This is a genomic window from Sinorhizobium fredii NGR234, from assembly GCF_000018545.1.
Lineage (GTDB): Bacteria > Pseudomonadota > Alphaproteobacteria > Rhizobiales > Rhizobiaceae > Sinorhizobium > Sinorhizobium fredii_A.
Genome location: NC_012586.1, coordinates 1077770 through 1133596 on the forward strand (window position 1 = coordinate 1077770; position 55827 = coordinate 1133596).

Annotated in this window: 53 protein-coding genes and 1 pseudogene (2 of these 54 only partly in view); 25 read left to right on the forward strand and 29 right to left on the reverse strand. The window is 64.2% G+C overall.

All coding sequences use genetic code 11. The features are described from left to right. Window positions 1-134 carry the 5' end (the start) of a DUF4168 domain-containing protein gene (locus NGR_RS05315; RefSeq protein WP_164924080.1) on the reverse strand. Its footprint begins 310 nt before the window's first position, so only the first 134 of its 444 coding nucleotides appear in the window; it begins with the start codon at window positions 132-134; its stop codon lies beyond the left edge, outside the window. Window positions 135-372: 238 nt separating this feature from the next. Further along, complete coding sequence (locus tag NGR_RS05320) at window positions 373-1182, reverse strand: class I SAM-dependent methyltransferase (RefSeq protein WP_015887217.1); 810 nt, start codon at window positions 1180-1182, stop codon at window positions 373-375. Between the two features lie 102 nt (window positions 1183-1284). Here NGR_RS05320 and NGR_RS05325 point away from each other — a divergent pair, with 102 nt between their 5' ends. Genes NGR_RS05325 through NGR_RS05340 form a run of 4 tightly spaced genes read left to right on the forward strand, consistent with a single transcriptional unit; the run spans window position 1285 to window position 5429 of the window. After that, entirely contained in the window at window positions 1285-2418 is a 1134-nt protein-coding gene (locus NGR_RS05325; protein WP_015887218.1) for an ABC transporter substrate-binding protein, read from the forward strand. Window positions 2419-2470: 52 nt separating this feature from the next. Then, window positions 2471-3607, forward strand: a complete 1137-nt coding sequence (locus NGR_RS05330) for an ABC transporter substrate-binding protein (protein ID WP_015887219.1) — start codon at window positions 2471-2473, stop codon at window positions 3605-3607. Next, on the forward strand, window positions 3604-4674 hold the full coding sequence (locus NGR_RS05335) for a FecCD family ABC transporter permease (protein ID WP_015887220.1): 1071 nt from the start codon (window positions 3604-3606) through the stop codon (window positions 4672-4674). Before NGR_RS05330 ends, NGR_RS05335 begins: the two co-directional genes overlap by 4 nt. Then, entirely contained in the window at window positions 4668-5429 is a 762-nt protein-coding gene (locus NGR_RS05340) for an ABC transporter ATP-binding protein (protein WP_015887221.1), read from the forward strand. Before NGR_RS05335 ends, NGR_RS05340 begins: the two co-directional genes overlap by 7 nt. A gap of 36 nt (window positions 5430-5465) precedes the next feature. Here the strand turns inward: NGR_RS05340 and NGR_RS05345 are convergent, their stop codons facing one another. From NGR_RS05345 to NGR_RS05370, 6 genes are all read right to left on the reverse strand, one after another. Continuing rightward, window positions 5466-6512, reverse strand: a complete 1047-nt coding sequence (locus NGR_RS05345; RefSeq protein WP_015887222.1) for an ABC transporter ATP-binding protein — start codon at window positions 6510-6512, stop codon at window positions 5466-5468. A gap of 22 nt (window positions 6513-6534) precedes the next feature. Beyond that, window positions 6535-8256, reverse strand: a complete 1722-nt coding sequence (locus NGR_RS05350) for a GH32 C-terminal domain-containing protein (RefSeq protein WP_015887223.1) — start codon at window positions 8254-8256, stop codon at window positions 6535-6537. 3 nt (window positions 8257-8259) lie between these two features. Further along, window positions 8260-9153 (reverse strand): carbohydrate ABC transporter permease, encoded by an 894-nt coding sequence (locus NGR_RS05355; protein ID WP_015887224.1) that lies wholly within the window; start codon window positions 9151-9153, stop codon window positions 8260-8262. After that, the gene (locus NGR_RS05360; RefSeq protein ID WP_015887225.1) at window positions 9146-10084 is read right to left on the reverse strand and encodes a carbohydrate ABC transporter permease; all 939 of its coding nucleotides are present in this window, start codon (window positions 10082-10084) and stop codon (window positions 9146-9148) included. Before NGR_RS05360 ends, NGR_RS05355 begins: the two co-directional genes overlap by 8 nt. Before the next feature lie 99 nt (window positions 10085-10183). After that, window positions 10184-11476: an ABC transporter substrate-binding protein gene (locus NGR_RS05365; RefSeq protein WP_164923892.1), complete on the reverse strand. Its 1293-nt coding sequence runs from the start codon at window positions 11474-11476 to the stop codon at window positions 10184-10186. A 43-nt stretch (window positions 11477-11519) separates the two neighbouring features. Next, window positions 11520-12524, reverse strand: a complete 1005-nt coding sequence (locus NGR_RS05370; protein ID WP_015887227.1) for a LacI family DNA-binding transcriptional regulator — start codon at window positions 12522-12524, stop codon at window positions 11520-11522. A 355-nt stretch (window positions 12525-12879) separates the two neighbouring features. Between NGR_RS05370 and NGR_RS05375 the strand changes: the two genes are divergently transcribed. Further along, the gene (locus NGR_RS05375; protein ID WP_015887228.1) at window positions 12880-14247 is read left to right on the forward strand and encodes an NfeD family protein; all 1368 of its coding nucleotides are present in this window, start codon (window positions 12880-12882) and stop codon (window positions 14245-14247) included. Between the two features lie 14 nt (window positions 14248-14261). Next, a complete protein-coding gene (locus tag NGR_RS05380) occupies window positions 14262-15035 on the forward strand; it encodes a slipin family protein (RefSeq protein ID WP_015887229.1) in 774 nt (257 codons plus the stop codon). A gap of 39 nt (window positions 15036-15074) precedes the next feature. Here the strand turns inward: NGR_RS05380 and NGR_RS05385 are convergent, their stop codons facing one another. Then, window positions 15075-15464, reverse strand: a complete 390-nt coding sequence (locus tag NGR_RS05385; RefSeq protein WP_015887230.1) for a hypothetical protein — start codon at window positions 15462-15464, stop codon at window positions 15075-15077. A gap of 292 nt (window positions 15465-15756) precedes the next feature. On the opposite strand from NGR_RS05385, the gene NGR_RS05390 reads away from it, so the two are divergent. After that, on the forward strand, window positions 15757-16215 hold the full coding sequence (locus NGR_RS05390) for a pyridoxamine 5'-phosphate oxidase family protein (RefSeq protein ID WP_164923893.1): 459 nt from the start codon (window positions 15757-15759) through the stop codon (window positions 16213-16215). Window positions 16216-16234: 19 nt separating this feature from the next. On the opposite strand, the gene NGR_RS05395 is transcribed toward NGR_RS05390, so the two are convergent. Further along, window positions 16235-17218 carry a zinc-dependent alcohol dehydrogenase family protein gene (locus tag NGR_RS05395; protein ID WP_164923894.1) on the reverse strand — a complete coding sequence of 328 codons (984 nt, stop codon included), beginning with the start codon at window positions 17216-17218 and terminating at the stop codon, window positions 16235-16237. Window positions 17219-17347: 129 nt separating this feature from the next. Here NGR_RS05395 and NGR_RS05400 point away from each other — a divergent pair, with 129 nt between their 5' ends. After that, window positions 17348-17812 carry an NUDIX domain-containing protein gene (locus NGR_RS05400; RefSeq protein ID WP_015887233.1) on the forward strand — a complete coding sequence of 155 codons (465 nt, stop codon included), beginning with the start codon at window positions 17348-17350 and terminating at the stop codon, window positions 17810-17812. 9 nt (window positions 17813-17821) lie between these two features. On the opposite strand, the gene NGR_RS05405 is transcribed toward NGR_RS05400, so the two are convergent. The 7 genes and pseudogenes from NGR_RS05405 to NGR_RS05435 all read right to left on the reverse strand — a co-directional run bounded on the left by NGR_RS05405 (window position 17822) and on the right by NGR_RS05435 (window position 26884). Next, on the reverse strand, window positions 17822-18991 hold the full coding sequence (locus NGR_RS05405) for a siroheme synthase (RefSeq protein ID WP_015887234.1): 1170 nt from the start codon (window positions 18989-18991) through the stop codon (window positions 17822-17824). Next, window positions 18963-21620 (reverse strand): nitrate reductase, encoded by a 2658-nt coding sequence (locus NGR_RS05410; protein WP_015887235.1) that lies wholly within the window; start codon window positions 21618-21620, stop codon window positions 18963-18965. Before NGR_RS05410 ends, NGR_RS05405 begins: the two co-directional genes overlap by 29 nt. A 2-nt stretch (window positions 21621-21622) precedes the next feature. Next, a complete protein-coding gene (nirD, locus tag NGR_RS05415) occupies window positions 21623-21961 on the reverse strand; it encodes a nitrite reductase small subunit NirD (RefSeq protein ID WP_164923896.1) in 339 nt (112 codons plus the stop codon). A gap of 4 nt (window positions 21962-21965) precedes the next feature. Then, window positions 21966-24428, reverse strand: a complete 2463-nt coding sequence (nirB, locus tag NGR_RS05420; protein ID WP_015887237.1) for a nitrite reductase large subunit NirB — start codon at window positions 24426-24428, stop codon at window positions 21966-21968. 7 nt (window positions 24429-24435) lie between these two features. Further along, a pseudogene (locus NGR_RS05425) lies at window positions 24436-24603 on the reverse strand (ABC transporter ATP-binding protein); the annotation flags it as partial. A 339-nt stretch (window positions 24604-24942) separates the two neighbouring features. Further along, on the reverse strand, window positions 24943-26247 hold the full coding sequence (locus NGR_RS05430) for a CmpA/NrtA family ABC transporter substrate-binding protein (RefSeq protein ID WP_015887239.1): 1305 nt from the start codon (window positions 26245-26247) through the stop codon (window positions 24943-24945). Window positions 26248-26293: 46 nt separating this feature from the next. Next, window positions 26294-26884 carry an ANTAR domain-containing response regulator gene (locus NGR_RS05435; protein ID WP_015887240.1) on the reverse strand — a complete coding sequence of 197 codons (591 nt, stop codon included), beginning with the start codon at window positions 26882-26884 and terminating at the stop codon, window positions 26294-26296. A 408-nt stretch (window positions 26885-27292) separates the two neighbouring features. Between NGR_RS05435 and NGR_RS05440 the strand changes: the two genes are divergently transcribed. After that, the gene (locus NGR_RS05440) at window positions 27293-27640 is read left to right on the forward strand and encodes a hypothetical protein (RefSeq protein ID WP_015887241.1); all 348 of its coding nucleotides are present in this window, start codon (window positions 27293-27295) and stop codon (window positions 27638-27640) included. Window positions 27641-27684: 44 nt separating this feature from the next. On the opposite strand, the gene NGR_RS05445 is transcribed toward NGR_RS05440, so the two are convergent. Together NGR_RS05445 and NGR_RS05450 are read right to left on the reverse strand one after the other, a co-directional pair. Then, on the reverse strand, window positions 27685-28914 hold the full coding sequence (locus tag NGR_RS05445) for a dihydrolipoamide acetyltransferase family protein (protein WP_015887242.1): 1230 nt from the start codon (window positions 28912-28914) through the stop codon (window positions 27685-27687). Window positions 28915-28916: 2 nt separating this feature from the next. Further along, on the reverse strand, window positions 28917-30995 hold the full coding sequence (locus NGR_RS05450; RefSeq protein ID WP_015887243.1) for an alpha-ketoacid dehydrogenase subunit alpha/beta: 2079 nt from the start codon (window positions 30993-30995) through the stop codon (window positions 28917-28919). 120 nt (window positions 30996-31115) lie between these two features. On the opposite strand from NGR_RS05450, the gene NGR_RS05455 reads away from it, so the two are divergent. Next, a complete protein-coding gene (locus NGR_RS05455; RefSeq protein WP_015887244.1) occupies window positions 31116-31586 on the forward strand; it encodes an Lrp/AsnC family transcriptional regulator in 471 nt (156 codons plus the stop codon). A gap of 83 nt (window positions 31587-31669) precedes the next feature. On the opposite strand, the gene NGR_RS05460 is transcribed toward NGR_RS05455, so the two are convergent. The 6 genes from NGR_RS05460 to NGR_RS05485 form a co-directional block, all read right to left on the reverse strand. Continuing rightward, the gene (locus NGR_RS05460) at window positions 31670-32554 is read right to left on the reverse strand and encodes a PaaX family transcriptional regulator C-terminal domain-containing protein (RefSeq protein WP_164923897.1); all 885 of its coding nucleotides are present in this window, start codon (window positions 32552-32554) and stop codon (window positions 31670-31672) included. A gap of 123 nt (window positions 32555-32677) precedes the next feature. Next, a complete protein-coding gene (locus NGR_RS05465; RefSeq protein WP_015887246.1) occupies window positions 32678-33406 on the reverse strand; it encodes a TfuA-like protein in 729 nt (242 codons plus the stop codon). Window positions 33407-33480: 74 nt separating this feature from the next. Continuing rightward, entirely contained in the window at window positions 33481-33933 is a 453-nt protein-coding gene (locus NGR_RS05470) for a helix-turn-helix domain-containing protein (RefSeq protein ID WP_015887247.1), read from the reverse strand. Between the two features lie 154 nt (window positions 33934-34087). Beyond that, entirely contained in the window at window positions 34088-34714 is a 627-nt protein-coding gene (locus NGR_RS05475; RefSeq protein WP_164923899.1) for a LysE family translocator, read from the reverse strand. Next, entirely contained in the window at window positions 34711-35199 is a 489-nt protein-coding gene (locus tag NGR_RS05480; protein WP_015887249.1) for an Lrp/AsnC family transcriptional regulator, read from the reverse strand. Before NGR_RS05480 ends, NGR_RS05475 begins: the two co-directional genes overlap by 4 nt. 28 nt (window positions 35200-35227) lie before the next feature. Then, the gene (locus NGR_RS05485) at window positions 35228-36304 is read right to left on the reverse strand and encodes a LacI family DNA-binding transcriptional regulator (RefSeq protein ID WP_015887250.1); all 1077 of its coding nucleotides are present in this window, start codon (window positions 36302-36304) and stop codon (window positions 35228-35230) included. 240 nt (window positions 36305-36544) lie between these two features. Here NGR_RS05485 and NGR_RS05490 point away from each other — a divergent pair, with 240 nt between their 5' ends. The 7 genes from NGR_RS05490 (at window position 36545) to NGR_RS05520 (ending at window position 44309) form a co-directional block, all read left to right on the forward strand. Next, the gene (locus NGR_RS05490; protein ID WP_015887251.1) at window positions 36545-37537 is read left to right on the forward strand and encodes an autoinducer 2 ABC transporter substrate-binding protein; all 993 of its coding nucleotides are present in this window, start codon (window positions 36545-36547) and stop codon (window positions 37535-37537) included. Window positions 37538-37756: 219 nt separating this feature from the next. After that, on the forward strand, window positions 37757-39271 hold the full coding sequence (locus NGR_RS05495) for a sugar ABC transporter ATP-binding protein (RefSeq protein ID WP_164923900.1): 1515 nt from the start codon (window positions 37757-37759) through the stop codon (window positions 39269-39271). Beyond that, on the forward strand, window positions 39264-40265 hold the full coding sequence (locus NGR_RS05500; RefSeq protein ID WP_015887253.1) for an ABC transporter permease: 1002 nt from the start codon (window positions 39264-39266) through the stop codon (window positions 40263-40265). The genes NGR_RS05495 and NGR_RS05500 overlap by 8 nt, the downstream gene beginning before the upstream one ends. Beyond that, a complete protein-coding gene (locus NGR_RS05505; protein WP_015887254.1) occupies window positions 40262-41260 on the forward strand; it encodes an ABC transporter permease in 999 nt (332 codons plus the stop codon). The genes NGR_RS05500 and NGR_RS05505 overlap by 4 nt, the downstream gene beginning before the upstream one ends. 2 nt (window positions 41261-41262) lie before the next feature. Further along, window positions 41263-42111 carry a sugar phosphate isomerase/epimerase family protein gene (locus NGR_RS05510; protein WP_015887255.1) on the forward strand — a complete coding sequence of 283 codons (849 nt, stop codon included), beginning with the start codon at window positions 41263-41265 and terminating at the stop codon, window positions 42109-42111. Window positions 42112-42166: 55 nt separating this feature from the next. Continuing rightward, a complete protein-coding gene (locus NGR_RS05515; protein ID WP_015887256.1) occupies window positions 42167-43612 on the forward strand; it encodes an FGGY family carbohydrate kinase in 1446 nt (481 codons plus the stop codon). Next, window positions 43605-44309, forward strand: coding sequence for a class II aldolase/adducin family protein (locus NGR_RS05520; RefSeq protein WP_015887257.1), 705 nt, complete (start codon window positions 43605-43607; stop codon window positions 44307-44309). The genes NGR_RS05515 and NGR_RS05520 overlap by 8 nt, the downstream gene beginning before the upstream one ends. Window positions 44310-44364: 55 nt before the next feature. Here NGR_RS05520 and NGR_RS33550 read toward each other — a convergent pair whose 3' ends face one another. Continuing rightward, entirely contained in the window at window positions 44365-44499 is a 135-nt protein-coding gene (locus NGR_RS33550; RefSeq protein ID WP_282096849.1) for a hypothetical protein, read from the reverse strand. Between the two features lie 324 nt (window positions 44500-44823). Between NGR_RS33550 and NGR_RS05525 the strand changes: the two genes are divergently transcribed. The 8 genes from NGR_RS05525 (at window position 44824) to NGR_RS05560 (ending at window position 52719) form a co-directional block, all read left to right on the forward strand. Continuing rightward, window positions 44824-45987 (forward strand): isovaleryl-CoA dehydrogenase, encoded by a 1164-nt coding sequence (locus NGR_RS05525; protein WP_015887258.1) that lies wholly within the window; start codon window positions 44824-44826, stop codon window positions 45985-45987. Window positions 45988-46037: 50 nt separating this feature from the next. Further along, entirely contained in the window at window positions 46038-47645 is a 1608-nt protein-coding gene (locus tag NGR_RS05530; RefSeq protein WP_015887259.1) for a carboxyl transferase domain-containing protein, read from the forward strand. 15 nt (window positions 47646-47660) lie between these two features. Then, a complete protein-coding gene (locus NGR_RS05535; protein WP_015887260.1) occupies window positions 47661-48044 on the forward strand; it encodes a RidA family protein in 384 nt (127 codons plus the stop codon). Between the two features lie 15 nt (window positions 48045-48059). Continuing rightward, window positions 48060-50048, forward strand: coding sequence for an acetyl/propionyl/methylcrotonyl-CoA carboxylase subunit alpha (locus NGR_RS05540; protein ID WP_015887261.1), 1989 nt, complete (start codon window positions 48060-48062; stop codon window positions 50046-50048). Next, window positions 50045-50914 (forward strand): hydroxymethylglutaryl-CoA lyase, encoded by an 870-nt coding sequence (locus NGR_RS05545; RefSeq protein ID WP_015887262.1) that lies wholly within the window; start codon window positions 50045-50047, stop codon window positions 50912-50914. Before NGR_RS05540 ends, NGR_RS05545 begins: the two co-directional genes overlap by 4 nt. Continuing rightward, window positions 50911-51696: a crotonase/enoyl-CoA hydratase family protein gene (locus NGR_RS05550; RefSeq protein WP_015887263.1), complete on the forward strand. Its 786-nt coding sequence runs from the start codon at window positions 50911-50913 to the stop codon at window positions 51694-51696. The genes NGR_RS05545 and NGR_RS05550 overlap by 4 nt, the downstream gene beginning before the upstream one ends. 90 nt (window positions 51697-51786) lie before the next feature. Continuing rightward, the gene (locus NGR_RS05555) at window positions 51787-52155 is read left to right on the forward strand and encodes an MbcA/ParS/Xre antitoxin family protein (protein WP_015887264.1); all 369 of its coding nucleotides are present in this window, start codon (window positions 51787-51789) and stop codon (window positions 52153-52155) included. A gap of 72 nt (window positions 52156-52227) precedes the next feature. Continuing rightward, window positions 52228-52719 carry an RES family NAD+ phosphorylase gene (locus NGR_RS05560; RefSeq protein WP_015887265.1) on the forward strand — a complete coding sequence of 164 codons (492 nt, stop codon included), beginning with the start codon at window positions 52228-52230 and terminating at the stop codon, window positions 52717-52719. Here the strand turns inward: NGR_RS05560 and NGR_RS05565 are convergent. The 3 genes from NGR_RS05565 to cysW all read right to left on the reverse strand — a co-directional run. Beyond that, the gene (locus NGR_RS05565; RefSeq protein ID WP_015887266.1) at window positions 52714-54099 is read right to left on the reverse strand and encodes an FAD-binding oxidoreductase; all 1386 of its coding nucleotides are present in this window, start codon (window positions 54097-54099) and stop codon (window positions 52714-52716) included. The two genes, NGR_RS05560 and NGR_RS05565, sit on opposite strands and share 6 nt — an antisense overlap. A 106-nt stretch (window positions 54100-54205) precedes the next feature. Next, entirely contained in the window at window positions 54206-55315 is a 1110-nt protein-coding gene (locus NGR_RS05570) for a sulfate/molybdate ABC transporter ATP-binding protein (RefSeq protein WP_015887267.1), read from the reverse strand. A gap of 15 nt (window positions 55316-55330) precedes the next feature. Then, window positions 55331-55827, reverse strand: partial view of a sulfate ABC transporter permease subunit CysW gene (cysW, locus tag NGR_RS05575; RefSeq protein ID WP_015887268.1) — the 3' portion only. Its footprint extends 391 nt past the window's final position; the window shows 497 of its 888 coding nt (coding positions 392-888); its start codon lies off the right edge, out of view — the gene reads right to left on this strand; its stop codon occupies window positions 55331-55333.

Consider the following 55827-nt stretch of genomic DNA (forward strand, 5'->3'; position numbering starts at 1 on the left):
GGCTGAGCCGGTGCCTGCTGCGTCGGCTGTGTTTCCTGTGCCTGTGCGAGTTCCAGCGCCGATGCCGGGCTGAAAGCCATCAAGCTGAAGACTGCAGCGGTCAGCGATGCAGCGGGGGTGTAACGAGTGATCATATTCATTCCTCTTGGACGTGCCCTCTTGGACGTGCATGACGTGATCGGCAGCAATACCGCCTCGTTCAACCGCTCCGTGTCGAATGCGACGGAGCGGCGACCGACCATGTCGCCCTCAGAAGTGCTCGGTTGGGCGATGTCGGGGCAATTTGCTGACCATTGCGCGGCAGCTTTGTGGCCCCGAAGCTCTCCCGGCGTGGAATCGAAATACATCTAGTGGTAGCGGGCGCGGCTGGCCTCAGGCCGTGCGCTTGCTTGCGCGGATTGCGTAGCGGTGCTGGTTGCGCCGCGCGAGCCCCTTGAAGAAGTTCCAGTTCTTCGCTTGCATCCGGTGGATTTCGCCGAGATCGGTGTCGACGACAATATCCGTGAAGCCGGCGGCCTCAAGAAGCTCGACAACGGCCTCGGCGCGTGCCCCGTTGGCGAAATGGACGCGGGAGAGGATGTTGCGATGGGTTTCCATCATCTCGCGCGAGTGCATGGGTGCGTCCGGCTTGAAAATCCCTGCGCTCTGTCCCCAGGCGCTGAATTTCGAGAACAGCCGTTCCAGCGCACCGGTATTGACGAAATCGCCGTCGACGATCAGAAGCGTGCCGCCGGGCTTCAAGACGCGCAGCCACTCGGCAAAGGCTGCGGCCGGATCGACCAGCGTCCAGACCAGATGCCTGTTGACGATGACGTCGTAGCGGTCGTCCGGCTCCATGGTGCTTTCCGCATCGCCGATGCGGAAGGATATGGCGCGTTTGCGGCTCTTTGCCTTCTGCCGCGCCCGCTCGAGCATCGGTTCGGCCCAGTCGAGGCCGGTGACCTTGAAGCCGAGGTCGTCGAGCAGGTGCGAGATGACGCCCGTGCCGCTCGCGAGGTCGAGTGCGGCGCGTCCGTCGCCGCGGCCAAGATGGCGCAGGAAAAGCCGGTGCCAGGCGGATCGCTCTTCTTCGGAGAAGATCTCGTGACCCGGAGAAAGATCGAAGGTGGCGGCACGCTCCGACCAATAAGCCTTGATTTCATCGCGAAGATCGTAGTTTTGCCCCGCCGCCACGTTACTCATTTCTGCCGAGTCCTTCTGTTTGGAAGGGTTCTAAAAGATATATGTTGACTGGTAAAGTCATGAAATATTAGAAGGCAGCGTTTTCCAACGGAGCAGGGATCGATGAAGGTTTTCAACAGGGTGGCCGCGGCCGCCGCGGGCCTTTGCGTGCTTTTTTCGAGCGCCGCACTCGCCGACACGATCAAGGTGAAGGACATCACCGGCCGCGAGGTCGAGGTCAATGTGCCGGTCCAGCATGTTATCCTCGGCGAAGGACGGCAGATCTATTTCGTCGGCGCGCTCGACAAGGCCGAGCCCTTCAAGCGCGTCGTCGGGTGGCGCGACGACCTGGCGAAGGCCGACCCGGAGACCTATGCTGCCTATCTCGCCAAGTACCCTGACATTGCCAAGCTGCCGGCCTTCGGTGGCGTGAAGGACGGCACCTTCGACATCGAACAGGCGGTGGCGCTGAAGCCCGACGTCATGCTGATGAACGTCGATGCGAAGACCGCGACGGAAGAGGCGGGCTATATCGAGAAGCTCGAGAAGGTCGGCATTCCGCTCGTCTATGTCGATTTCCGCGAAAAGCCGATGGAAAACACCGAACCGAGCATGCGCCTGATCGGCAAGCTGTTCGGCGAGGAAGAAAAGGCCGAGGAGTTCATCAAGTTCCGCGCCGACAGCATCGCCAAGGTGACGGACGTGCTGGCCAAGGCCAATCCGAAGAAACCGCTCGTCTTCGTCGAGCGCGCCGGCGGCTATTCCGATGATTGCTGCATGTCCTTCGGCGACGAGAATTTCGGCAAGATGGTCGAGTTCGCCGGCGGTATCAACATGGCGAAAGACATCATCCCCGGCACCTTCGGCACCGTCAATCCGGAACAGATCATCGCTTCGAACCCGGACCAGATCATCATCACCGGCGGCAACTGGGAAGGCTACGTGCCGGGCGGCAACTGGGTCGGCGTCGGTTATGGCGCCGATGAGAAGGAGGCGTTCCGCAAGCTCGAGAACCTGACGAAGCGCCCGGCCTTCACCGATGTGAAGGCGGTCAAGGAAGGCAATGTCCACGCGATCTGGCACCAGTTCTACAACAACCCCTACCAGTTCGTCGCCATCCAGCAGATCGCCAAGTGGCTGCATCCGGACCTCTTCAAGGACCTCGACCCGGGGGCGACGTTCAAGGAATTGCACGAGCGTTTCCTGCCGCTTCCCTACAAGAGCGGCTACTTCGTGTCGCTGAATGTCGGCGAGTAAAAGTCCGGATCGGAGAGCGAAAGCCCTCCGAACGCGTTTAGCGAGGGTTGTCATGCGGATGCTGAAGGATGTGGTCCTGGCAGTTGTCGCCGCGGTCATTGCCGCGGCGCCGGCCGTTGCGTCGGAAATCACCGATGTTACCGGCCGCAAAGTCGAGATCGAGCTGCCGGCCAAGCGAATCCTGCTCGGCGAGGCGCGCCAGATCCATGTTGCAGCGGCGCTCAAGGGCGAGCACGTCTTCGACACGATCGTCGGCTGGCGTGACGATCTGATCATGAAGGATCCGGATTCCTACGACGGCTATCGCGAGCGCTTTCCGGCGATCGAGAAGCTGCCGCGCTTCGGCTATATCCCCAGCGGCGACTTCAGCCTTGAGGCGGCGATCGCGTTGAAGCCGGACGTGCTGACGCTGAACCTCGAAGCGCGAGATGCCGTCGAGGAGTCGGGCTTTATCGAGAAGGCGGCTGCGGCCGGCATCGCCGTCGTCTATCTCGACTTCCGCGTCGATCCGGCCAAGAACAGCGAGAGATCCGTCGAGATCCTCGGCCAGATTTTCGGGGCGGATGCGCGGGCAAAGGAATTCATTGCCTGGCGTCGCGATCAGATCGCCGTCGTCACCGATCGCCTCGCCAAAGCCGGCGCGATTGCGCGACCAAAGGTGTTTATCGAGCGCTCGCCGGGCATCACCGGCGAGACCGCCTGCTGCCGGACTTTCGGGCCGGCGAATTTCGGCGAGATGGTGGAGAAGGCCGGCGGCCACAATATCGGCGCCGACGTGATCACCGCGACTTTCGGCGACCTCAATCCCGAGCAGCTCGTCGTCGCCAATCCGGACCATGTGATCGTCACCGGCAGCAACTGGTCGGCCGAGTCCGACGTCAACCAGTTCGTCGCGGTCGGCCGTGGCGCCGATCCGGCCGCCGCGCGGGAGCGGCTGAAGGGGCTGATGCAGAGGCCGGCCTTTGCGATGCTCGACGCGGTCAAGGCGGGCAGGGTGCATGCCGTCTGGCACCAGTTCTACGGCGCACCCTATGAATTCGTGCCGATCCAGCAATTCGCCAAATGGTTCCATCCGGAGCTTTTCGCCGATATCGATCCGGACCGGACCTTCCGCGAGTTCCACGAGAAGTTCCTGCCGATCGCCTACCGGCCCGGCTATTTCGTCTCGCTTTCTGACGGGGGTGAATGATGGTAGCCATCGCCGATGAAATCTCCCGTGTCGAAGGGGGCGGTCGTTACCGCGCCCTCGTTGCGCGCCGGCTGCTGATGCTTTTGGCCCTTATCGCCGCTCTGTTTGTCTCGGTTGCGATCGACATGGCTCTCGGCCCGGCCAACTATCCGCTTGCGGACGTCCTGACGGCACTGTTCAGCTCCGAGACGGTGAGCGACCAGCTGCGCGTGGTGATCTGGGACATCCGCATGCCGATCGCGCTGATGGCGGTGACGGTCGGCGCTTCGCTGTCGGTCGCCGGCGCGCAGATGCAGACGATCCTCGCCAATCCGCTGGCGAGCCCGTTCACGCTCGGGATTTCGGCGGCGGCCGGCTTCGGCGCCGCTCTCGGTCTCGTCGCCGGCGTCGCGGTCTTTCCCGTCGCCGTTCAGTACATGGTACCGCTCAACGCCTTCCTGATGGCGATGCTGGCGGCGCTCTTCATCCATTTTGCTTCCACCATGCGCGGCGTCACGGTCGAGACGATCGTGCTGCTCGGCATCGCCCTTGTCTTCACCTTCAACGCGGCGCTCGCGCTGCTCGAATATCTTGCCTCGGAACAGGCGCTCGCGGCCGTCGTGTTCTGGACGATGGGCAGCCTCACCAAGGCAACCTGGCCGAAGGTCTGGATCACCGCGGCCGTGCTGGTTTTTGCCGTGCCGCTCTTTGCCCGTCATGCCTGGGCGCTGACGGCACTGCGGCTCGGCGACGACAAGGCGGCGAGCTTCGGCATCAATGTCCGGCGGCTCAGACTCGAGACGATGCTGACGGTCAGCCTGCTGGCGGCGATCCCGGTCTCCTTCGTCGGTACGGTCGGCTTCGTGGGTCTCGTCGGCCCGCACATCGCCCGCATGCTGGTCGGCGAAGACCAGCGTTTCTTCCTGCCGGCTTCGGTGCTCTGCGGCGCGCTTCTGCTTTCGACGACGTCGGTCGTCAGCAAGATGATCATTCCGGGCGCGGTGCTGCCGATCGGCATCATCACCGCACTCGTCGGCGTTCCCTTCTTCTTCGTCTTGATCTTCACCAACAGGAGGCGGGCATGGTAGCGCTGCAGCTCGACAAGGTCGGCGCCACCTACGGGCGGCGAACGGTGCTGACGGGCATTACAACGGGAGAGCTCCGAGGCGGGCGCCTGACCGCCGTCATCGGCCCGAACGCGGCGGGCAAGTCGACGCTCTTCAAGCGCATCGCCGGTCTCGCAGCTGGCCCGGGTCTCGTCCATCTCACCGATACGGAAAAAGGTCCGCAGACGATCTGCTACATGCCGCAGGACACCGGCGCCAACGCGGTGCTGACGGTCTACGAATCCGTCCTCCTCTCGGCCAAGCAAGGTTCCGGCTGGAAGGTGAAGGACGACGAGCTTGCCGAAATCGACCGGGTGCTGGCGGCCTTGAGGATCGACGACCTGGCGTTTCGCGGCCTCGGTGAATTGTCCGGCGGCCAGCGGCAGCTCGTATCGATCGCCCAGGCGCTGGTGCGCAAGCCCGAGGTTCTGTTGATGGACGAACCGACATCGGCGCTCGACCTGTTTCGCCAGATCGAAGTGCTCGGCTTCATGAAGCGCTTGTCGGCCCAGTCCGGCATGGCGGTGCTCATTGCGCTGCACGACTTGAACCACGCGCTTCGCTATTGCGACGACACGATCGTCATCAGTGGCGGCTCGGTGGCGGCAAGCGGCCCGACGGAGACGGTGATCACCGCCGACATGCTGAAATCCGTCTATCGGGTCGAAGCCCGCGTCGAGGCCTGTTCGCTCGGCCGGCCGGTGATCATCGTCGACGATTCCATTCCAGTTCGGTGATCTGGCGGCACGACTTTCGCGCTTCAAGGAAACGCGTCAGTTGACGCGAGTCCCCTGCACGGAAAACAGGTGCAGTTTCGCGAGATCCGGGGCGACATGCACCGGTTGGCCGGGTTCAAGATCGACGCGGTCCCGCAAGACGAGGTTGGCATCCGCCGGTCCGAGCTTCACGAGCACATGCGTTTCGGAGCCGGTCGGCTCGACGACGACCACGGTCGCCGGCACGCCGCTCTGGGTGATGGCGAGATGTTCCGGGCGGATGCCGTAGGTCGCGGCCGGCGCCCCCTGATAGCCGCCCGGCATCGGCAGAAAGACGCCGTCACGCGTGACGAATCCCCCGTCGGCGATCGAACCTTCGAACAGGTTCATTGCCGGCGAACCGATGAAGGTCGCGACGAAGGTGTTTGCCGGCCGGTCGTAGAGCTCGAGCGGCTTGCCGATCTGCTCGACATTGCCGCCGCGCATGACGACGATCCGGTCCGCCATGGTCATCGCCTCGATCTGGTCGTGGGTGACATAGACGGTCGTCGTCTTCAGGCGCTGATGCAGGTCCTTGATCTCGGCCCGCATGGTGACGCGCAGCTTGGCGTCGAGGTTCGACAGCGGCTCGTCGAACAGAAAGACCTGCGGGTGGCGAACGATCGCCCGCCCCATGGCGACGCGCTGCCGCTGGCCGCCGGAAAGCTGCTTCGGCAGGCGGTCGAGCAGCGGCCCGAGCGCCAGGATGTCGGCCGCCTCGCGCACGCGCTTTTCGATCGCCGCCTTGCCTTCGCCCTTGAGTTTCAGTGCGAAGCCCATGTTCTCGGCAACCGTCATATGCGGATAGAGCGCGTAGCTCTGGAACACCATGGCAATGTCCCGTTCCTTCGGCGCGACGTCGTTGACGAGACGGCCGCCGATGCGGATCTCGCCACCGCTGATGTCCTCAAGCCCGGCGAGCATGCGCAACAGGGTTGACTTGCCGCAGCCGGACGGCCCGACGAGCGTGACGAACTCGCCGTCCTCGATGTCCATGGAGACGCCGTGGATCACCGGGACGGCGCCATACTGCTTGCGGACCTGTTCGATCGTGACGGATGCCATGCATTCCTCCCTTTCTCGTCGTTCAGAGCTTGAGCTGCCAGATTTTGGCGCTCGCAATGTTGCCTGCCGGCGCGTTGAGGCGCGCCGAGCGAACGCCCTCGAAGCCGGGCAGTCGCTTTGTCCCCGTCCAGCGGCCGTTGTCGGCAAAGACCTCGATCGAGCCCTTGTCCAGGAATACGCGGAGCGTCGAGGGGCGTGCGCCGGCAGCGATGTAGCGGGGCAGCCATTTGCCGTCCGGCACGTCGTAGAGGATGCTCAACCCTTCCGGGTCGAGACGGAGGCCGAGTTCGACGTCCGGGTGGTCGAATTCGAGATCGAAGGTCGCGCCGGCTGCCGCAAGATCGATGATGATCTCGACGGCGCCGTTGCCGAGCTCGACCTTTTCGCCAGTCGTGAGCCGGCTCTCGTCGAGAAGCTGCTGGCGCAGGCTTTCGGTGGCCTCGACCGGCGGCGTCAGCAGCGCGCCCTCCTTGAAAAGGACGCGGCGCGGCAGCGTCATGGCCGTCGGAAAGTCGATCTTCTTGGAGATTTCCGTCCAGTTGGCAAGCCAGGCGATGCCGACCGGCTCGGACTGGTCGACGAAGGCCTGGAAGGCGTAGGCATCGGTCCCGAAATCGAGTTCCTGTTCGAATTCCTTGACGAAGCCCCGGCCATCGAAGCGACCGACTGTCGCGATGGTGATATTGCGGCGGCCGGTCGTCGGGTCGCGGCTGGTCAGGAGACCGAAGATCAGCGCCCAGCGGGTCTGCGGGTCATCCACCGACCCGTCGAGCGGCACGATGCAGGGGCATTCGGCGGCCGTCATGCCGAAACGGTTCTCGCGGTGCAGGATGCCGACGAAGCTCCAGCCGCCTGCGGCATCCGGATCGGCCGTCTCGTAGAGCAGGATGACGCCGCCGGCGTGATCGCGGCTGCCGAGAAGCATCTTCCAGCGTCCGTCCGGGCCCTTCAGTACATAGGGATCGCGAAAATCCATCGTCAGGTCGAGGCCGGCCGGGCGCTCGGGAAGAATGATCTCGGCAGGGCCGGCGGTGATCTGGTCGCGGGTCACAGCTGTCAACTGGATCTGCTCGTCCGGCAGGCGATCCTTGACCTGCTCGGTGAAGAAGATGCGGATGCCCGGTTCCTCTCCGGCAAGCGGTATGGCCGAACCGGAAAAGGCCCCGCCGCGGCCGTCGTCGCGCGCCGAAAGCTCCGCCGAAGGGAACAGGAAGACCGGCAGGTGTCTCCAGTGCAGATAGTCGTCGGAGACCGCGTGGCCCCAATGCATGGTGTTCCAGCGCAGGCTGTGCGGATAGTGCTGGTAGAAGAGGTGGACCTTGTCGGCAAAGCGGCCGAAGCCGTTCGGATCGTTCATCCAGCCGAAGGGCGGACGGAAATGATAGCTGCCGGGGACGGCTGGCGCGGCATTCTCTTCGCCGCCATGGAGCACCTGAATGCCCTTTTCCAGCACCTCGTCATTCGAGAAGGCATAAACAACCGAGACGGCCGTCGTCGCGGCATCGTAGGCGAGGGCCGTTTCTCCGCCGGCCTCGAGCACCAGGGTCTGGAGCTCGAATTCCTCCGAATTGTCGGCGGTGAGCCGGCCGATTTCGCGCCCTGCCTGGCTGGCACGCAGCTCGGCCGGCGTCCCCGCCCGCGCCGCCTTCAGCCAGGCATGGATTGTCGCGCCGGCGGGAAGAGCGGCGCTCAGCGTCCTGTCGCTGCTGCCGAGAAGCGAGGAGGGGTTTGCATGGCTTGTCATTGATCAACCTTTCACGGCGGAGCCAACGAAGGAACTTACGAACCAGCGTTGGAAGGCGAGGTAGAGGGCGAGGATCGGGAGCATCATCAGCACCGAGGCCGCCATGGCGCGATCCCAATAGATGCTGTCCTGACCGAAGAAGGTGGCGATGGCGACGGCGATCGGCCGCGCGTAGTCGGTCTGCGTCACCAGGATCGGCCAGAGATACTGGTTCCAGGCCTCGATCCCCATGAGGATCGACACCGTGGCGAGCGCTGGCAGGCTGAGCGGGAGGAAGATCGAGCGGTAGATGCGGAACACCGAGGCGCCGTCCATCTCGGCCGCTTCGAAGAGCTCCTTCGGGAGCTGTGCGAAGAACTGGTAGAACAGGAAGATGTAGAGCGGGCTGGCGACCCAGGGGATGATCTGTACGGCGAATGTGTCGGTCATGCCGGCGCGCGATACCATGATGACGAGCGGCATGATGATGCTCTCCTGCGGGATGACGTAGAGTGCGATCACCAGCGACAGGATCAAGGCGCGGCCGCGCAGCGATCCCCAGGCGAGCACGAAGCCGGCCATGGAATTGACGATGAGGCCGGCGCCGACGGTCGCGGCCAGGATGATCAGCGAATTCAGGAGATAGCGGCCATAGGCGAGTTCGCCCGAAAGATTGCCGACCTCCGCGAAGTTCGAGAGCGTCGGGTTCGACACCCAGAAGGCGCGAAAGCTGCCCATGTCGGCGAGGATCTGGAAGCGATCGTCCTTCAGACTGGCGACGAGCAGCATGAAGAGCGGTGAGATGATGACGAGGGCGATGACGAGGATGCAGGCGGTCTGCACGAGGCGCAGCGAACCGATCGCGGAGCGCTCACGCTTCACTTCCATCTGTGTTGCGGAAAGGACGAGATCAGACATCGAAACGCCTCAGAAGCTGGCGCTGCAGGAGCGCGATGACGAGAACGATGAGGAACAGAATGACCGAGACGGCCGAGGCGAGCCCGAGCTTCTGCTCTTCGAAGCCGGTGCGCACCATGTAGTGCACCACGGTTTCGGTACTGCTTTTCGGTCCGCCCTGGGTGAGGACTGCGACCTGGGTATAGAGTTTGAAGGCCTGGATCGTCGTGATGACCAGCACGAAGACGTGCGTCGGCCGCAAGCCCGGCATAGTCACATGCCAGAAGCGCTGGAAGGCATTGGCGCCGTCGATCCGGGCCGCATCGTAGAGCTCGTCCGGAATGCCCTGCAGGCCGGCAAGGTAGACGATCATCTGGAAGCCGTAGGCCTGCCAGGCGGATAGGAGCACGATCGAGAACATCGCCCAGTTGGGGTCACCGAGCCAGTCGATCGGCTGGATGCGGCCGGCGGAAAGGAAGCCGAGTATCTGATTGAGCGGCCCGGTCGGATATTGGAAGAGGGTTCCCCAGATAACGCAGACGACGACCATCGAGGTGATGGCGGGAAGGAAGAACATCCCCCGGAAGACATTGCGGAACGGCAGCTTCTGGTGAAGCAGCAGCGCGGTCGCGAAGGCGAGACCGCATTGCACGGGGATGACCCAGAAGGTGAAGCGCGAGACATTCCAGAGCGAGGTCCAGAAGAGGTCGTCCTTCAAGATGCGCAGGAAGTTGGTGAGGCCGATGAAGCGGACCGGCGTTGGGCGCGGCACCAGCGGCTGGTTGGTCATCGCCGTCCAGAAGGACAGAAGAAAGGGTACGACCAGGAAAATCGTCAGTAGCACCACCGCCGGCGCCAGCATGCCGATCTCCTGGAACAGGCGGCCCCTGTCCCTGCGCCGGGCGGGGCGCGCCACCGCCGTTGCCGGCAGCGCCGGTTGCTGCAAGGTCATGATCTCCTCCTCCATCAACTGCGTAAATTGGTCGCCGCAACCAGTGGGCAACCGCGCGATAGGGCGCGGTCGCCCGCTAGATCACATCCCGCTCTAGCGTTACTGCTGTTCGTCGAAGGGCGGGTAGCCGTCGTTTTCCTCGATGTCCTCGTCGATCTTCTCGGCCGCGGCGGTCAGCGCCGCCTTGACATCGCCGCCGTTGAAGATCTCGTCGACCGCGCCCATGAAGGCCGAGGTGATCGCCGGATAGGCCGGATGCGGCGGCCGGGCAATCGCGGTCTTCGAAGCTTGCTCGAAGGCGACGGCCATCGGACCGCCGGCACTGTACAGCGGCGAATCCGCAGCGAAGCTCTTCAGCCCGGGATAGGCGGAATCCTCTCGCGCATAATCGCGATACTGCTTGTCCTTCAGCATGAAGCTTACGAACTTTCCGGCAATGTCCGGATGTTCCGAGGCGGTCGTGATGCCCCAGATCCAGGTGCCGTTCGGGCTTGCGCCCTTCGGTCCGAATTTCGGCAGCGGCATCACCACGATGTCATCCTTCATCGTGGCGGCGGCTTCCGCATAGATCCAGTGGCCGCCGAAGGCGAGGGCGGCCGGATGCCCCTCGGCAAAGAACTGGTTGGTGCCGGAGGATTGCGGCACGACCCAACCGTTCTTCACCCAAGTCTGCATCATCGTCAGCGCCTCGACGCAAGGGTCGCTGTCGAGCGTCCCGACGGATTTCCAGGTCTTGCGGTCGATCAGGTCGCAGCCCGCCGATTGCAGGATCGGGCCGTAGGCGTAGGTGATCCATTCGGTCTTGATGCCATAGCCGCGGAAGGTGTCGATCGGCCACTTGACGCCTTCGAGCTTCGAGAGCTTCCCGAGGTAGCCTTCGAATTCCTCCCGCGTCCAGGCGTCGTCCACGCCCTTCGGAATGCGGGCGCCGATCGCTTCCAGATATTTCCTGTTGCCGTAGAGGACGACGGAGGAATCGGTGAGGCCGACGGCGTAGAGGTCCTTGTCGATCGGATAGGTGCCTTGGGCGATGTTGGACTCCGTCATGTCGTCGAGGATGTCCTTGTCGATCAGAGGCTTGATCGGCTGCAGGTAGCCCGACCAGACATAGTTCGCGAGGAACGGCGCATCGAGTTCCATGACGTCCGGCAACTGCTTGGACATGACGGCGGCGCTGAACTTTTCGTTATAGGCGTCGTGCGGTGCATAGATCAGTTCGACATCGACGTCAGGATTGGCCGCCTCGAAACGCTTGGCGACGTCGCCATAGGTCGTGACCCAGCCAGGGTCGCCCTGATGCATCACCTGGATGACCGTCCTCGCCTCGGCATGGGCCATGACGACGCCCAAGGCCGCGGACGCTACGAGTGCTTGAAGTAAACGTTTACCCATCATTGTCATACTCCTCCTCAACGGGTTTGCGCAGCTGTTGAATTCAGACGGAAGACCGTTCCACCAATTGGAACGGCAACTTTCGCACCTCCCCGGGCACCGCATCGCTCGAAAGCAGAATGTCGGCCGCCATCCGGCCCATGGCGCGATGCGGCAGGGCCATGGTTGTCAAAGGCGGATCGAGGCGCGAGGCGATATCGAGCTGGTTGTCGAAACTCGCGACCGCGACATCGTCCGGGATCTGCGCGCCGATCCGGCGCAGCGCCCCATAGACCTCCATCGCGACACGGTCGTTGCCGCACAGGATCGCATCGGGGCGGCTGGGTCCGCTCATCAGTTCCGTGACATGCGAAAGGACAAGGCTCGGCGCCCTGTCGCTGTAGATCGCCCGGCGCACTGCCGGCAGGACTCTTTCTCCGGATCCATTGAGCCCGGCCTCGCTCATCGCCTGGCGAAAACCGGCAGCGCGCAGCTCGCCGGCAAGCAGGCCGGGCAGGTTGATGAAAGCGATGCTGCGACGCCCGGCGTCGATCAGGTAGCTGGTAATCTCGTGTGCGGCGCCGATTTCGTCGGGCACCAGCGAAGTGACGCGTTCATTCGCCTCGCGACAATTGATCATCACGCCGACGGTGCCGGCAAATTCCTCGGGCAGCGAGACGGTCTTGTGATACATCGCCGCATAGGCGATCGCCCGCGGGCGGAAGCGGCGGACTTCCTCGACCACCGAGGCAACGTCACGGCGGCCGGACAGCGTCATCGCGAAGACGGCCATATCCGAGGCCCGGGCGGCGCCGTCGAGGCCGCGGATGATCTCGGTCGCGAAGGGCGAGGTTATCAACTCGTCGGCGACGACGCCGATCAGCGGCATCCAGCCCTGTCGCATGCTGCGCGCGGCGAGGTTGGTGACATAGCCGAGCTCCTCGGCAATTTCCTTGATCCGCTGCCGCGTCTCGTCCGACATGCGCGCCGAACCGCCGTGCAACGCCCCGGACACGGTCTTGACCGAAACGCCGGCGCGTTCGGCTATGTCGCTCAGCGAAATGGTCACGAGAGGTCCCTTGGGTTAACGATTACTCATCATTACCATTGCCACGTGACGGCTGTCAATCCGCGCCAGGCATACGATGTTGGCTTCCACGTGCCGACGCTGTCAAATGCGCCGCGGGGGCCGCATACAGGTCGCTCGATCGAGGCTTGTCCGAATTGCGGAATGCCTCCCCGAGCAAATGCAGATGCAACTTCTGCGGCAGAGTACCGGGGCTATATCTCTTACGCTTTTCCCCATTCTAACCTATATTAGGAGGCGTGAATTTCGACGAAAGGTAGAGAGCGGACAGAAAGAGCCCTGCGTGGATCCATCTTCCCGCTTCGCCCGGTAGCGAAACCAGAGGCTTTGACGGAGAATGTCCCGAATCCTCACGCTGGTGCTGTTCCTGCTGTCGGCTTTCGCGTTGCCAATTTCGTCTGTGTCCGCGGCCGAGCGGGTTGCCTTGGTCCTGCATGTCAACGGTGCGATCAGCCCAGCGACGGCGGAGTATGTGATCCGGGGACTGCAGCGGGCCGAGGATCGCGGCGTCGCGCTGGTGGTGCTGCAGATGGATACCCCCGGCGGTCTCGACACGTCGATGCGCGACATCATCCGCGCCATCCTCGATTCCTCCGTGCCGGTGGCCAGTTTCGTCGCGCCGAGCGGGGCGAGGGCGGCGAGCGCCGGGACGTACATCCTTTACGCCAGCCATGTGGCGGCAATGGCGCCGGGGACCAATCTGGGCGCCGCGACACCGATCGCCATCGGGGGAGGGCTGTTCGGCGGTGACGATGAAAGTGAAAAGGAGAAGCCCGCCGACCAAGGAAAGCCCGACGTTCCCAAGCCGCCGTCGAGTGCCGGCGAGGCAAAGCTGATCAACGATGCGGTGGCCTATATCCGCGGCCTTGCCGAGTTGCGCAATCGCAATGCCGATTGGGCCGAGAAGGCGGTGCGCGAGGCCGCAAGCCTTTCTTCGCCGGCGGCGGTACGAGAGAAGGTTGTCGACTTCACCGCCGTCTCAATCGAGGACCTCCTCAAGCAGGCTCATGGCCGCACGGTTCGCATCGGTCAGACCGACAGCCGGCTCGATACGACGGGACTTGCCGCTGAAGACCTCCTGCCCGACTGGCGCACGCGGCTCCTCTCGGTGATCACCGATCCGAATGTCGCGCTGCTGCTGATGGTCGTCGGCATTTATGGGTTGATCTTCGAGTTCCTGACGCCCGGCACCGTCGTGCCGGGTACGATCGGCGGCATCTGCCTGCTGCTCGGTCTCTATGCGCTGGCGGTCCTGCCGGTAAGTTATGCCGGCATCGGTCTGATCATTCTCGGCGTGGCGCTGCTGGTGGGAGAGGCGCACGCGCCGTCCTTCGGCGTCCTCGGGCTCGGCGGCGGCGTTGCGATCGTGCTCGGTGCGGCCATCCTGTTCGATACCGACGTGCCCGGGCTGCAGGTGTCCTGGCCGGTTCTCGCCGGCGTGGCGATCGCAAGCTTCGCCTTCAGCCTCATTGTCGCCCGCCTCGCCTTCGTGTCCCGCCGGCACAAGGTCGCCACGGGCGCCGAGCAGATGATCGGTATTCTCGGCAAGGTTGATACCTGGACAGGGGCCGGAGGTTACGTCATCGCGCACGGGGAGCGCTGGAGAGCGGTGAGCGGCGAGCCGCTCGGCCCCGGCGAGGACGTGATGGTGATCGGTCGGGACGGCTTGACGCTCGAGGTCGAGCGCCGGGCAAAACGAAGCTAGAAGTGGAGGAGTTGATGCCCTTTGTTGGAAGTCTCGTTCCGCTCGCCGCGGCACTGTTTTTCCTGCTGATCGTCATCGCCTATGCGATCCGGATCCTTCGGGAATACGAGCGCGGCGTCATCTTCACCCTCGGCCGCTTCACCGGCGTCAAGGGACCGGGTCTCATCCTGCTTCTTCCCTATGTGCAACAGATGGTGCGCGTCGATCTCAGGACGCGCGTCCTCGATGTGCCGAGCCAGGACGTCATCTCGCATGACAACGTCTCGGTCCGCGTCAGCGCGGTCATTTATTTCCGGGTGATCGATGCGGAGAAATCGACGATACAGGTCGAGGACTTCATGGCGGCGACGAGCCAGCTTGCCCAGACGACGCTGCGATCGGTGCTCGGCAAGCATGACCTCGACGAGATGCTGGCGGAACGCGACAGGTTGAACGACGACATCCAGAAGATCCTCGACGTGCAGACCGATGCCTGGGGCATCAAGGTCGCGACCGTCGAGATCAAGCATGTCGACATCAATGAATCGATGATCCGGGCGATCGCCCGCCAGGCGGAAGCCGAACGCGAGCGGCGCGCCAAGGTGATCAACGCCGAGGGCGAGCAACAGGCAGCCGCAAAACTGCTCGAGGCGGCGCAAATCCTCGCCCGCCAGCCGCAAGCCATGCAGCTGCGCTACCTGAGCACGCTCAACGTCATCGCCGGCGAGAAGAACTCGACGATCATCTTTCCCTTCCCGATGGAGATCGCCGAAATGCTCGCGGCCAAGACCGGACGCTCTTCGGAATGACAGCAGCGAGGCGCGACCGGCGGCAGGACCGCCGCGGCGTCACATGACCATCTGCCGCGCCAGTTTCTCGGTCAGTTCCTCCTGTTCTTCGCTGACGCGCTTTGCCGCCTGGGTGGCAAGCTGTGCGCCCATCTGCGTGAACCGCTCCGCCTCGTCGGAATAGTCCTGGAAGGCGTTGCGCCAGAAGCTGCAATAGAGATCGAAGCCGTCGCGCGCATAGTCAGACGCGAGCAGGTCCTCCCAGAGTTGCAGGTGCTGCTCGCTCCGGCTCTGCATGAAGGTGAGCGCCTCGATCTGGCCGCGCAAGGCCGTTTGCAGCATGTCCGCCTGGAAGCGCGCCGCCGACAGCATCAGCGATCGACCTTCAGGCCCCACGGGCCATCGAGGCCACGTTGCGGGTGCAAGTGTGTCGGATATTTTCTTCGACATCGCAGAACCTCCTTTTCTGCAGCATCTCGCTGTATCATCGCAAACCGAAATCATGCGTGACGACTGATCGCGTCGTTCGGAAAATGGTGGGCGCCCTCTACGCGGGCGGATTGGCGGTGCCTTTTGAGTGCCAAGCTAAGGTGGCCAGTCCGTGCGATCATTGATCCGTATCAATCGCAATCGCAACGACCTTCGCCGCAGCACACCTCAGGTCTTGACCTCGGTCAAGGCCAGTCCGGCACTCGGGCGCCAGACTAGAGCATTTAGATCGCTTGATGAAGGGACTTACATCATGTTCATCAGGGAAATGACCGAAGAGGAGTGCATCGCCGTCGTCAAGTCCGGGCGGCTCGCCCGGCTCGCGTGCTCGAAGGACGACCGGCCCTACGTCGTTCCGATCCACTACGCCTATGCCGGACGGTGCCTCTATAGCTTCTCGATGCCGGGCCGGAAGATCGAGTGGATGCGGGCCAATCCGCGTGTCTGCGTGCAGCTCGATGCGTTTTCAAGCGCGCAACAGTGGAAGAGCGTGCTCCTCTACGGGCAGTATCAGGAGCTTCCGGAGACGGCGCAATGGCATAACGAGCGCCTGCACGCCTGGTCTCTTCTTCAGGAACATGTCAACTGGTGGGAGCCTGGTGGTTTGAAGCCGGGACTCCAGCAGACGCTCGGCGCGTCGCCGCACGTGTTTTACTGCATCGGCGTCGACGAGATGACGGGGCGTGCCGCCGTGGCGGAAGATAGGGGCTGAACCACCGTGCGTCGCTCGCTTACGGCACGAGCACCGCGGCGCCCTTCAAGCGGCCGGCGCGCAGGTCATCGAGGGCGGCATTTGCCTTGTCGAGCGGATAGACGGTGGTTCGGGTTTGCACGCCCGCCCCGGCGGCGATCGCGAGGAACTCGCGGGCGTCCTGGCGCGTCAGGTTAGCAACTGACAGGAGCTCGCGCTCGCCCCAGAGCGCCGCATAGGGCATGGCAGGAAGGTCGGTCATATGAATGCCGCCGCAGACGACACGCCCGCCCTTGCACACCGCCTTCAGTGCAATCGGCACGAGGTCTCCAACCGGGGCGAAGATGATCGCCGCATCCAGGTGCTCCGGCGGCGCTTCGTCCGAAGCACCCGCCCAGGCCGCGCCGAGATCGAGGGCGAAGCGCTGTGCCGCCGTGTCCGCGGACCGCGTGAAGGCGTAGACCGTCCTCCCCTGCCACAGGCAGACCTGGGTGATGATGTGCGCGGCGGCGCCGAACCCGTAAATGCCGATCTTCAGGCCGTCGCCGGCCCGCTTCAGCGATCGCCAGCCTATAAGGCCGGCGCAAAGCAGTGGCGCGAGCGACGCGGGGTCGCCGGCAGCGTCGAGATCGAAGGCATAGTCGGCATCCGCAACCACATGGGTGGCAAAGCCGCCGTCGCGGGTATAGCCCGTGAACAATGGACTGTCGCAGAGGTTTTCCCTGTCTGAGCGGCAATAGAAGCATGTCCGACAGGTATGGCCGAGCCACGGGACGCCAACACGGCGACCAATCCTTGTCGGGTCAACCGCGGCGCCGACCGCCTCGACGACGCCGACGATCTCGTGGCCGGGAACGAGCGGCAGCTTCGGCCGTGGCAAATCTCCATCGACCACGTGCAGGTCCGTGCGGCATACGGCGCAGGCCTCGACCTTCAGCCGCACCTGGCCGGGGAGCGGTTCCGGCAGAGGCCGCTCGACCGCCACCAGCGGTTTGCCGATTTCCTCGAGAACCATCGCCCGCATGGATGTTGGCCTGGTTGAAATGATCTGCTGTGCCACGGACATTCATCCGAAGCCGGTCGCTTCGATGATATCCTGCCCTGCCCGCCGAGGTCGAGACTGCCGTCGGCGTTATCTATCGGAGGATCGGACATGGCGAAGAAAAGCGCGGGTATCCTGCTCTACAAATACGAAGCCGGTGCGCTTCTCGTCCTGCTCGTTCATCCCGGCGGCCCCTTCTGGAGCAACAGGGACCTCGGGGCCTGGTCGATCCCGAAAGGCGAATACGAGGCCGGCGAGGAGCCGGAAGCGGCGGCGCGCCGCGAGTTTTTCGAGGAGACCGGTATTGCGGTAACGGGACCGTTGGAACCGCTTGGCGAGGAGCGCCTGAAAAGCGGCAAGCTGGTCGCCGCCTTTGCGGGCGAAAGCGAGTTCGACATCGCCAGCATTCGCAGCAACCTGTTCGAGATGGAGTGGCCCCCCAAGAGCGGGCGCATGCAATCCTTCCCGGAGGTGGATCGCGCCGAATGGTTCACGCTCGACGATGCGCGGGAAAAGATAAACGCCGCTCAAAAAGCGTTCATCGATCGCCTCGAGGCCCGGTGCAACGGACCATAAGAAGGCAACCTAATGGCCCGCGACTCGAAGACGTTGCTCGTGGGCCTGCTCGACCATGCCCGCGTCGATGATCGTCTTGGCATCGTCGTTCTCCCACGCGCCGCGGCGACGATCGGCGACGCCCGGTACGATCTCCACGGGAATGCCGAGTTTGCCAAGCCATGCAGCTTCTTGTTGGCTGTCGGCATTGGTCACCGGATCGCCCGCCTGAAGGCGCACGACGCGCTTTCCGGCTCTCGCGAGAACGTTTACCGACGCGCTTCCATCTTGAATGCCCGCGTCCCGGCTCGGTTGGCTGACCAGGATGCGCTTGGCCTCGCGCCGCGCCAGTTCCAGCACGTCGTTTGAAATCCGCTCATCGTAGAGGATGACGTCGGCCGCCTGGAGCGCCCGGACCGACTTGAGGGTCAAGAGTTCCGCATCGCCCGGGCCTGCGCCGACGATGGTGACGCGGCCGACGGGGGGGCGGGGCGTCGCCAGACGATCCATCTCCACCATCAGCCGCGCCTCAACACCCTCCTCCGGTGTATCGATAAATGCCCGGTCGACGAAACGCTCCCAGAAGGCGCGGCGCTGGACGCCCGGTTGCAGTCGTCCATTCACCCGCTCGCGGATCGCCTGGGCGATCCCAGCCCAGCGCTTGATCGCCGGCGGCAGCAGGGTCTCGATCCGCCGCCGGATCGCCTGCGCCAGGATGGGTGCCGCCCCGTCGGTCGAGATTGCCACGACAACGGGCGAGCGATTGACGATCGATCCGAACTGGAACTGGCAGAACTGCGGCTTGTCGATGACGTTGACGGGCACGCCAGCCAAGCGCGCCGCCTTGAAGAAGGCCTCGGCCCCTCGATCATCGTCACAGTCGGCGATCGCCAGCGCCGCATCGCCGAAGATGCCGTCATGCCAGGATTCGTCATGATGCACGAAGGAGCCGTCTTCATCGGCGGCGCCGCGGGCGATGAGGTCGAGAAAACCGTCGCCGAGGTCCGCATGCGATGCGTAAATGTGCACTTCGGCGCCGCAGGCCGCCAGAAGTTCGGCTTTCCAGGCGGCGCCGTCGCTGCCGCCGGCAACGACGGCCCGCTTGCCTTTCAACGACCAGAAAAGCGGCAGCGTCGCGAGCGCCGCGACGCGCTGCGGCTTCGAGGCTCGATCATTCGGCAGCGGCGGCAAGGCATGCATGGATGATCCCCCTGATTTCGGAGCGGCAGGAGCCGCAATTGGTGCCGGCGCTGGTCTTTTGACCGACCGCCTCGACGCTGTGACAGCCTTCACGGATGGCGGCGGTGATCTGGTTGACACCGACGCTGAAGCAGGAACAGACGGTCGCCCCCGGGTCGGGCTTGTCGGCACCGGGGCGGCCGGCGGCAACCGCGAAGCGCTTGCTGAGATTGGCGTGCGAAGCACTAAGCTGCGAAACCGCCCAGTTCCGCGCCACGGCGACCGGCCGGGGCGACAGGAACAGCGCGGCGAGCAACCTTTCGCCGTCGAAGAAGGCGAGGCGGAATTCGCCGGAGGTCCGGTCCGTATAGCCGATCGGGTCGATTTCGGCGGGAATTGAAAAGGCCTTCCGGCACCAGTCGATCCAATCGCCGTCCACATCGGTCTGGGCAAGCTCCATCCGCCATCCGCCCTCGGCCTTGGCAACCGCCCAATAGGCGGCGTCGAGCCCCTCGGGCTTCGTTGCCGAAACGGCGAAGCCGTATGTCTTGGCCGAGAAGCGTTTGGCCCGGACTGCGACGTTCTTCGACGCCGGCTGGCCGGAGAAGGGGTCGGTCAGAGGCGCGACGAGAGCGTCGATGCGCGCCTTCGAGGCGAATTGATCATTCCAGTGCATCGGCACGAAGAGATTGCCTTCGGCCTGGCGATCGGTGACCAGAGCCCGCACGATCGCCGCGCCAAGCGGGCTCTCGATCGTCACGAGATCGGCATCGGATACGCCGATGGTCTGCGCATCGCGCGGGTGGATTTCGACGAAGGGCTCGGCCAGATGACTGGAAAGCCGCGCGCTCTTGCCGGAGCGGGTCATCGTGTGCCAGTGGTCTCGAACCCGGCCGGTATTGAGGGTATAGGGGAAGGCCGCATCGACACGGCGCGGCTGCGGCGCCTGAACGGCGATGAAGCGGGCGCGGCCATCCGCATGGTAGAACCCGCCTTCCGCGAAGAAGCGTCTCTCCTGCGGTGCCTTGTCCTTTGGCTGCGGCCATTGGAAAGGGGCGAGAGCGTCATAGGCCGCCGTTTCGATCACCGCATGGGCGCTGATATCGAAATCGCGGCGGCCGTCGTTTTCGAAGCCGGAAAGAGCGGCGTGCTCGGCAAAGATCTCGGACTGCGACGAATGGCGGAAGGCCTCCTGAAATCCCATCCGCCGCGCGACCTCGGCGAGTTGCCACCAGTCGGCGCGCGCTTCGCCGGGCGCCGCGAGAAAGGCACGCTGGCGCGAGATGCGCCGCTCCGAATTGGTCACGGTGCCGTCCTTTTCGCCCCAGCCGAGCGACGGCAGGGCTACATGGGCGTGCCGGGCGGTATCGGTCTGTCGCTGCATCTCGGAGACGACGACGAAGGGGCAGGCCTTGATCGCCGCTTCGACGGCGTCGGCGTCGGGCATCGAGACGACCGGGTTGGTCGCCATGATCCACAGCGCCTTGATGCGGCCGTCGGCAACGGCGCGGAACATATCCACCGCCTTGAGGCCCGGCTTCGAGGCGACTGCGGGAGCCCCCCAGAAGCGCCGCACCAGATCGCGGTCGACCGACTTCTCGATATCGAGGTGGGCGGCAAGCATATTGGCAAGCCCGCCGACTTCGCGCCCGCCCATCGCATTGGGCTGGCCCGTCAGCGAGAAGGGGCCCATGCCCGGGCGGCCGATGCGGCCGGCCGCAAGGTGACAGTTGAGGATGGCGTTGACCTTGTCGGTGCCGGCGGACGATTGGTTGACGCCCTGGCTGTAGCAGGTCACGACCTTTTCTGTCGCTTCGAACAGACGAAAGAATTCGCGCAGCTGTTTTTGCGCGAGGCCCGTCGCGTCCGACAGGGCAGGGAGATCGAGACCCGAAGCGGCCTGAAGGGCCTCGGCGAAGCCGTTGGTATTGGCCGAAACATAGTCCCAGCCGATGGCGCCGCTCTCGGCAAGATGAACGAGGAGCCCGTTGAAAAGCGCCACGTCGCCGTCCGGCGCGATCGCCAGATGCATGTCGGCGATGTCGGCCGTCATGGTCCGCCGGGGATCGATGACGACGACCTGCATCTCCGGGCGGTTTGCCTTCGCCGCCGCCAGGCGCTGGTAGAGCACCGGATGGCACCAGGCCATGTTGGAGCCGGTCAGGATGACGAGATCGGCGAGTTCCAGATCCTCATAGCTGCCCGGCACCGTATCCGAGCCGAAGGCGCGCCGATGGCCGGCGACAGAAGACGACATGCAGAGGCGCGAATTGGTATCGATATTGGCGGAGCCGATGAAGCCCTTCATCAGCTTGTTGGCGAGGTAGTAGTCCTCGGTCAGCAATTGCCCCGACACGTAAAGGGCCACCGAATCCGGTCCGTGCTCGGCGATGCTTTGCGAAAATTTTTCGGCTACGAGGTCAAGTGCTTCGTCCCAACCTGCGCGGCGGCCGCCGATTTCCGGATGGAGGAGACGGCCGTCGAGATCGAGGGTTTCGGCGAGCGCCGCGCCCTTCGAGCAGAGCCGGCCGAAATTGGCCGGATGCTCGGGATCGCCCTTGACGCTGACGGCACCGTCATCACTCACGCGGGCGATGACGCCGCAGCCGACGCCGCAATAGGGACAGGTGGTCTTGACCTCGTGCGCCATGTCTACTCCGCGGCGGCCAGCGTCAGGTTCTCAAGCGCGATGGAGAGGGCGCCGTTGTCGTTCTTCACCGGGATGGTGCGTACCGCGCCTTCGTCGGCACCCAGCGCCTTGCCGGTTTCGAGCGAGATCACCCAGTTGTGCAGCGGGCAGGTGACGGCATTGCCATGGACAATGCCCTGGCTGAGCGGCCCGCCCTTGTGCGGGCAGTGATCCTCGATCGCGAAGACCTCGTTCTCGGCGGTGCGGAAGACGGCGATCTTGCCGATCGGCGTCTTGACGCAACGGGCACCGCGCAGCGGAATGTCGCTGATCTCGCCAATAGCAATCCAGTTCATTGTCATCACCTCATTCCGCTGCCTGGTTGAAGCCGACCGTCGCCATCGGCCGGAACTCATGCTTGTCCTTGCCGGAGACGCGCTCCGACCAGGGATCGACCTGGGCGAACTTCTGGCTGAAGACGAAACGGTCGTAAAAGGCCTTGCGCTTCTCGGCATCGTCCATGATCTGCCGGCGGATCTCGTCGAGGCCGATGCGCTTCGCCCACTTGTAGATGCGCTCCAGGTAGCGGGCCTGTTCACGATACATCTGCGTCAGCGCGACGATATGCTCGAGCGCCTCGTCCTCGGTCTTGACCAGCCCCAGAACCTCGGTGCCCTTGATATCGAGACCGGCGGCGCCGGCGAAGTGGATCTCGAAGCCGGAGTCGACGCAGATCACGCCGATGTCCTTGCAGGTCGCTTCGGCGCAGTTGCGCGGGCAGCCGGAGACGGCCATCTTCAACTTGGCCGGCGTCCACGAGCCCCACATGAACTTCTCGATGCGGATGCCGAGGCCGGTCGAATCCTGGGTGCCGAAGCGACACCAGTCGGAGCCGACGCAGGTCTTTACGGTCCTGAGGCCCTTGGCATAGGCCTGGCCGGAGACGAAGCCGGCCTTGCCGAGATCGGACCAGACCGCCGGCAGGTCCTCCTTCTCGATGCCGAGCAGGTCGATGCGCTGGCCGCCGGTGACCTTGACCAGCGGAACGTTAAACTTGTCGACGACATCGGCGATGGCGCGCAGTTCCTGCGAATTGGTGACGCCGCCCCACATGCGCGGCACCACCGAATAGGTGCCGTCCTTCTGGATGTTGGCGTGGACGCGCTCGTTGATGAAGCGCGACTGGTAGTCGTCGGCATATTCGTCCGGCCAGTCGCAGACGAGATAGTAGTTGAGGGCGGGGCGACATTTGGCGCAGCCGCAGGAGGTCTTCCACTCGAGTTCCTGCATGACGGCGGGAATCGTCTTCAGCCCCTTCGCCTTGATCAGCCGGCGCACGTCGTCATGGCCGAGTTCGGTGCAGTTGCACATCCGCTGGACGGCGGCGGGGTTGTAGCCTTCGCCGAGGGTAACCGACATCAGCTGCTCGACGAGACCCGTGCAGGAGCCGCAGGAGGCCGACGCCTTGGTGTGGGCGCGCACCTCGTCGAGCGAGGTCAAACCCTTGGACGTGATCGTCGAGACGATCTTGCCCTTGCACACGCCGTTGCAGCCGCAGATTTCCGCATCATCCGGCAAGGCTGCAACGGCCGCCGTAGGGTCCAGCGGGGCTCCTCCCTGATAGGCCTGGCCGAAGATCAGGGTGTCGCGCATTTCGGAGATGTCGGTGCCGCGCTTCAACAGGTCGTTGAACCAGGCGCCGTCCGTGGTCTCGCCGTAGAGCACCGTACCGACGATGCGGTTTTCCTTGAGCACCAGCCGCTTGTAGACGCCGGCGGTGGCGTCGCGCAGCACGATCTCCTCGCGGTCGTCTCCGTCGGCGAAGTCGCCGACCGAATAGAGGTTGATGCCGGTCACCTTCAGCTTGGTCGGGGTGTCCGAGTGGACGAAGGCCGCCTTGCGCTCTCCGGCAAGGTGAGAGGCGGCAACCCGGGCCATCTCGTAGAGCGGCGCCACGAGGCCATAGACCATTCCGCCGACTTCGGCGCACTCGCCGAGCGCCATGATGTCTCCGTCGGAGGTCTGCATGCCGGTGTCGACGACGATGCCGCGGTTGACGGCAAGCCCGGCATCCTTGGCCAGGCCGGCATTCGGCCTGATGCCGACGGCCATGACGACGAGTGTCGCCGGAATGATCCGGCCGTCGTCGAGTTCGATGCCCTCGACCTTTTCCTCGCCGACGATGCGTTTGGTATTCGCCTTTGTAATGACCTTGATGCCGCGTTCTTCGACCGCTTTCTGAAGCAGGTAGCCGGCGGCCGGGTCGAGCTGGCGCTCCATCAGGGTCGGCATGACGTGCAGGACCGTGACGTCCATGCCGCGCTGGGCGAGACCGGCGGCCGCTTCCAGGCCAAGCAGGCCGCCACCGATGACGACCGCCTTTTCGCGCGACTGGGCGGCGAGCAGCATCGCCTGCACGTCATCGAGGTCGCGATAGGTGATGACGCCGCGCAGGTCCTTGCCGGGCACGGGGATGATGAAGGGCACCGAGCCGGTGGCGATCACCAGCTTGTCGTAGCTTTCCGTAACGCCATGGTCGGACGTGACCGTCTTGGCGTTGCGGTCGATCGCGACGATCTTGTGACCCTTGTAGAGGGTGATGCCGTGCTTGATGTACCAGCCGTCGCCATGGATGATGATCTCTTCATAGTCTTTTTCGCCGGACAGCACCGGCGAGAGCATGATGCGGTCATAATTGACGCGCGGCTCGGCGTTGAAGATCGTCACTTGATAGCGCCCGGGCGCCTTCTCGAAGAGCTCTTCGAGCATGCGGCCCGGCGCCATGCCGTTGCCGACGATGACGAGTTTTTCAGGGGTGCGTTCAGCCATTGGGTAATCACTCCGCAGCTTCGACGAAGCGCACGGCTTCGCGACAGTTCAGGTAGGTCCGGCCGGAGGCGAGCTCGATCGGCCGGCGCTCAGGCGCGAACACCCCATCGAGGGCATCGCCAATTCGTGCAAACGGTCCGTTGGCCATCATCACGATGCGGTCGGTCATGCGCACCTTCCTCAAATCCGTTGACCGGTCGAAACCGGCATAAAAAAAACGCCGCTCGGACTTTCGCGCTCCGGGACCGGGAGGGTCTCCTGGAGGCAATGACCTTGCGACGTCGGTGTCTTTGGCAGGCGCCATCGGCGCCTGAGCTCGTTTCAATCGCCTTTGATTGAAACAGTTCTAGAAAAGCAAGCGCCGTGCCAATTTGGCAGATGCCTTCGATGTCATTGATATTGTTGAAGAAGTGCAATGCTTGTCAGGTGCACAAAAAGACGCCATTCAGGCCGGATGGTCAATAATTGTGCGGTGCGGTATCGGGAATGCTGCTTAAAAAAGCAGCGCCTTCGCTCAGATGTCGTCGAGCGAAGCGTCGGGAAGGCTGGTCGCCTTTACAGGAAAGGCCTCGATGTAATCCCGGATCAGTTTCGGGTCGAAGATGTGTCCGTCCATGAAGCGATCATCGGGCATTGCGCCTTCGACAGCAAAGTCGTCCATCGCCGGCGGGGCCAGTCTCCCGAGAGCCCGGCGGTAAAGTGCCGGCCGGTAGGCGGAAAGGCTTGCCTCGGTCCCCTCGGTGGACAACGCCGTCTGTCCCCAGCGGACCATCTGGCTGTAGATCCACAGCGCCTGGCTCGGCCGGGGAAAATTGGCGAAGCCCGCGTGGAAGACGAAATAGTCGTCGATGACACGCTGGTTGCCTTCTGGATCGATGGTGAATTCGCCGGCCAGCACCCGGCGGATGATGTCGACGGGGGCGCCGACGTAGCGTTGTTCGGCAAGAGCCTCCGCGAGTGCTGCGCGGTTCTCAGCCGCGTCGCACCAGCGGGCAGCGGCGTCCAGCGCAACGATCAGGCGTGAAACGGTCTCCGGATTGGCATCGGCCCATTCCGGTCGCATGCCGAGGACCTTTTCCGGCGCGGAGGGCCAGATGTCCTGCTTGGTCGCGACGATGCGACCGACGCCACGCTCCGAGGCGACCATGTTCCACGGGGCGCCGACGCAAAAGCCGTCGATGGCGCTGGCTGCGAGCGCATCGGATGTCATCGGCGGCGGCACGACGACGAGCTTGACGTCGCGGTCCGGGTCGATGCCTCCGGCCGCCAGCCAATAGCGGAACTCGTAATTGTGCGAGGAAAACGGGTAGGTGACGCCAAGCGTCAGCGGCGGCCGGCCGGCGGCCCGGTTGCGCCGGATCACGGCTGCCAGGGCCTGCGCGTTCGAAAGGGCGGTTGCGCCGGCGTCGAGGTCGCCCGCCATCTGCATGTCGGCATAGAGCCGCGACGACAGGGTGATCGCATTGCCGCCGCGTCCGAGCGAAAAGGGCGCGATTGTCGGCGATGGGTTGGAGCCGAGGCCGAGCATCGCGGCGACCGGCATCGGCGAGAGCATGTGTGCCACGTCGAACTGGCGAAAGGCGAGACGGTCGCGGACGTTTGCCCAGGAGACCTCCTTCACCAGATCGAGGGTGATACCTTCCTTCTGCGCGAAGCCGAATTCGGCGGCGGCGATCAGCACGGCCGCATCGACGAGCGGAATAAAGCCGGCCCGCACGGTACGTGATCCTTCGTGTCCTGCGATTGCCGGGGCCGGCAGGCCATCGCCGGCGGCAAGTTTGCTCGCCTTGGACTGGTCGATATGCGTCAATGCGTTCACTCCGATCTCCCCCGGCGCGCTGCCCGGTGCGGCTGGTGTCCGTCGTTCATCGGATCAGCAATCCGGCGGCGGTGACCACGCTTTGCGCGATTTCCGAGATCTTCTTTTTCTCGTTCATTGCGGTTTGGCGAAGCAGCGTGAAGGCCTCCTCCTCGGAAAGCCCTCGCATTTTCATGAGGATGCCTTTGGCGCGCTCGACGAGCTTGCGTTCCTCGAGGGCCGATTTTGCGTCGGCAAGTTCCCGTTGAAGCCGGCTGAAGGCATTGAAACGGCTGACGGCCATGTCGAGGATAGGCTTGACGCGTTCCTTTCTGAGCCCGTCGATCACGTAAGCAGAGACGCCGGCCTCGACTGCCGCCTCGATCGAGGCGGTGTCGGAGCGGTCGACGAACATGGCAATCGGCCGGCCGACGGTGCGCGTCAGCTGGAAGAGGTGCTCCATCATGTCCCGGTTGGGGTTTTCGATGTCGATGACGATCACGTCGGGCTGCAGCGTCTCGATGGTGCGTGCAACCCCGTGAACTTCGTGGATGACCGTGACATTGCCGTGGCCTGCTTCGCGCAGGCCCTCCTCGATGATCGAGGCGCGAATGGCGTTCTCGTCAATGACTAGAATGGTCAGGTCTCGCTGGGACATGCTCCATCATGATGCAGTGCAGCAAGTTTCGCAACATATTTCTGCCTAAATAATTTGCGACTATCATAAATGATTAAAAATAAGGCGACATGCCTCGGTGATGCCTCTCACTGCGTAAAAAATAGGCCCGAATTTCGATCTGAGAGGGTGGGCGCGCGCGAATACAATCACCGCGGCTCCCGTCGCTTCTTCCCATCCGGCGGTTGGTTAGGCAGGTCTCGGACGGTGATTCGAAGAACGAGCGCAACGGTCCCATCTTCCCCACACTCGGTGATTTGCGTAGATTAGCCAGAGCTAAATCTATGCGGGCTCATTTGTCTGCAGGGAGGTGTTCGCCGAGCCTTGGTCGGCTGCCCGTGTCGGGCCTGCGATGGTGTTGGTACCCTTGAACGGCTAGCGGAGGAGTGGATGGTACGCGTTCTAGATCGCGCTGCTTTCGAGGAAATCGCAACGGGACTTGCATTGGTGGTTGTGCCCGCTTTTGTGGGGCAGGTGTTGCTTGGCGAGGCACTGACGGGCGTTGCTGTCCCGACGGCGCGGATAGCAGGTATCGCCCTGATCGCACTGGGCGTCGCCTGCTGGAAGAACTCCGGTCTGCTCGGCATGCTGGTCTACAGCGCAGCAGTCATGTTCTATCTAGGTTATGTCGGACTGGTGGAGAGCTTCGCTGGCGTCCTTCTGTGGCCGGCGGTTGGGCTTCATGCGGTGCTGTCGGCCTTGCTCTGGCGCAGTCATGCGAAAACCAACCCCTCCTAGCTCGCAAGGCGCGCGGCGCTGTAGTGCCGGATTTTCCCGTGGTGTCATTTTGGCCAGTTCTCGAGGGCCTGAACGAAGTGGGTGAGCCACATATTCGTCTGGTGACCGTCGAGCGCCCGGTGATCGATGGTCAACGACACATAGGCCATCGGCCGGATCTGGATCGTGTCGACCCCGTCGACCTCGCGCACCACGACCCGTTTCTCCAGTTTCCCGACGCCGAGGATCGCCGATTGCGGCTGGTTGATGATGATCGGTGCCGCGAACAGCGATCCGGAGACGCCGTGATTGGAAATGGTGAAGGTCCCGCCCCTGACCTCGGCGGGGCCGAGCGCGTTTGACCGTGCCCGCGCCGTCATGTCCTGCAGCTTCGCCGCAATGGCGGCGAGGGAAAGGTGCTGGGCCTGATGGATCACCGGCACGATCAAGCCTTTGTCGCCAAGGGCGATCCCGACGCCGATATTGATGTCGTCGAACACTTCGAGCGCATCGTCGTGCCAGCGGCTGTTGACGTTGGGCACCGCGCGCATCGCCGCGACGCAGGCGGAAACGATATAGGCCGTATAGGAGAGGGGGCTGCCCTCGGCCGCGGGCTTCGCCTTATGGGCGTCACGGTGGCGCATGATCGCTGAGAAATCGGCCTCAAAGACGGCAGTCACGTGCGGCGCGGTCGTCACCGACTGCAGCATGTGGGTGGCGATCGCCGTCCGCATGCCGCTATGCGCGATCTTCCGCGAGCGGAGTGCAGCGCCCGCATCGGCGGGTTCCATCGGCCGAGATGACGGCGGAGGCTCGGTGGGCTTCGGCTCGGGGGCAGGTGCGGCGCGTCCCGGCGCCTCCGCGAAGGCCCTGTCCATGTCGGCGCGGGTGACGCGGCCGTCCCGGCCGGTGCCGGCAATCGTCGTCGGATCGATGCCGTATTCCTCGGCCGCGCGGCGCACGGCAGGAGAGAAATGCGGTGGCGGCGAAGAGCCGGTGGACGTCTTCAAGGCATCCATCTGCGCCGGCATGTCAGGCTGCTCGTGGCCGGGAGGTTCGCTGCCGATGCGGCCGAGGATGGCGCCGGGGAGGGCATCGTCGCCGTTCTCCATGAGGATTTCGGACAGGAAGCCGTCGGCGGGCGCGGGGACTTCCTGGGTCACCTTGTCGGTTTCGAGCTCGACCAGGGGGTCGCCGGATTTCACGCTTTCACCGATTTTCTTGAGCCAGTTGCGGACGATGGCCTTCGTCCCCTCCTGCTCGACGGGGGCGTTGATGTCGATGAGATCGCCCATCCTCAATACTCCAGCAGATCGGTGATTTTTCGGCGAATCCGCTCCGTCGAGGGGACCGCCCAGTCGAGCAGGGCAGGATTGTGGGGACTTGGAATATCGGGCATGGTCAGCCGCGAAACCGGGGCGTCGAGATCGATGAAGGCTTCGTCGGCGACGGCTGCGGCGATTTCCGCGCCAAAGCCCGCGGTGCCGAGGTCCTCGTGGACGATCAAGCAGCGGCGGGTGCGGCGGACCGAGGAAAGCACCGCGTTGCGGTCCCACGGCATCAATGTCCTGAGGTCGATGACGTCGGCGGAAATCCCCTCGGCGGCCTCTTCGCAGCGGTGCACCATGGCGCCCCAGGTGACGATGCTGATGTCGCTGCCCTGGCGCGTGAACTTCGCCTTGCCGAAGGGCAGCGCGAAGTGGTCGCCGGGATAGGGGCGCCGCGCCCAGGCATGATCCAGCATGGCGCGATGCTCGAAGAAGATCACCGGATCGTTGCCGCGCAGCGAGGTGCGCAGCAGCCCGACGGCGTCCTCGGCGTTCGACGGAACGGCGACCTTCCAGCCGGGCTGATGGACGAAGGCGACTTCGTTCGTCTGGCTGTGCCACGGGTCGCCGCATTTGAAGAACCCGCCCGGCATGCGCACAACGATCGGCGCGGCGAAGCGGTTGTTGGTCCGCCACCGGACGGTCCCGCAATCGTTGATCTGTTCGCTCGCCGGCTCGGCATATTTGCGGAACTGGATCTCAGGCACAGGCACGAGCCCGGCCAGCGCCATGCCGACGGCACGGCCGACGATGCCCTCCTCCGACAGCGAGGTATCGAACACACGGGTCGTGCCGTATTTTTCCTGCAGCCCGAGGGTAACGGCATGGACGCCGCCCTTCGGGCCGATATCCTCGCCGAACAGGACAACCCTTTCGTTGATCGACATTTCGTGGTCGAGGGTTCGCCGGATCGCTGTCACCATATTGATCCGCTGGCCGTCGCCTTGCGGCGTCTCGGTTGTCTCCGGCGGTCGGTAACCGGCACGGTACTGGCCGCCCATCACCTGCATCTCGCCCTCGAAGAAGACATTGCTGGTAACCGTTTCCGGATCGGCGACCGGTCGGGACTCGGCCTCGATGCGGGCCTGTTCGGCGGCCGCCTTGGCAGCGCCGGCGACCGCTTCCCATTCCTCCTCGCGCAAGACGGCAGGCACCAGATAATCCTTGAGCCGCGGCAGAGGATCGCGCGCCCACTCGCTTCTGACGAGTTCTTCGCTCTTGTAGGTCTGGGTATCCTGGAAGCTGTGTCCTTCGAGGCGTGGCACTTTCAGCCGCAGCAGAACCGGCATCCGCTCGTCCCGCACCAGGTCGACGGCGCCCTTCGTCAACCGGGCCGCCTCCTCCGGATCTGAGCCGTCGCCATCGAGGATGGCCAGGTTCTTCCAGGCCGCAAGATTGGCGGCGATGTTGCCGTCGGGCGTCTGAAGGGTGGAGGGAACCGAGATGCCGAAGCCGTTGTCTTCGATATAGAAGAGCATCGGCAGCCCTTGTGTCGTGGCGACCGTCAGCGCGGACCAGAAGCCGTTGGAGGCGACCGAACCATCGCCACCGAGGACGACTGCGATGTCCCGGTCATAGTTCTCGTTCTTAAGCTGCTCGCTGAAATAGGTGATCGCCTGCGCCCATCCGGCCGTCGGCGTGTACTGGGATCCGACGCCGCCGCACATCGGCAGCGCAGAGGCGCCGTTCGGGTTGGGATAGTTGAAGACGACGCCGATATCGCGGCCATCGGAATAGCCTCCGGCCCGCGCCATGGCGGAGCCGAGCGCATCGGCCGGATCGACGCCGAGCGACAGAAGCAGCGGTCGTGAGCGATAATAGCCGCAGGCCGCGTCATGCCGTCCCGTGAGGTTCAGTCCCAGGAGGATCTGCGCCATGTCATGGCCCCGCGCCGAGAACTGATAGAGAACCTTCTTCTCCGGGACGAGGCGCTTTTCCTCCATCTCGTCGAGCTCGCGGGACAGCAGCATGAGGTGCAGGACCCGCTTCCAGTCGATGCTCTCGTCCGGTGCGTTCCGCCGGTCCGGTTTGAGCGCAGCCTGTCCCATCTTCGAATGTCCTCCCAAATTCCTCATTTGGAAGAATAGCTCGCCTCAGGCGCAATTCGGTTTCAATCTTGCAGGATTTTCGGTACCAATTGATGACCGTGTTTCATTTTCGAAAGTATTATGATGAATACTCTCAATCTCGATCTAGTCGACCGAAAGATCCTGAGAGTCCTTCAGGAACAGGCCGACATCAGCCATGCGGCGCTCGCCGAGGCGGTCGGTGCCTCGCCGGCCTCCTGCTGGCGGCGTATCAAGGCGCTCGATACGGCCGGCGTGCTTGGAAAGGCCGTTCGGCTCGTCAATCCCGAGATGGTCGGCCGCGGGCTGAATGTGTTCTGCCATGTGCGGATGAAATCGCACGACCCGGTGGCGCGCCGCAGCTTCGAGCGCTTTGTGGAGAGCCACGAAGAAGTGCTGGAATGCTATTCGATGTCGGGCGAGTGGGACTATCTCTTACGTGTCGTCGTGGCGGACGTTGCGGATTACGAACGATTGCTGATGCACGGCATCCTGACGCATGATGCGGTTGCGAATTCGTCATCGCATTTCGCCCTGAAGAGCGTGAAATACTCGACCGCGGTTCCGGTGTGATGCCCTGCTGCAGCGACCTTTGCGCGCCTGGTAAGGCACGCGGCGCTGTGGGGCGCCGCACATATTTTGCAGACGCACCAGGCCTAAGCCTGTGTTTCGAGCAGTGATAGACGCTTCTCAATCTCCTCGGTCATGGCACGGAGCGGGCCGGACGCACTGATGAAGTTGCGACCGATGTGGTCGTCGGCGGAGGGCGACAGGAGAAGGTAAAGCGCTGCGAAGAGACGGCGTGCCTCCAGGCCGGGCCAATCCGGAGGCAAGGCGGCGGCGGGCAAGCGGGGATCACGCAAGAGGACGGTGCGGAAGCGATGGATCAGAAGGAGCCGCATCGTCAGTGCTGTGGCCGGCGCCACCGGGTGCTTCTCTGCAAGAGCTGCAACCGGCCGGAACTGGTCGAGAAACAGGCGATAGGCGGCGGCGTGCGGCGCGAGGTTCCAGTACGCCTGGACGAAAGCCGCGAGTGCCTTCGGATCGTCCGAATGAGCACGCAGGGTCAGCGCGTCGGCCAATCCTGCCACCTGCCTTGCCGGACCGATTGCCAGGCGCGGGTCCAGCCGCGCGTAGCCGGCCCGTTCGAGCGCCTGCATTCTTTCCTCGACTTCAGCGCCGGTCAGATGGACGAGTTGCCAGCTTTCCTCTTCGGCGCTGCCGAAAATGATTCGTGCCGCGGCAGCGAACTCGCTGCCGGCTGCTGTTGAAAGGCGATAGTAGCTGCGCCGTCCTTCTCTTTCCCCGACTAGTTGCCCGGCGGCGACCAGGCGCGAGACGGCCGTCCGCACCAGCGTCTCGCTGATGCTGACCGCGGCGCAGGTCTCGATCAGATTGCCGATCCACACAACGCCGCCGCGCGGCTCCACGACGTCTCCATAGATCGTCACGATGAACGCGGCGGCCTTCAACGGCGTCTGGACGAGAATGTCATCGACGAGATCCGCGATCCGATCGTCTGCCCCTTCGCCCGTTGCCATGACGCGATTCATCTCCTCCTCGTCCGCCGCCGCTCATCACATTTCACGGGCAGCGGCAGAACACAATGACGGTTGGCGCTTGGCTATCGCAGGCAGCGCTCGGTCAGCCATATTGTACGGCATTCAAGCATCCGACTTTTCATCGGTGAGCGGCAGCTGGCTCAGCATCGTCGCCCAGAGACTGGTCGTGTTGAAGGTCCAGTCCTGCGGCGGAGCGTGTCTTTCCGCCGGCATCCGTCGCAGCGCTTCAAAAAGCTCGAGCGCATCGATGCGCTTCTGGTCGACATATTCGGCGCGCAGCATCGCAGCATCGATGTGCGCTGAAAGCCCGGCATGGCCAAGAATCGCGTTCCAGGTGCGTTCCTTGTAGAAAAGGTCTGCCGCCACGTCAGCGATCTCGGCCGCATCCGTGGCGGTCAAGCGGTTCTGTTCGGTGAGGTGGCGAAGCGTGGCGCGCAGATTGACGAGGGGCACGGTCAGCGCCGTATAGCCGAGCTCCTCCGGCGCGTGCAGCAGCGCCACGTCCGAATCGTCCGCCGTCTCGTCGGCCATGTACTGGCGGAAAATTTCGCCGATCCCGACCATGCCGAAGGCGGCGCATTCGGCCGCCCGTAGTGCCCCCATGCTGGCGGCACCGAGGACCGTCACGCCCAGCGAGAGTGCGAAGAGTATTTCCTTGTGCCAAACCGGGGCGACGTACTCGAAATTGCCATCGATCAGACCGATGACCGTGGCCCCGTCATAGACGGCGCGGAGGATATCGCCTTGTGTGGCGGGCGGCCGGACCGCCAGTGCATCGCCAACCAGCGTCGCCGCATCAGGGACGGTCGGACCGACGAAGACGATTTTCATGCGGACTCCGCAAGGCGAACTTGCATGCAGCGTCAATGCGCGCCCGGTTGCTGCGAAAAGGAACGGCTGGCGGCTCAGCCGTGCAAGATTTCCTCATGGCGGGCTGCGGACGCCACGGCGGCCTGTTCTATTTCGCCCGAATGCGCCATGGCGGCGACGAGAGCGATGATCTTCTTCCGCAACACCGGATCGACGATCTTCAGGAAGGCCCTGTTGAGGGCGATCCCCTCTTTCGAGGCGACGAAGGAGGAGATTTCGTGCGACTCGTGTACATCGGCCGCGGTCTCGCGCGACTGGGCCTTTTCGTCCTGCTGGAAGAAAAAGCTCGGATGAACGCCGAGGATATCGGCGATCGCCTGCAACCGGCTCGCGCCGATGCGGTTCGTGCCCTTCTCGTATTTCTGCACTTGCTGGAACGTGATGCCGAGGCCGTCGGCCAGTTTCTCCTGGCTCATTCCAACCATCAGTCTGCGCATTCGAACACGCGAACCGACGAAGGTATCGATCGGATTGGGATTCTTCTTCATCTGCGATTCTCCTCGCGACCTTTCGCCTCAGTTATATATAAGTTTGCTCGAATAGGCGAGCGGATGCAATCACTGCGCGCTAAATTCTCTGGTTGAAATGGCGCTTTTGCGGCAGGGTTAGGCGGCAGCGTCAGCAAGCTGACAAATGAGGCAACTACGCGGCCAGACCGGCAGCCGCCGAAGCAAGGGCGGCAAGGCCGAAAGCGATCAGAAGCAGGCCGGAAAGCCGCGACGTCCAGGCGGCAAAACCGTCAGGCAGCCTGGTCTTCGCGAGCGTGACGCCGCCGCTCAGGAGAAACCACCAGCCGAGCGACCCGAGGAAGACGCCGGCCACGACGATCGCCGCGCTCGCCCCATCGCCGACGGCCGCAAGGCCGAGGCCCGCGAAGATCGCGGCGAACGTCAGGATGGTCGCAGGGTTCGCCATCGTCAGCAGGAAGGTCGCAGTCGTCGTGTGCAGCAGGTCGCGCGCGCCGATCTCGGCCGGCGCCGCGACCGGCCGGGGCCTCAATCCGCGCCAGCCGAGCCAAAGCATGAAGACACCGCCGACGAGACCGAGCGGAACCGAGAGCGTCGCGAGAAATGTCGCAAACGCCGCAAAGCCGGCCGCCGCCATCATCGCGTAAGTTGCGTCGGCAAGCGCCGTCCCGAGACCGCCTGCGACGCCGGCCCAGAAACCGCGTTCCAGCGTGCGGCTGATGCAAAGCGTGCCGATCGGACCGAGCGGCGCGGCGATGGCAAGCCCGAGGAGCAGTCCTTTTGCGAAGAGCAACGCGGTCATCCTCTGTCTCGCTTTCCTGCGTCCGGCGCGGGCAAGGTGACGGAGCGCTCCGCGGCGGTGGAAAGCGCGATGACGGTCTCGCTCCGGGCGAGATAGCGGCGTGCCTTCAGTTCCGACAGAAAGGGCTCGATGTCGCCGAGCGTCGGCATCCGCACCTTGGCGCAGTAAGACCAGGCGCCGGTCACGTGGTGGCACTCGGCAACCGCCGGGTGGGAGGCGATGAAGCTGCGGAACTCGCTTTCGTCGGCATCGTTGGCCAATGCTATCCAGACGAAGGCAAGCACGTCGAAGCCGAGGATCCGGTGATCGACGTCGAGCGTGAAGCGGCGAATGACGCCGCTCGTCACCAGGCGGCGGAGGCGTTCGTTGACCGCCGAGGGCGAGAGGTCCACTGCGGCGCCGATATCGGTCAGCGACGCGCGCGCATCGCCGGAAAGAATACCAATGATTTTTCTGTCTGTAGCGTCCATAACAGAAAAATACATTGTTAAGACGCTAATGTACAGTGGAAATTTATTGGCTACCTCGCGGTAAGTCGATGTCTTTCAAAGCATCGAGCGGCCCGGTGAGTGCCGTCCTCGGTGGCACCAGTTCCGGCTGGACCAGATGTATCCGCGCCAGTGCGCGAGGCTGCTCGATCACCTCGAAAGCCTTGGCGATCATTCCCTCGACATCCTGCCGGATCATGATGACGGGGAAGGGGAGAAAGGAGGCGAAAGGATCGTAGTCGTAGCAGCCGACGACGAGATCGGTGAAATTGTCGTGCGGATGCTCGGCCATGAAGCGCAGCAGGCCCTCGAAGTTGATCGACGAATTGACGAAGAGGCCGCGGGGCAGCTTGCCGTGCCGGGCGTAGAAGGCCTCGAAGGCCTTTCGGGCGTTGTTCGCCGCATAACCGGTCGGCTGGATGCATTCGTCGGGATCATCGCCGAGAAGGTCTTTTTTCACGGCCCGGAAGCCGCGGATGCGCTCGTGGCTCGCATGGTCGTTGCGGCCGCCGAACAGATAGAGATCGGTCGGCGCGAGCGCGCGGTCGGCGGGAAAGTGGCGGATAATGGCCTCGGTCAGCAGCCGGCCGCCCTCGAAATTGTCGCTGATGACGGAGGGCACCTTGGTGCCGGGCAGGTCGATATTGATGTGCTTCAGCCCGGCCGCTTCGCAGACCTCGTGAACCCCGTCCGGATCCGTCGCGCCGCAGATGAACAACTCGTCGATCGAATAGGAGATCAGCGTTTCGGCCGTCTTGCGCTCCTCCTGCGGGTCGCGACTGGCGCTGACGACGATCGGGCATTGGCCTTTGCTGCGCACATGCGCCTCGAAGGTCTGGGCGAGCGAGGAGAAGTAGCGATTGTCGTGTACCGGCAGGAGCAGCCCGACCAGCCCGGAGCGCGAGCTGCGCAAGCCGCGAGCCTGGCGGTTCGCCGTATATTGGTGGGTCTCGGCGAGGTTGCGGATCAACTCGGCGGTGCTTTCCTTGATGCGCCGCTTGCGCCAGGTGCCGTTCAGCACGGCGCTGACCGTCGAGGGCGAGCTGCCGGAGAGCACCGAGAGATCGTAGATCGTCGCCTTTTTCTTGCCGCTGTTCGCCATCCGAGCCCCCTCGAATCTCTTAGAGCCGTTTTGCGCTTGACGAAAGATTAAGTCTGCAGGATAGTCTTTGCACCATCGATTGTGCAAATAAGAAATATCGATTGTGCAGCTCTTTGGGCCGTCTGAGGAGGCGGCGGTCAGCGGCGGGAAACGCGCTTCTCGTCATGGAGGATTGAAACTGGAGGCCGGCGCGCCAGCGCCCGGGAGAGTTCCCGTTGCGGGAACCTGTGGAGGAGAGACATGATCAAGACATTTCTTGCTGCCGCTCTGGCGGCTTCGCTTTCGCTCGCCGGTGCCTTTTCCGTCGCGGCGCAGGATGCGCCGAAGGTCGGCGTGGTCGTCAAGATCGGCGGCATTCCGTGGTTCAACGCCATGGAAGTCGGCATCAAGGAGCGCGGCCAGAAGCTCGGCCTGGACGCCTTCATGGTCGGCCCGACGAGCGCCGACCCGGCATTGCAGGTCCGCGCCATCGAGGATCTGATCGCACAGGGCGTGAAGGTCATCGGCGTGGTGCCGAACGACGCCAAGGTGCTGGAGCCGGTGCTGACCAAGGCCAAGGAAAAGGGCATCATCGTCATCACCCATGAATCGCCGAGCCAGAAGGGCGCCGACTGGGACTTCGAGCTTGCGTCATCCCAGGGTTTCGGCGAGGCGCACGGCAAGTTGCTGGCCGAGAAGATGGGCGGCAAGGGCGAATATGCCGTCTTCGTCGGTTCGCTGACCGTGCCGCTGCACAATGCCTGGGCCGATGCGGCGATCGCCTACATCAAGAAGAACTATCCGGAAATGACCTTGGTCGGCGAACGTTACGGTGTTGCCGAGGACGTCGACAAGAGCCGCTCGACCGCCCTCGACCTGATCTCCGCCCATCCGAACCTGAAAGGCTTCCTGGCCTTCGGCAGCCAGGGCCCGATCGGCGCCGGCCGCGCCATCGAAGAGCGCCGCAAGGTGGGCGAGATCTTCGTTCTCGGACCCTTCTCGCCGGGACAGGGCCAGAAGCTCGTGAAATCCGACGCGATCTCCGGCGGCTTCATGTGGAATCCGAAGCAGGCCGGCGAAGTCTTCGTGACGATGGCCGATAAGCTCCTCAAGGGCGAGGAGGTCAAGGACGGCGAGGAGATCGAGGGTCTCGGCGTGATCCATCCGGACTTCCAGAACCGCAACATCATCGTCGACCAGCTCGTGCCGATCAACAAGGACACGGTGGCCGATCTGGCCGCGATGGGTCTTTAGTCCGCACAGGCGGGATGCCGCGCCGTGCATCCCGCCCTACAGCGCCGCGCCGTCTTGTGAGACGCGCAAAGGTCGCCGTAGCACTTTGAATTGCCGCATGCCTTTGTCCTTAAATCAGGTCGATTTGAGGAGACATGCCGAAGGGTTCTCCCGGCTGCTGGGCCGGCTCCGGCCGGCCTGGCAAGTCCCATGAAACGAAGTTCGACAGGCGCAGGGTTCATGCATCAGGCAACGAGCGCGACGGTCGGTGAAAAACCGCTTTTGTCCCTTCGCGACATCAACATGACATTCGGTGGCGTCAAGGCGCTGAAGAATGTGAGCTTCGAGGTGCGTCCCGGCGAGGTGCATTGTCTGGCAGGCGAGAACGGCTGCGGCAAGAGCACGCTGATCAAGGTGATCACCGGCGTTTATCGTCCGGCCGACGGTGCGGTCATCGAATATGACGGCGAGACCTATTCGCACATGTCGCCGGTCACTGCCCAGGACCGCGGCATCCAGGTGATCTGGCAGGATCTGGCGCTTTTCCCGGAAATGAGCGTAGCCGAGAACATCGCCTTCCACGAGGTCCTCGGTCGTCGGCCGCGCCTCGTCGACTACAATCGCATGCGGCGGATCGCCATCGACGCGCTCGCCCGCCTCGGCGTCACGCTCGACGTCGACCTGCCGCTCAAGGAATATGCGATCGCCCAGCGCCAGATCGTGGCGATCGCCCGGGCCCTCATCGGCGAGGCGAAGCTCGTTTTCATGGACGAGCCGACCGCATCGCTGACCCAGTCGGAGACCGATCATCTTCTCGAGATCGTCCGCAATCTTTCAGCCTCCGGCGTCGCCGTCGTGTTCGTCAGCCACCGGTTGGCCGAGGTGCTGGAGATTTCGAGCCGCATCACGGTGCTGCGCGATGGCGCACTGGTCGGGGTTTATCCGGCCGCCGGCATGACGCAGTCGCGCATCACCGAACTGATGACCGGCAAGACTTTCGACCAGCATGTTCGCGCCCGTCCGAGGGACGATCAGCCGGTCGTGCTCGAGGTCCGCGACCTGAGCCGGCCGGGCCAGTTCGAGGATATTTCGCTGACAGTCCGCCGCGGCGAAACGGTCGGTATCACCGGCCTGCTCGGCGCCGGGCGAACCGAACTGGCGCTTGCTCTGTTCGGCATGCTGAAGCCTGCCGCGGGGGCGATCAGCATCGAGGGCAAGGAGGTCCGCTTCGCCTCGAATCGCGACGCGATCAAGGCCGGAGTCGCCTATCTGTCGGAGGACCGGCTGTCGCTCGGGCTCATCCAGCCGCAGGCAATCGCCGACAATCTGGTGATCGCCTCGCTCCGCAAGATCCTTTCCGGGGGGCTGCTTTCGGAGGATCGCAAGCACAGCCTCGTGTCCCGCTGGATCGCCGATCTCGGCGTCAGGATCGGCCGCCAGGCCGATGCGATATCGACACTGTCCGGCGGCAACCAGCAGCGGGTGGCGATCGCCAAATGGCTCGCCACCGATCCGAAGCTCCTGATACTCGACTGCCCGACCGTCGGCGTCGATGTCGGCGCCCGCGCCGGGATCTTCGACATCGTCGCGAAACTCGCCGAGAGCGGCTTGGCGATCATCCTCATCTCCGACGAGGTGCCGGAGGTCTATTTCAACGCCGACCGGGTCCTGCACATGGCGCAGGGACGCATTGTCGGCAGCTATGACCCGCGGCAGGCGCGGCTCGAAGACATCGAGGCGGCCGTCTATGCGTAGCCTGATCCGCACTCATGCGACCGAGTTCTCGCTGCTGGCGGTGATCGTCGTCATCAGCACCGTGCTTTCCTTCGCAACGGCGAACTTCTTCTCGCTCGGCAACGCCTTCGACCTCCTGAACATCAGCGCCGTCAACATCATCTTCGCCGTCGGCCTGCTGGTGGTGCTGATCGCCGGCGGCATCGATATCTCATTCGCCGTCGCGGCTTCCGTCGTCCAGTATTGCGCCGCGATCGTGCTCGGTTGGATCGGCGGAGGCGGCTGGATCTCCGGACTGCTGATCGCCGGTTCGCTGGGCGTCCTGCTCGGCTGCGTCAACGCCTTTCTGATCCACCGCTTCCGGATCATCTCGATCGTCGCGACGATCTCGACCTTCAACATCTATTTCGGGCTGCTGATGTTTTTCACCAGGGGCGTATCGATCTACGACCTGCCCGATTGGCTGACCGATCGCGTCATCCTGTTCGAGCGCGAAATGCCGGACGGCACCTGGATCGAGATCACGCTGCCGGTTCTGGTCATGGCCGTCTGCGTCGTCGCCACCTGGCTGCTGATCACCCGTACCACGATCGGCCGCCAGCTTTACGCCTTCGGCGACAATCCGGAAGGGGCGCGCCGCTTCGGCATCAATATCGGTGCCATGCAGTTCATTGCCTTCGGCTGGCTCGGCCTGATGGCCGGAATCGGCGGGCTTATCCAGGCGCACTACGCCCAGGAGGTGGTGCCGAACGCGCTTTACGGCCGCGAACTCGACGTGCTGGCGGCGGTCGTGCTCGGCGGCGCCCGCCTCGGTGGCGGCAAGGGCTCGGTGCTCGGCTGCGTCCTCGGCGTGCTGTTGATCTCGATCACCCAGAACGGCCTCAATCTGATGGGTGTTTCGCCCTTCGCCTTCAAGATGATCGTCGGCGCCATCATCCTCATCGCCATCACGATTTCCAACACCCGGATCGAGCGCCTGCTGGCTTTCGTCGGAGAGAAGGGGGCGGGACGATGACCACGATCCTGGAACGTGTCAAAACCGCCCTGGGACCTGAAATGGCCGGCCCCGGCCTCGCCTTCGTTGCAGTCGTTCTCGTCTTCGGCATCGCCTCGCCGCAGTTCCTCAGTGCTGCGACCTTCGGCTCCGTCGCCTTCCAGCTTCCGGAATTGGGCCTGTTGACGCTCGCAATGCTCCTGCCGATCCTCACCGGCGGCCTTAATCTGGCGATCACGTTTACCGCCAACATCGCCGGGCTGACGGTCGCCTGGGTGCTCAGGGAAAATGGCGGCGTCGACGCCGGTGTCGGCATCTTCATCGCCGGCTGCCTGCTGGCACTCCTGGTCGGCGCGGCAAGCGGCGTGGTGATGGGGCTGGTGATCGCCTTCACCCGCGCCCATCCGATCCTTGTGTCGCTGTCGATGATGATATTCCTGCGCGGGCTCGGCGAGTTCCTGACGCGCGGCGGCGATATCTCCGGCTTCCCCGCCTTCATGGGGCCGATCGGCCATGGCTCGATCGCCGGCATCCCCGTGCCGCTGATCGTCTTCATCGTCTGCGTCGTCGGCTGGCACGTGCTGCTCGGCCGCACCAAGCTCGGCTTCAACACCTATATGATCGGCTCGAACCTCGAGGCGACCCGCTATTCCGGCATCAATACGCGCAAGGCGATCGTGCTCGTCTACACGCTTTCCGGCGTGATGTGCGCCATTGCCGGCATCATCATGCTGGCACGGTTCAATTCGGTGCGCATCGGCCACGGCGAGTCCTACCTGCTGATCACCGTGCTTGCCTGCTTCCTCGGCGGCGTCAATCCGTTCGGCGGCTTCGGTCGGGTCATCCCGGTCTTCGTGGCGCTGGTCGTGCTGCAGCTTCTCTCGTCCGGGCTCAACCTCATCGGAGCCAACCAGCATCTGGCGACCGCCGTTTGGGGCATCCTGCTCGTCGGCGTGATGATCCTTCGCTGGGTCGCTTCGAAAATCAGGATCTCAATCATCAGAAGAGGATCATGACCATGCAGGGCTTTGGCGTTCATACGAGCATGTGGACTATGAACTGGGATCGGCCGGGTGCCGAACGCGCCGTTGCGGCGGCCGTCAAGTACAAGGTCGATTTCATCGAGATCCCGATGCTCAATCCGCCGGCCGTCGATACGGAACATACCCGTGCGCTGCTCGAGAAAAACCGGCTGCGCGCGCTCTGCTCGCTCGGCCTGCCGGAGCGAGCCTGGGCCTCGGTGCGCCCGGATGCGGCGATCGAGCACCTGAAGGTGGCGATCGACAAGACCGCCGACCTCGGCGGCGAGGCGCTTTCCGGTGTCATCTATGGCGGCATCGGCGAGCGCACCGGCGTGCCGCCGAGCTTGGAGGAGTACGACAATATCGCCCGCGTGCTGACGGCGGCCGCCAAGCACGCCAAGTCGCGCGGCATCGAACTCGGTGTCGAACCCGTCAACCGCTATGAGAACCACCTGATCAACACCGGCTGGCAGGCGGTGAAAATGATCGAGCGGGTCGGCGCCGACAACATCTTCGTGCATCTCGATACCTACCACATGAACATCGAGGAGAAAGGCGTCGGCAAAGGCATTCTCGATGCCCGCGAGCACCTGAAATACATCCATCTGTCGGAGAGCGACCGCGGCACGCCGGGTTACGGCACGTGCGGCTGGGACGAAATCTTTTCGACCCTCGCGGCGATTGGCTTCACCGGCGGGCTCGCCATGGAGAGTTTTATCAACATGCCGCCGGAAGTGGCCTACGGCCTGGCCGTCTGGCGCCCGGTCGCCAAGGACGAGGAGGAAGTGATGGGCAACGGCCTGCCCTTCCTGCGCAACAAGGCCAGGCAATACGGGCTGATCTGAATCGAGGGAACTGGAGGTGGAGGCAGCGGTGAGCGAGCGAGGAAGCAGAGCGACGATGGTCGCCGTCCTCGACGTCGGCAAGACCAATGTCAAGCTCAGCGCCGCCGCGGCGGACGGCACGATCGTCGAGACGCTCAGCGTTGCAAACCCCGTTCGACCGGGACCGCCCTGGCGCCATCACGATCTCCGGGCCTTGAGCGAGTGGGTGTTCGAGACGCTGGCGACCCTCTCGCGCCGCCATGCCTTCGGCGCCTTCGTGACAGCCGGACATGGTTCCGGCGGCGTGCTGACCGGCGCCGACCCGGATGCCGGGGATGGCGCCGCCCTCCCGATGATCGACTATGAACAGTCTTTGCCGGCCGACATCGGAGAGACTTATGCGCCGCTCGCCGGCTCCTTTCTCGATCGCGGCAGCGCGACGATGCATTGCGCGACGCACCAGGCCCGGCAGCTTTACTGGATGGAGCAGCACGAGCCGCAGGCCTTCGCTAAGGCGCGCTGGTATCTCGGCGTGCCGCAATATTGGGCGTGGCGGCTTACCGGGGTCGCGGCCTCGGAAACGAGCTTCCTTGGTGCGCAGTCGCATCTCTGGAACGTCGCGGAGCGCCGCTGGGCGCCGATCGTCAGTGCCCGCGGTTGGGAGCGGCTGATGCCGCCCTTCGCCAGGGCTTGGCAGGCGCTCGCTCCAGTGCGGCCGGAACTCGTCCGTCGTTTCGATCTGCCGAATGGCCTGCCTGTTTTGACGGGCGGCCATGACAGCAGCCTCAATCACTATCGCTACCATGCCGCTGGGCTCAGGGATTTCACGGTGATCTCGACGGGAACCTGGATCGTCGGCTTCTCCGGCTCAACCCCGCTCGAGCGGCTCGACGAGCACCGCGGCATGACCTTGAACAGCGACGTCTTCGGCGACCCGCTCGGCGGCATCCTGACGATGGGCGGACGGGAGTTTTCCCGTATTGCCGGAAGGAATCCTCCAGCAGAGGACGTGCCGTTGGAAATCCTGGCGCGCCTTCTGGAAGAACGAACCTTCGCCATCCCCTCCTTCGGCGACAATGACGGGCTTTTCCCCGGAAGTGCGGGCAGGGGGCGCATCATTGGACCATCGGCCGACACGCCGATGGAGCGCAAGGCTTTGGCTCTTCTCTATTGCGCACTCCTAACCGTCGAATGCCTCGAAGCGCTCGGAAGCGACCGCTTCGTCGTGCTCGACGGCAGCTTCCTGCGCGATCCCCTCTACGCTCAGTTGGTGGCCGCGCTGCTTCCCGACCGGCAGGTGCATTTCAACCTCGACGCCTATGGTGTCGCGGCCGGTGCGGCGCTGCTTGCGGGCCAGGGGACGCGCCGGAATCCGGCGCCGCTTATCCTCGGCGTGCCGACCCATCTCGAGGAAATCGAACCCGAGCTTGCACGCTATGCCGCCGATTGGCGCCGCCTTGCCCGCGCGAAGCCGGGCAAGCGAGACGAATTCGAACATACGAAAGGAAGCTTCCATGGCTGAAACCGCAACGACCGACAAGCTGGCGCTCAGGCGTGAGATGGTGGACATCTGCCGGCGGATGAATTCGAGCGGCATCAACCAGGGGACGGCCGGCAACCTTTCCGTCCGCGCCGGCGACGGGTTCTTGATCACCCCCTCGTCCATGCCCTATGACACGATGCAGCCGGAAGACCTGGTCGAGATGGATTTCGACGGCACCTTTGTCGGGCATCGGCCGTCGTCCGAGTGGCGTTTCCATCGGGATATCCTGCGGGCTCGCACCGATATCGACGTCGTGCTCCATTGCCACTCGATCTATGCGACGACGCTTGCCTGCCACCACAAAACCATTCCAAGCTTCCACTACATGACCGGCATCGCCGGCGGCACGACGATCCGCTGCGCCGGCTACGCCACCTTCGGCACGCAGGCGCTCTCCGACAACGCGCTCGCCGCGCTCAAGGACCGCACGGCCTGCCTGCTTGGCCAGCACGGCCAGATCTCGCTCGGCAAGACGCTCGAATCGGCGCTCTGGCTGGCGATCGAGGTCGAGACGCTGTCGCGGATCTATGTCCAGGCCCTGACCCTCGGCGAACCGCCGGTCCTGCCCGACGACGAGATGGCGCGCGTCATCGCCCAGATGCGGCGGATGAGCTACGGCCAGGCACCCGATGCGGAGGGTGTGAACGATATCGCCCGGCCGCGGGGCTCGGCGTGAGTTTTTGGGGGACGCTCGACCCAGTCAAGACCTGATTTGCAACGCCGTCTTTGCCTCACGGAACCAGCGTCGGCGGACTGGGTGGCGGCTGAGCGCCGGGGTTCAGCGCGAGAATGCTGACCACCAGAGCGATGAGGATGCAAATAAGCACGAGGAAGGCGATGCCTGCTTTGTCGGTGCGCTTGGGCATGATGCCCTATATGGAATATTGAATGCGAGAAATTCGAGGCAACCCCCCGGAATAGCTGCGTATCTTTGTCCCAATGAGGCAATCGGCCGCGCCGACGACCGGCTACGACACCTCCGAGCGCCTACGGCTTTCGCCGATCAAAACATCGTTGCGCCGCTCAAGTACCTCCTTCCTTTGCAAATCGTGCTTGGCCTCCCGGCTCTTTGGAAGGAAATTAGCGCACAGCGATGTTATCGTTCGCGAGAGGACCGCGTAGCGGTAACATGGGCCGGAACGGCTTGCTGACGGTGAGGAGATCGTCGGCGGGGCGTCGGGAGGAGTGGAATGTTTGAAGGTGGATTGAACTTCGCCCTTGGCGAGGAGATCGATGCATTGCGCGACAGCGTGCGCCGCTTCGCTTCCGAGCGCATTGCTCCGCTGGCGGACGAAACGGATCGCAGCAATGCCTTTCCGGCGCCGCTCTGGCGGGAGATGGGCGAACTCGGCCTGCTCGGCATCACCGCCGATGAGACCTATGGCGGCGCCGGTCTCGGCTATCTCGCCCATTGCGTCGCCATGGAGGAGATCAGCCGCGCCTCGGCCTCGGTCGGCCTGAGCTACGGCGCCCATTCCAACCTGTGCGTCAACCAGATCAACCGCAACGGCAACGCCGCGCAGAAGGCGAAATACCTGCCGAAGCTGATTTCGGGGGAGCATGTCGGAGCGCTCGCCATGTCGGAGCCGGGCGCCGGTTCGGACGTCGTCTCGATGAAGCTCAAGGCCGACAAGCGCGGCGACCGCTACGTCCTGAACGGCAACAAGATGTGGATAACCAACGGTCCCGATGCCGACGTGCTGGTCGTCTACGCCAAGACCGATCCGGCCGCCGGGCCGCGCGGCATCACGGCCTTTCTCGTCGAGAAAACCTTCCCCGGCTTCTCGACCGGCCAGAAGCTCGACAAGCTCGGGATGCGCGGCTCGAACACGTGCGAGCTCATCTTCACGGACTGCAAGGTTCCGCAAGAGAACGTGCTGGGCAAAGTCGGTGAGGGCGTCAGGGTGCTGATGTCGGGCCTCGACTACGAGCGGGTGGTGCTTTCGGCCGGCCCGCTCGGCATCATGGCGGCTTGCCTCGATGTCGTCGTCCCCTATCTCCATGAACGTAAGCAGTTCGGGCAGCCGATCGGCGAATTCCAGTTGATGCAGGGGAAGCTTGCCGACATGTACGTGACGATGAATACGGCGCGCGCCTATGTCTATGCGGTGGCGGCCGCCTGCGATCGCGGCGAAACGGCACGCAAGGATGCTGCCGGCTGCATTCTCTATGCGGCCGAGAAGGCAACGATGATGGCGCTCGAGGCGATCCAGGCGCTCGGCGGCAACGGCTACACCAACGACTATCCGGCCGGCCGCCTGCTGCGTGACGCCAAGCTCTACGAGATCGGCGCCGGCACGAGCGAGATCCGCCGCATGCTGATCGGCCGGGAATTGTTTGCCGAGACCAAATAGCAAAGAGCGAGGCGCATCGCTGGAACGAGGAAGGGCAGGGCTGGGGGACAATGACAATATTGCGATCGCACATCTCGCCATCCTCGGATGTGTTCAAGGCAAACCGTGCCGCCATGGCGGAAGCGATCTCGACGATAGAGGAAGCGGTGCGGCTGGCGGCAGGCGGCGGCGGAGAAACCGCGCGCGAGCGCCATGTCAGCCGGGGCAAGCTCCTGCCGCGCGACCGGGTTGCCGGCCTCGTCGATCCGGGCACGCCATTTCTCGAGATTGCCGCGACGGCGGCGCATGGGATGTATAATGGCGACGCTCCCGGCGCCGGGCTGATTGCCGGTATTGGCCGGATTTCCGGCCGCGAATGCATGGTCGTCTGCAACGACCCGACCGTGAAGGGGGGCACCTACTACCCGATCACGGTGAAGAAGCATCTGAGGGCCCAGGAGATCGCCGCCGAAAACCGGCTTCCCTGCGTCTATCTGGTCGACTCCGGCGGCGCGAACCTGCCCAACCAGGACGAGGTCTTTCCGGATCGCGATCACTTCGGCCGGATCTTCTACAACCAGGCCAACATGTCGGCCGCCGGGATCCCGCAGATCGCCGTGGTCATGGGCTCCTGCACCGCCGGCGGCGCCTATGTGCCGGCCATGTCCGACGAAACGATCATCGTCGAGGGCCAGGGGACGATCTTTCTGGCCGGCCCGCCGCTGGTCAGGGCGGCGACCGGAGAGGTGGTGTCGGCCGAGGACCTCGGCGGCGCCGACGTGCATACGCGCCTCTCCGGCGTCGCCGATCACCTGGCGCGCGACGACGCCCATGCGTTGGCGCTCGCCCGCCGCGCCGTCGCCGCGCTGAACCGCGAGAAGCCGCGAACCCTGGAACTGCGTGAGTCGGAACCGCCGCTCTACGATCCTGACGAGATCGCCGGCATCGTGTCCGGCGACCTGAAGACGCCGTTTGAAATTCGCGAGGTGATCGCCCGGATCGTTGACGGCTCGCGGTTCGACGAGTTCAAGGCGCGCTTCGGCACGACGCTCGTCTGCGGCTTCGCCCATGTCCATGGCATCCCGGTCGGAATCGTCGCCAACAACGGCGTGCTCTTCTCGGAGTCGGCGCTGAAGGGCGCCCATTTCGTCGAGCTCTGCGCCCAGCGCAGGATCCCGCTCGTCTTCCTGCAGAACATCACCGGCTTCATGGTCGGGCGCAAATACGAGACCGAAGGCATCGCCAAGCACGGCGCCAAGCTGGTGACGGCGGTCGCCACCGTCAAGGTGCCGAAAATCACCATGCTGGTCGGCGGCTCTTTCGGGGCCGGCAATTACGGCATGTGCGGACGGGCGTTCTCGCCGCGCTTCCTCTGGACCTGGCCGAACAGCCGCATCTCGGTGATGGGCGGCGAACAGGCGGCGGGCGTGCTTTCGACGGTCCGCGGCGAGGCGCTGAGGCGCGCCGGAACGCCGTGGAACGAAGAGGAGGAGGCGCGCTTCCGCCAACCGGTTCTCGATCTCTTCGAGCGTCAGAGCCACCCGCTCTATGCGGCGGCGCGGCTGTGGGACGATGGCGTCGTCGATCCGCGCAAGAGCCGGGAGGTGCTGGCATTGTCGCTGTCGGCAGCGCTGAACGCGCCGGTCGAGGACACGCGCTTCGGGTTGTTCAGGATGTAGGGGGAGAGGCTGGGGATGAAACGCGACAATATCAATGCCATGAGCGCGCCGCAGCCGCGCGGCGGCTATTCGCAGGCCGTCAGCATCGAGAACTTCCGGCGCCTGCTGTTCGTCAGCGGTCAGGTTCCGATGAACTCGAACGACGTCGTGCCGGAGGGTTTCGAGGCGCAGGCCCGTCAGGTCTGGCTGAACGTCGATGCGCAGTTGAGAGCGGCGGCCATGTCCAAGGCCGACATCGTCAAGGTAACGACCTATCTCGCCGACAGGCATCATCTCGTCGCGAACCGCGAGATCCGCAACGACTATCTGGGGGCGCTGGCTCCGGCGATGACGGTGGTGATTGCCGGTATTTTCGATTCTGCCTGGCTACTCGAAGTCGAAGTGGTGGCGGCGCAGTAAGCAGAAGAGAGACGCATGTTTTCGAAGCTCCTGATAGCCAACCGCGGTGAAATCGCCTGCCGCGTCATACGCACCGCCCGCCGGCTCGGCATCCGCACCGTGGCGGTCTATTCCGATGTCGACGACGATGCGCTCCATGTGGCGCTTGCCGACGAGGCGGTCAGGATCGGGTCGGCGACGGCCTCCGATAGCTATCTGTCGGCCGAGCGTATTCTCTGGGCGGCGCGAGCTGTCGGGGCGGACGCCATTCATCCCGGCTACGGCTTTCTCTCGGAGAATGCCGACTTCGCAGCCGCTGTCGAGGCCGCAAACATGGTGTTCGTCGGACCCTCGCCAAACGCGATCCGCGCCATGGGCTTGAAGGATGCGGCGAAGGCGTTGATGGAGCGCTCCGGCGTCCCGGTCGTGCCCGGCTATCACGGCGAAGAACAGGAGGCAGGGTTCCTTGCGGCGCAGGCGGCCGAGATCGGCTATCCGGTGCTGATCAAGGCCCGCGCCGGCGGTGGCGGAAAGGGGATGCGGCGCGTCGAGCGGCCGGAGGACTTCGCTCCAGCGCTTGAAGCGGCCCGGCGGGAAGCCGAGGCGGCCTTCGGCGACGGCTCTGTGCTGATCGAAAGATATCTGACCAGGCCGCGCCACATCGAGGTCCAGGTCTTCGGCGATCGGCACGGCAACATCGTTCATCTTTTCGAGCGCGACTGTTCGCTGCAGCGCCGCCACCAGAAGGTCATCGAGGAGGCGCCGGCGCCGGGCATGACCGCCGAGGTGCGCCGCGCCATGGGCGATGCGGCCGTCAGGGCGGCGCGGGCGATCGGCTATGCCGGCGCCGGGACGGTCGAGTTCATCGCCGACGTCACGAACGGACTCTGGCCGGATCAGTTCTTCTTCATGGAAATGAACACGCGGCTGCAGGTCGAGCACCCGGTGACCGAAGCGATCACCGGCTTCGATCTGGTCGAATGGCAATTGCGCGTCGCCGCCGGCGAGCCCCTGCCGAAGAAGCAGTCGGATATCGCCATCGATGGCTGGTCCTTCGAAGCCCGGATTTATGCCGAGGATCCCGCCAAGGGATTCCTGCCGGCAATCGGCCGGTTGAAGCACTTGTACTTTCCCGACGGCGCTGTGCGGATCGATTCCGGCGTGCGGCAGGGCGACATGGTCACGCCCTATTACGATCCGTTGATCGCCAAGCTGATCGTGCATGGCTCCAACCGGTCGGCAGCCCTTGGCCAATTGCAGGCGGCGCTCAAGGAATGCCGGATCGGCGGAACGATCACCAATCTCGACTTCCTCGTCCGCCTGACGGAAGAACACGATTTCCGTTCGGGCAGGCCGGATACGGGGCTGATCGACCGGGAAATCGAGCGGCTGACGGCGCCGATGGCACCGGACGACGAGGCGCTGGCGCTGGCGGCAATCGTTGCGACCGGCGTGCTTGAGCCCGCCGTGACCGGCGACCCGTGGTCATCGCTCGGCTATTGGCAGATCTGGGGCGACGGGCAACGGACGATCACGGTCGAGCATGAGGGAAGCCGGTCGACAGCGACCCTGAAAGCGCGCGGTCGCGATCAGTTCGCCGTGCATGCCGGATCGAGCACGCTGCCGGTGCTGGTGCTCGAGCGGTTCGCGGACGGCGCGCGGCTCGAGGTCGCCGGGCAGAAGCGGGTGCTCCGTTTCGCACGCGACGGCGAGACGTTGACGCTGTTTCTTGGCGGCCGCAACCTCGTCTTCCACCTGCCGGACTCACTGTCGGGGGGGCACAGCAGCGAAGTTGCCGATGACGAACTCATCGCGCCGATGCCGGGTCTCATCAAGCTGGTGCGCGTCGGCGCCGGCGAGGCGGTCGCGAAGGGCCAGCCGCTCGTCGTCATGGAGGCGATGAAGATGGAGCTGACGCTTTCGGCGACGCGGGAAGGCAAGGTTGCGAGTGTGCATGTGGCCGAGGGGGCCCAGGTCAGCGAAGGCACTGTGCTCGTCAAGCTTGACGAGGAGGCGGCCGAATGACGTCGGGGCAAGGCGAACGGGTGACGATCGTCGAGATGGCGCCGCGGGACGGCCTCCAGAACGAGGCGCGGCTTGTCGATACCGGCGACAAGATCAGGCTTGTCGACCTTCTTTCCGACTGCGGCTACGAGCGGATCGAGGTGACGAGCTTCGTCAGCCCGCGCTGGGTGCCGCAGATGGCCGATGCGCCGGCGGTGATGGCCGGGATCGCGAGACGCCAGGGCACGCGCTACGCGGCGCTGACGCCGAATATGCGCGGTTTCGAGGCCGCACTTGCCTGCGGCGCCGACGAGGTGGCGATCTTCGCCTCCGCTTCCGAGAGCTTCTCGCAGAAGAACATCAATTGTTCGATCGCCGAAAGCATCGAGCGGTTCCGGCCGGTGGCGGAGGCGAGCCGCCATCACCGCATACCGCTGCGCGGCTATGTGAGCTGCGTCGTGGAATGCCCTTATGAGGGGGCGATCGCGCCCAGGGATGTGGCCGGCGTGGCGCGGCAGCTATCCGAGCTCGGCTGTTACGAAATCAGCCTGGGCGACACGATCGGGCGGGGTCGCCCGGAAGCCGTCGACGCCATGCTCAATGCGGTACTCGGCGAGATTGCCGCATCGAAGCTCGCCGGTCACTTCCACGACACGTCGGGTCGTGCCCTCGAGAACATCGCAGTTTCGCTGGAGCGCGGTCTCAGGGTGTTCGATGCATCGACCGGTGGCCTCGGCGGTTGCCCTTATGCGCCGGGCGCGGCCGGCAATGTCGATACGGTCGCAGTCAACGTTTTCCTTGAGAAGCGAGGCTTTTCGACGGGGATCGATGCCGGAAAGCTCGAACGTGCCGCCGTCTTTGCGCGATCCTTGAGGAGTGCGGCATGATCTATCGGACGATCCGCTACGCGGGTGATGGACGCGGCATCGTCCGGCTGACGCTCGCGCGCCCGGAAAAGCACAATGCACTCTCCGCCCTGATGATCGGAGAACTCACCGACGTCGCCAGCCGGCTTGGAGCCGACGCGACCGTGCGGGCGGTCATTGTCGAGGGAGACGGAAAGAGCTTCTGCGCAGGCGGCGACCTGGAGTGGATGCGGCAGCAGTTTACCGCCGACAGGCAAACGCGGATCGCTGAGGCGACGCGGCTGGCGATGATGTTCAGGGCGCTGAACGAGATGCCGAAACCGCTTATCGCGCGCGTCCATGGCAATGCCTTCGGCGGCGGCGTCGGTCTCGTCAGCGTGTGCGACGCCGTCATCGCCGAGCAGGGCGCGAAATTCGGACTGACCGAAACGCGCCTCGGGCTCATCCCGGCGACGATCAGCCCCTACGTCATCGCCCGGATCGGCGAGGTGAGGGCGCGGCCCTTGTTCATGTCGGCGCGGATTTTCGGGGCCGAAGAGGCGAAAACCGCCGGACTCGTCTCGATGATAGTCACCGCCGCCACGCTCGACGCCGCCGTCGAAGCGGAGGCCGCATCCTATCTGGCGGCGGCGCCGGGTGCTGCGGGCCGCGCCAAGCGGCTTGCCCGATCGCTTGGAAGCCCGATTACCGATGCCGTCATCGCTGCGACGATCGAGCAGCTCGCTGACACCTGGGAGACGGAGGAAGCGCGGGAAGGGCTCGCCGCCTTTTTCGAGCGCCGCGAACCCTCCTGGCGGCGCTAGCCTCTCCTGGCTCGAAATGTGCTTGAATTGAGCGAGAACTGATCCTATTTTGATACTATACTGATCAAAATAAGATCGAGTTTTGTCAAGATGGCTGTCGATTTCCAGATTCCGGCGGCGCGCTTCGGAGACGATCACTCGCCGTTCCTGTCGGCGCGCTTGGTCGCCGATCGGCTCGGCATCACGCTGGCCGAACTTTCCAAGCTGATTGGCGTCGCGCGCAACACGCTGACGGCAAAGTCCGGCGCGCGCAAGGTCGACAGCGCCCTGAGCAAGGTCGTTCGTATCCTTGCGATGGCCTCCGAGATGGCCGGCGACGAGGCGCGTGCCGTCATCTGGTTCAAGCATCAGCCGATCCCCGGCTGGGCCGGCAAGACCGCCTATGACCTGGTCGGCGAGGACAAGGCCGACAAGGTTCTCGCGTATCTCGAGGCGATCCGCGCCGGCGTCTACGCCTAGCGAATGAGGAAAGGTGCAAGCGGTCCGTCCGCCTCCCACCCCGACCTCGACGTGAGGAGGCCGGCCGAGCCGATGACGCTCTGGCGTGCCTTCGTGCCGCGCTGGGCCCATATGCCGCTTTCAGGCGAAGGTGCCGGCCGCTTCGGCGGCCGGTGGAACTCGGTCGGCACGCCGACGATCTATGCGGCCCGTGAACTTTCCACCGCCTGGGCGGAATATAACCAAGGCTTCGTTCAGCATCCGGCGCTGATCGTGCAGTTGGAGCTTCGCGACGCGAAACTGGCGGATCTCACCGATGGCGATGTCCTTGCCGAGCTCGAACTAGACAAGACGATTCATCGCTGTGAGTGGCGCGACGAACTCGACAGGGGTCTGGTGCCATCGACGCACAAGGCTCAGGCCGGTCTTTTGAAGCGCGGGTATCATGGCGTGATCTATCCGTCCTTCATGTCGCCCGGCGGCACCTGCGTTGCACTCTGGCGCTGGAACGGCCGGGGACGGCCGCGGCTCGACGTCATCGACCCGGAAGGCCGGCTGCCGAAATCGCCAGCGTCGTGGCTATAAATCAGTGCGAGAATATCGGCCAAGCACCTTGCCGGGGTTCAAAATACCGTTCGGGTCGAGCGCGGCCTTGATGCGCCGCATGACCTTGATCTCCGCCGGGCTGCGCGACCGGTCGAGAAAGTCGCGCTTCAAGGTGCCGATGCCGTGCTCCGCCGAGATCGAGCCGCGGCAGCGGCTGACCAGGGCGTAGACGATCCCGTCGACCTCATGCAGCGTCTCCTCACTCGCGCCCGGCACGGAAAAGGCGATGTGCAGGTTGCTGTCGGCGACATGGCCGAAGAAGGAGACATGCGCCGCGGGAAACGCCGCGCGAAGGGCAGTGCCGCACTCTTCGGCGAAATTGCCGATCGCGCCGATCGGCAGGCTGACGTCGAGATTGACGAGGGATGGCAGACGATCGAGCCCGTGACCTTCGCGCACCCGCCAAAAGGCCTGGGCTTCCTTTTCCGACTGGGCGATCAGCGCGTCGCCGATCAATCCGTCTTCGAGCATCTGGCCGAGAAAGGCTTCGAAGCCCTCGCGCTCGCCGTCGCGACCGTGCGTATCCTGTTCGATGATGACGGCGAAGGCGGGCTTCGTCTCAAAGAAGCGAAGTCCTTCCTCGGCGCAGTTGAAACCAAAATAGCTTTGCCACATCGTCTCGAAGGCCGACAGGCCCGAGAGCTGCTGCTGCGCCCGCTTGAGCAAGGCGGCGACATCGGCATAGCTTTCGAGGGCGCAAAGGGCGGTCAGACGACCCGCCGGCAGCGGACGGAGCCGCAGAACGGCGCGGGTGATGACGCCGAGCGTGCCCTCGGAGCCGATGAAGACTTGCCGCAGGTCGTAGCCAGTATTGTTCTTCACCATCTTGTTCAGCGATGAGAGTACGGTTCCGTCGGCAAGCACCGCCTCGAGGCCCAACACGTTGTCGCGCGTCACACCGTGGCGGATGACCCGGATGCCGCCGGCATTGGTGGCGAGATTGCCGCCGATCTGGCAGGAGCCGCGTGCGCCGAGGTCGATTGGCAGCAGGAAACCCGCCTCCTCGGCAGCCCGCTGCGTCACTTCGAGCGGCGTTCCGGCAAGCACCGTCATGGTCGCGGCGGCGCTGTCGATCTCCTCGATGCCGGTCATCCGCTCCAGGGAGATGACGATGTCATCGGCTTCAGGATTGGCGCCGCCGGCAAGACCGGTCATGCCGCCCTGCGGCACCACGCTCTGGCGGTGCTCGTTGCAGATTTTCAGGGCGGTTGCGACTTCGGCGACGCTTGCCGGGCGAACGACGGCTTTCGGCAGGCTGCGGCCGGCGAGACTCGCATCGGTGCGATAGCGGTCGCTGATGCGGTCGCCGGTCAGCACCGCGTCGCCGAGGGTCCGGACGAGCTCTTCGATGACGGTCATACGGCGGCTCCAAGCGCAAAGGGGGTGAACAGCCGGGAGAACGGCATCGGCCTTCGATCCCGGCCAGGACTGTCGCTTTGATAGAACAGCACGCCGACGATGCCGGTCAGGTGCCGGTGCGCGCCAGTTGGCTCGCTGGTTCTTCCACGGGTTGCGGGGCGGCTGCAATGTCGCCTTCCTTGCGGAAAAGCTTCCATTTGGTCGGGCGGAAAGCGACACGGGTGTGGTCGGTCGAGGAAGCGCGTTCCGGCGGCAGCTCGATCTCGACCGGCGGATGGTTCCTGCCGAGGTCGATCTCGAGGTGACGGGTGCCGGCGACCCGCCGGCTCGCCGTCACGAGGCCGGCGAGACAGCCGCCGCAACCGTCGATGAGCTCAATGTCGTGCGGGCGGAAATAGAGGGTTGCCGCCCCGTCCGGCTCGTTGGCGGCGCGCAGGCCGATCGGCCGGTCCTCGAACCAGATTTCGCCGCTTGAAAGCGTGACGTTGATGCAATTCGACTGGCCGATGAAGCCATAGACGAAGGGTGAGACCGGGTGGTCGTAGATGTCGTCGGGCGTGCCGACCTGCTCGATCGCCCCCTTGCTCATCACCACGACTCGGTCGGCGAGCTCTAGGGCCTCCTCCTGGTCGTGGGTGACGAAGACCGTCGTGTGGCCGGTGCGGTCGTGGATTTCCCTCAGCCACTTGCGCAGTTCCTTGCGCACCTGCGCGTCGAGCGCGCCGAAGGGTTCGTCGAGCAGCAGCACGTTCGGTTCCACTGCCATGGCACGCGCCAGCGCCACGCGCTGGCGCTGGCCGCCGGAAAGCTGTGCCGGGTAGCGCTTTTCGAGGCCGGAAAGCTGCACCAGTTCGAGGAGATCGAGAGCCCGGCGGCGGATTTCGGCGGCCGGCGGCCGGCGGCTGGATGGTCGTACCTTCAGCCCGAAGGAAACGTTGTCGAGCACGGTCATGTGCCGAAAGAGCGCATAGTGCTGGAAGACGAAGCCGATATTTCGCTGCTGCACGCTCTTTCTCGAGGCGTCCTCGGCGCCGAAGAAGATCATTCCGTCGGTCGGGCTTTCGAGCCCGGCGATCAGCCTGAGCAGTGTCGTCTTGCCCGAGCCGGAGGGGCCGAGCAGCGCGATCAACTCGCCGGACCGGATGTCGAGCGAGACGTCGTCGAGCGCCGGAAAGCGGCCGAATTCCTTGCGTATGTTCTGGACGCGGACTTCCATGGATGTATGGACCTTTCAATGCCTACGGCTGGCAGCGATCTCGTCGCTGTAACGAAGTTCAAGCGCCGTCTTCAGGACGAGCGTCACCAGCGCCAGAAGCGCAAGGACTGCCGCCACCGCGAATGCGGCGACGAAATTGTACTCATTATAGAGGATTTCGACCTGCAGGGGCATCGTGTTCGTTTGGCCACGAATGTGACCGGAAACCACCGACACGGCACCGAACTCGCCCATCGCCCGGGCGTTGCAGAGCAGCACGCCGTAGAGCAGGCCCCATTTGATGTTCGGCAGCGTCACATGCCAGAAGGTCTGCCAGCCGGTCGCCCCGAGCGACAGCGCCGCTTCCTCGTCGCTCGTTCCCTGCTCCTGCATCAGCGGGATGAGTTCGCGGGCGACGAAGGGGAAGGTCACGAAGACGGTGGCGAGCACAAGGCCCGGCACGGCGAAGAGAATCTGGATGCCGTGCTTCTGCAGGAAGGGGCCGAGGGCGCTGTTCGCGCCGAAGAGCAGGA

Coding starts and splice junctions, on each gene's coding strand:
- NGR_RS05320 (WP_015887217.1), bottom strand. CDS start 1,182: ATGAGTAACGTGGCGGCGGGGCAAAACTACGATCTTCGCGATGAAATC.
- NGR_RS05325 (WP_015887218.1), top strand. CDS start 1,285: ATGAAGGTTTTCAACAGGGTGGCCGCGGCCGCCGCGGGCCTTTGCGTG.
- NGR_RS05330 (WP_015887219.1), top strand. CDS start 2,471: ATGCGGATGCTGAAGGATGTGGTCCTGGCAGTTGTCGCCGCGGTCATT.
- NGR_RS05335 (WP_015887220.1), top strand. CDS start 3,604: ATGATGGTAGCCATCGCCGATGAAATCTCCCGTGTCGAAGGGGGCGGT.
- NGR_RS05340 (WP_015887221.1), top strand. CDS start 4,668: ATGGTAGCGCTGCAGCTCGACAAGGTCGGCGCCACCTACGGGCGGCGA.
- NGR_RS05345 (WP_015887222.1), bottom strand. CDS start 6,512: ATGGCATCCGTCACGATCGAACAGGTCCGCAAGCAGTATGGCGCCGTC.
- NGR_RS05350 (WP_015887223.1), bottom strand. CDS start 8,256: ATGACAAGCCATGCAAACCCCTCCTCGCTTCTCGGCAGCAGCGACAGG.
- NGR_RS05355 (WP_015887224.1), bottom strand. CDS start 9,153: ATGTCTGATCTCGTCCTTTCCGCAACACAGATGGAAGTGAAGCGTGAG.
- NGR_RS05360 (WP_015887225.1), bottom strand. CDS start 10,084: ATGACCTTGCAGCAACCGGCGCTGCCGGCAACGGCGGTGGCGCGCCCC.
- NGR_RS05365 (WP_164923892.1), bottom strand. CDS start 11,476: ATGGGTAAACGTTTACTTCAAGCACTCGTAGCGTCCGCGGCCTTGGGC.
- NGR_RS05375 (WP_015887228.1), top strand. CDS start 12,880: ATGTCCCGAATCCTCACGCTGGTGCTGTTCCTGCTGTCGGCTTTCGCG.
- NGR_RS05380 (WP_015887229.1), top strand. CDS start 14,262: ATGCCCTTTGTTGGAAGTCTCGTTCCGCTCGCCGCGGCACTGTTTTTC.
- NGR_RS05385 (WP_015887230.1), bottom strand. CDS start 15,464: ATGTCGAAGAAAATATCCGACACACTTGCACCCGCAACGTGGCCTCGA.
- NGR_RS05390 (WP_164923893.1), top strand. CDS start 15,757: ATGTTCATCAGGGAAATGACCGAAGAGGAGTGCATCGCCGTCGTCAAG.
- NGR_RS05395 (WP_164923894.1), bottom strand. CDS start 17,218: ATGCGGGCGATGGTTCTCGAGGAAATCGGCAAACCGCTGGTGGCGGTC.
- NGR_RS05400 (WP_015887233.1), top strand. CDS start 17,348: ATGGCGAAGAAAAGCGCGGGTATCCTGCTCTACAAATACGAAGCCGGT.
- NGR_RS05405 (WP_015887234.1), bottom strand. CDS start 18,991: ATGCATGCCTTGCCGCCGCTGCCGAATGATCGAGCCTCGAAGCCGCAG.
- NGR_RS05410 (WP_015887235.1), bottom strand. CDS start 21,620: ATGGCGCACGAGGTCAAGACCACCTGTCCCTATTGCGGCGTCGGCTGC.
- nirD (WP_164923896.1), bottom strand. CDS start 21,961: ATGACAATGAACTGGATTGCTATTGGCGAGATCAGCGACATTCCGCTG.
- nirB (WP_015887237.1), bottom strand. CDS start 24,428: ATGGCTGAACGCACCCCTGAAAAACTCGTCATCGTCGGCAACGGCATG.
- NGR_RS05435 (WP_015887240.1), bottom strand. CDS start 26,884: ATGTCCCAGCGAGACCTGACCATTCTAGTCATTGACGAGAACGCCATT.
- NGR_RS05440 (WP_015887241.1), top strand. CDS start 27,293: ATGGTACGCGTTCTAGATCGCGCTGCTTTCGAGGAAATCGCAACGGGA.
- NGR_RS05445 (WP_015887242.1), bottom strand. CDS start 28,914: ATGGGCGATCTCATCGACATCAACGCCCCCGTCGAGCAGGAGGGGACG.
- NGR_RS05450 (WP_015887243.1), bottom strand. CDS start 30,995: ATGGGACAGGCTGCGCTCAAACCGGACCGGCGGAACGCACCGGACGAG.
- NGR_RS05455 (WP_015887244.1), top strand. CDS start 31,116: ATGATGAATACTCTCAATCTCGATCTAGTCGACCGAAAGATCCTGAGA.
- NGR_RS05460 (WP_164923897.1), bottom strand. CDS start 32,554: ATGGCAACGGGCGAAGGGGCAGACGATCGGATCGCGGATCTCGTCGAT.
- NGR_RS05465 (WP_015887246.1), bottom strand. CDS start 33,406: ATGAAAATCGTCTTCGTCGGTCCGACCGTCCCTGATGCGGCGACGCTG.
- NGR_RS05470 (WP_015887247.1), bottom strand. CDS start 33,933: ATGAAGAAGAATCCCAATCCGATCGATACCTTCGTCGGTTCGCGTGTT.
- NGR_RS05475 (WP_164923899.1), bottom strand. CDS start 34,714: ATGACCGCGTTGCTCTTCGCAAAAGGACTGCTCCTCGGGCTTGCCATC.
- NGR_RS05480 (WP_015887249.1), bottom strand. CDS start 35,199: ATGTATTTTTCTGTTATGGACGCTACAGACAGAAAAATCATTGGTATT.
- NGR_RS05485 (WP_015887250.1), bottom strand. CDS start 36,304: ATGGCGAACAGCGGCAAGAAAAAGGCGACGATCTACGATCTCTCGGTG.
- NGR_RS05490 (WP_015887251.1), top strand. CDS start 36,545: ATGATCAAGACATTTCTTGCTGCCGCTCTGGCGGCTTCGCTTTCGCTC.
- NGR_RS05495 (WP_164923900.1), top strand. CDS start 37,757: ATGCATCAGGCAACGAGCGCGACGGTCGGTGAAAAACCGCTTTTGTCC.
- NGR_RS05500 (WP_015887253.1), top strand. CDS start 39,264: ATGCGTAGCCTGATCCGCACTCATGCGACCGAGTTCTCGCTGCTGGCG.
- NGR_RS05505 (WP_015887254.1), top strand. CDS start 40,262: ATGACCACGATCCTGGAACGTGTCAAAACCGCCCTGGGACCTGAAATG.
- NGR_RS05510 (WP_015887255.1), top strand. CDS start 41,263: ATGCAGGGCTTTGGCGTTCATACGAGCATGTGGACTATGAACTGGGAT.
- NGR_RS05515 (WP_015887256.1), top strand. CDS start 42,167: ATGGTCGCCGTCCTCGACGTCGGCAAGACCAATGTCAAGCTCAGCGCC.
- NGR_RS05520 (WP_015887257.1), top strand. CDS start 43,605: ATGGCTGAAACCGCAACGACCGACAAGCTGGCGCTCAGGCGTGAGATG.
- NGR_RS33550 (WP_282096849.1), bottom strand. CDS start 44,499: ATGCCCAAGCGCACCGACAAAGCAGGCATCGCCTTCCTCGTGCTTATT.
- NGR_RS05525 (WP_015887258.1), top strand. CDS start 44,824: ATGTTTGAAGGTGGATTGAACTTCGCCCTTGGCGAGGAGATCGATGCA.
- NGR_RS05530 (WP_015887259.1), top strand. CDS start 46,038: ATGACAATATTGCGATCGCACATCTCGCCATCCTCGGATGTGTTCAAG.
- NGR_RS05535 (WP_015887260.1), top strand. CDS start 47,661: ATGAAACGCGACAATATCAATGCCATGAGCGCGCCGCAGCCGCGCGGC.
- NGR_RS05540 (WP_015887261.1), top strand. CDS start 48,060: ATGTTTTCGAAGCTCCTGATAGCCAACCGCGGTGAAATCGCCTGCCGC.
- NGR_RS05545 (WP_015887262.1), top strand. CDS start 50,045: ATGACGTCGGGGCAAGGCGAACGGGTGACGATCGTCGAGATGGCGCCG.
- NGR_RS05550 (WP_015887263.1), top strand. CDS start 50,911: ATGATCTATCGGACGATCCGCTACGCGGGTGATGGACGCGGCATCGTC.
- NGR_RS05555 (WP_015887264.1), top strand. CDS start 51,787: ATGGCTGTCGATTTCCAGATTCCGGCGGCGCGCTTCGGAGACGATCAC.
- NGR_RS05560 (WP_015887265.1), top strand. CDS start 52,228: ATGACGCTCTGGCGTGCCTTCGTGCCGCGCTGGGCCCATATGCCGCTT.
- NGR_RS05565 (WP_015887266.1), bottom strand. CDS start 54,099: ATGACCGTCATCGAAGAGCTCGTCCGGACCCTCGGCGACGCGGTGCTG.
- NGR_RS05570 (WP_015887267.1), bottom strand. CDS start 55,315: ATGGAAGTCCGCGTCCAGAACATACGCAAGGAATTCGGCCGCTTTCCG.